Origin of the sequence: Streptomyces sp. NPDC050738 (assembly GCF_040654175.1) — a bacterium.
Lineage (GTDB): Bacteria > Actinomycetota > Actinomycetes > Streptomycetales > Streptomycetaceae > Streptomyces.
The window spans coordinates 676,892-732,752 of sequence record NZ_JBFAHN010000003.1; the positions used below are offsets into that span (position 1 = coordinate 676,892).

The following is a 55,861-nucleotide window of genomic DNA, read 5'->3' on the forward strand; positions in this document are numbered from 1 at the left end:
ACGTGCATGAACCGCAGAAAGCAGAAGAAGCTGGCCGACAAGCTCGTCTGGGCCGCGATGTCCCACGACGTCAAGCAGGTCAAAGTCCTGCTGAAGGCCGGCGCCGACCCGGACGCGCCCGACGTGGACGGCGAGACACCGCTGTACGCGGCCGCCGTGCAGGGCGCCGCGGAGAACGTCCGCCTGCTTCTCGCCGCCGGCGCCTCCCCCGACGCCCAGAGCTCGGGCCCCGGCTCGGAGGGCACCCCGTTGTGCGCGGCCGCGTGCTGGGGCGAGCTCGATGTCGTACGGGCACTGCTCGCCGGTGGCGCCGACCCGGATCTGCGCGAGGACGACGGCACCGGCAGGACAGCTCTGGAATGGGCGGAGGCCGGGCCTCACCCGGAGACCGCGGACCTCCTGCTCGCCGCCGTCAGACCAGTCGCCGTGCCGTAGCCCAGCGGGTCAGCTCGTGGCGGTTGGAGAGCTGCAGCTTCCTGAGCACCGCCGAGACGTGCGACTCGACGGTCTTCACGGAGATGAAGAGCTGCTTGGCGATCTCCTTGTAGGCGTAGCCGCGCGCGATCAGCCGCAGCACCTCGCGCTCGCGCTGGGTGAGGCGGTCCAGGTCCTCGTCGACCGGCGGTGCGTCGGTCGACGCGAACGCGTCGAGGACGAAGCCCGCGAGCCGCGGCGAGAACACCGCGTCGCCGTCCTGCACCCGGAAGATCGAGTCGACCAGGTCGGTGCCGGTGATGGTCTTGGTGACGTAGCCGCGCGCACCGCCCCGGATGACACCGATGACGTCCTCGGCGGCGTCCGACACGGACAACGCCAGGAAACGCACCGGGCGTTCGGCGTCCGACATCATCGCGGCGCTGCGCCGCAGCACCTCCACCCCGCCGCCGCCCGGCAGATGCACGTCGAGCAGGACGACCTCGGGGCGGGTGGCCGTGATGACGGTGACCGCCTGGTCGACGTCGGCCGCCTCACCGACGACCTCGACGCCCGTGGTCTCGGTCTGCCCGATCTCGGCCTGGACGCCCGTGCGGAACATCCGGTGGTCGTCGACGAGGACGACCCGAACCCGGCGCTCCTCGGCGGCAGTTGCTTCACTCTTGGACTCGGTCATGCTCGCTCCATCTCCAGTTCCACCACGGTGCCGCCCTCGGGCGCGGAACGCAGGCTCGCCGTACCGCCGTGGCGCTGCATCCGGCCGATGATCGATTCTCGTACGCCCATGCGGTCGTCGGGTACGGAGTCCAGATCGAAGCCGGGTCCCCTGTCCCGTACCGACACGAAGACCGTGCGGCCCTCGACCTCCGCGAAGACCTGCACCGCCCCGCCCTCGCCACCGTACTTGGCGGCGTTGACCATCGCTTCCCGCGCGGCCTGCATCTGTGCGGTCAGTTTCTCGTCGAGCGGGCAGTCGCCGACGACCACCACTTCGAGCGGGACGCCGTGCTTGTCCTCGACCTCGGCCGCGGACTTCTTCACGGAGTCGGCCACGGTCGCCGGCTCCTCGTCGGCGTCCTTGCCCGTGCCCTCCGGTTTGTAGAGCCAGGCGCGCAGTTCGCGCTCCTGGGCGCGGGCGAGCCGGCGCACTTCCCCGCCGTCGTCCGCGTTGCGCTGGATGAGGGTCAGCGTGTGCAGCACCGAGTCGTGCACATGCGCCGCCACTTCGGCCCGCTCCTGCGCCCGGATGCGCATCAGCCGCTCCTGCGAGAGGTCCTGTGTCATCCGTACGATCCAGGGCCCGGCCAGCAGCGCGATGCCCGCGAGGACGGCGAGCGTGGCGGTGAGCAGATTGCCGAGCTGGGCGGCCGAGCCCTGGATGACGATGAAAGCGGTGAAGCCCGTGCCCACCAGGGCCACGCCCGCCAGCCCCCGGGCCAGCGGCAGCAGCCTGCTGCTGCGGCCGACGGCGGTCCAGTGGGCGCGGCGCGAGTTGTCGACCTGGCGCCAGACCAGGACGACGCCCGCGCCGATGAGCAGCGCGGGCCAGATGTAGGGGCTGGCGTCGCCGCCCACGGAGACGTTCTGGCCGAAGATGACCCCGCCGATGATCAGCGCGATGAGCGCGACGATCTGGCCCTTGTCGGGCTTGCGGAGCAGCCTGCGGCGCCCGTCCGCGGTCCGGTCCTCCTCGGATTCGTACGCGGCGCGCGGCGCGTCCACCCCGCCGATGCCCAGCGGCACCACGAACCAGAAGGCGACGTACAGCAGCGCGCCGAGCCCCTCCAGGGTGAACAGCACGATGAAAGCGGCCCGGACCCAGGCGACGGGCACCCCGAGGTGACCGGCGAGACCGCGCGCGACGCCGCCGAGCATCCGGCCCTCGGCGCTGCGGTAGAGCTTGCGCAGCGGTGCGTCCTCCGGGGACTCGGAGGACGCGGCGCGTTCGGCTCGGTCGGCGCGAGGCGGGGCAACTGGCGGCATGCACCGATCGTCACACGTACGGGCAGGTAGGGGCATCAGGGATGTCCCCCGGGTTCGCTCCGCGAATATCAGGGGCCGCCCAGGGTCGCCCTGTCCCCCACACGCCCCCGTCGCCCGTCACCATGTACGTATGACGGACCAGCAAGCCGAAGCGGAAGCCCGGCCTCAGCCCCAGCTGCGCCGCCACCGCAGCAACAAGGTGGTCGCCGGGGTGTGCGGCGGGCTCGGCCGGCACTTCGACCTCGACCCGGTGATCTTCCGGGTCGCGCTCGGCGTGCTCGCCGTGACGGGCGGCATCGGCCTGATCTTCTACGGCTTCGCCTGGCTGCTCGTCCCGCTCGACGGCGACGACGAGAACGAGGCCCGCCGCCTGCTGACCGGCCGTGTCGAGGGCGCGTCGATGATGGCGGTGCTCTTCGCGCTGGTCGGCTGCGGCCTGTTCCTCTCGATGCTGGGTTACGTCTCCGTACTGGTCTTCGCCGCCCTGCTGAGCCTGGCCGTCGCGGGCTCCTCCGTCTGGTCCCAGCGCCGCCGCCTGGCCGCGCCCGAGACGCTGGACACCATGACCGCGTCGACGGTCGCGGACGCCCCGCCGGAGACGAAGGCCCCGCCGGCCCCCGGCGGTCCCTCCTGGTGGCGGGACCCGATCGTCAAGGACGGCACGACGGGCCCGGTGGGCTCCGGCTATCTGTGGGGCCCGGCGGACACCCCTCAGGACGTGGTGCCCACGTCCCACCAGAAGCCGTCCCGCCGCACCCCCGCGGCGGCACGCGGCCCGCGCGGCATCGGCGGCCGCGTCTTCCTCTTCGCCCTGCTCGCGGCCTGCCTGGGCACGGGCATCGCCTGGAACCAGCAGCCGCTCGGCACGGCCCTGCAGATCGGCTTCGCCTGCGCACTGGCGGTCTTCGGCATCGGCTTCGTGATCAGCGCGTTCGCCGGCCGTACGGGCGTGGGCACGATCGTCCTCTCCCTCATCACAGCAGGGCTCCTCGCGGGCGCGTCGGCGATCCCCAAGGACGTCTCCACGGACTGGGCGCATACGGAGTGGAAGCCGGCGGCGGTCACGGCGGTCGAACCGGAGTACCGCATCGGCTCGGGCGACGGCCTGCTGGACCTGAGCACGCTGAAGATCCCCTCCGGGACGACGGTGACGACGAAGGCGGAGGTGGGCGCGGGCCGCATCAAGGTCCTCGTACCGAAGAACGCGACGGTGAAGCTGACGGTCGACGTGGGCCTGGGCGACATCCAGATCCCCGGCGAGAACAAGAACGACTTCGACGTCTCGCCCGGCCAGTACAAGCAGATGACGCTGACCCCGCCCACAGGAACCCCCTCGGGCGGCACCATCGACCTCGACCTGAAGGTCAGCCTCGGACAGGCGGAGGTGGCCCGTGCCGCACTGTGAGCAGCACCGCAGCGCATACCGCCACGACTTCAGGCCCGGCAAGCTGTTCGCGGGCCTGGTCCTGATCGCGGTGTCCGTCGCCTACCTGGGCGATGCGGGCGACGCGTGGAGCACCCCGTCCGGGGTCGGGGCTCCGGCGGTGGTCGCCGGTCTGGTGGTGGCGGGCGGACTGAACTGGATCGCCTACAGGCTGCGCCGCCGGCGGACGGCCAGGATCGCGTCGAGCGAGAGCAGCGGTGTCCCGGCGAGCACGAGCGGCAGCCAGGCCATCAAGTAGGCGAGGTCGTTCCCGTAGTAGTACGGGGTGGTCTGCCAGCTCACGGTCAGCCAGAGCGAGAGCGAGATCAGCGCACCCCCGAGGGCGGCGAGCCGCCCGAAGAGCCCGAGCAGAATGCCGACGCCGACGGCGAGTTCACCGAAGGCGATGGCGTAGCCGAACCCGGCGGGGTTCTTCAGCGCGAGGTCGACGAGGGCGGGGATCGCGGCGCTGTCGCGCACGTTGGTCATCAGCTCGCCGATGGAGCCGGCTCCCGTGGTGTGGAAGAAGGCGTTGTCGGTGAGCTTGTCGATGCCCGCGTAGACGAAGGTGATGCCGAGAAAGAGGCGCAGCGGCAGCAGCGAGTACCGCCGGGCGACCGCCCGCCAGCCTTCCGACTCCTGGATCCCTCCGAGGGGTGTGGTGGTGCCGCCGTCCATCCGATAACCGTGAACCATGACAGGTCCCACCTCTCCGCTCGCCCGGTCTGCAGGCACGATTCTCCCTGCGGGTCTCGAATAGGGATACGTATGGCGCGGCGTTCGGACTCATTCGCACGCGCCCCCCGCCCGGCAAGCGGCCTGCGGCCGCTTCAGTCGGTCACGTCGATCGTGTGGGGGGCCGTCTCCAGGCCCGCCGCCGTCACCACCCGCACGTCGACCACCCCCGGCTCCACCTCCACCGGCACCGGCACGGTCAGCACCGTGTCCGTAGGGTTCGCGAACCCGCCCACCACCGGCACCAGCGGCACATGCACATGCACCGCCCCGATCCGCACCACCATCCGCGCCAGCCGCTCCGGCGTCTGCGCCCCCGGCGGCACGAACCCCGCACCGCGGATCTCGATGTCGTCGCCGGTCCGGATCGGCGCGTCCAGATCCCCGGCCTCCCGGGCCCGCACCACGGAAAGCACCACGGGCCGCCCGCCCTCCGCGTACTTCCCCGCGAAGTACGTGAGCGCCGACACCGCCACCACCAGCGCGAGCCCCCACGGCAGATCGGGCAGCTGCTCGGGCCGCCGTGCCAGCCGTACGAGGGCGAACACCAGGCCCACCCCGCTCACCAGCACGTACTGCACGTCCGTGAAGCTCCCGCGCCCCGAGTCGTCGGTCAGCAGATCGGCGGCGCGCGGCCGGTCGGCCCGTACCTTCTGGAGCTTCTGCGCATGCACGCGTACGCCCACGACCCGCCGCACGACCACCGCGACCGCACAGACCAGCGCCAGCACGGTCACCACACCGGCGCCCCGCGCGATCTCCATCCCGTCGATCAGCGCGTCCCGTTCACCGTGCCCGGAGGCCTGCGCCAGCTCAAGGGCGAGCACGAGCACGGCGAAGACGACGACCAGCACCCACACCCCCGCGACCGCACGCGAGGTGGAAAGGCGGTTGTCCTCCCCGACGACCGGGGCGAGCACCCCGCCCCGCGCCCGGTGCACCCACGCCGCGCCGGTCAGGAGTCCGCCCACCACCACGGCGGCGACAAGACCGGCCGTACGGGCAGCCGACCACCCGGCCCCGATGGCCGTCGCGGTCTGCACGATCACCAGGGCGAGCACGGCGCCCCACACCACGAACACCGTTCGCCGCCACACCAGTTGAGGCCACGCCTCACCGGCCTCGCGGCTCCGCTCGGCCACCGCGCGCGCGGACTGCGTCAGCTCGTCCGACACCCACTGCCGCGAGGCCCCCGCCGAGTGCGCGACGGCCCCCGGCAGCCCCTGCCCGGCAGCGAGTTCGTCCCGCTTCACCAGGAACGCGGCGACCGCGCGCCGATGCCCCTCGCGCGCCCCGTGCGGGCAGTCGCCGCACGTGCAGCCACCGCTGTGCCGCTCGCCGCTCTGCCTTGCTTCCTGCACCGCCACGAAGAACGCCGCCTTCCCCACCCCGATGAAACCCAAACGCGGACTTCAACAACCGTCCGTCGCAGGCGAATTGTGCCGTACGGAGGGAGCGCCCCACGCAGCAGGTCAGCTCAGCCGGGGTGATTGACGTTCCATCAGGTTGACGAAGAAGCACATCACGAGGGAAGCATCTCCACCCACCGGCGCCAGAGCGGCTGGTAGTTGATCCACGCCACAAGATCGCTCCCCAGCTGATCCCTGGTGGCCAGAGCCTTCTTCGGGTCGATCAGCACCGGCCGCCCCGCCCCCCGGGCCGCCAGCTGCACCTGCGCGCACCGCTCCATGCTGATGAACCACCAGGCCGCCGCATCCACCGAATCCCCGACGGTCAGCACCCCGTGATTGCGCAGGACGACGGCCTTGTACGCGCCGAGGACGGCCGCGATCGCCCGTCCCTCCTCCTCGTCCACGACGACACCCGTGTACGCGTCGTACAGCGCGTGGTCCTCGAAGAACGCGCACGCCTCCTGGGTGTACGGCTCGATCAGCCCGCCCAGCGCGGCAAGCGCCCGCCCGTACAGCGAGTGGCTGTGGGCGACGGCGACGACGTCGGGCCGGGCCCGGTGCACCTGGGCGTGGACGGCGAAAGCCGCCTGATTGACGTGCCGGCGCCCTTCGACGACCTGCCCGTCGCCGTTGACGAGCACGAGGTCGCCGACCTGCACGTGTGCGAAGGGCAGCCCGAAGGGATTGACCCAGTAGCAGTCGTCGAACTCCGGGTCGCGCGCGGTGATATGCCCCGAGACGCCCTCCTCGTACCCGTACTCCCCGAAGATTCTCAGCGCCCCGGCGAGCCGTCGCTTCCGGTACGCCCGCTCGTCCTCGACGTTCTCGTGGACGGGCGGCAGCGCGAATTCGAGCTGCTCGACAGGTATGGGGGCGGGGCCGGACGCGGGGCCGGGCGCGGGCATCTCAGTCATGGGCGCAAGCTACCTGCGGTTACGGCAGCATGGAATGCATGGCATCCGACCTTTCCGAACTGATCGAACTTCTCGGCCTGCAGCCCCACCCCGAGGGCGGCTGGTACCGCGAGACCTGGAAGACCTCGGCCACGGGCACTCCCGCGGGCTATCCGGGCCCGCGCGCGTACGCGACCGGCATCTACTTCCTGCTCCACCCCGGCGAGATCTCACGCCCGCACACGGTCCGCTCGGACGAACTGTGGCTCTGGCATCGGGGCGGCCCGCTGCGCCTGACGATCGCGGGCGAGGAACACGTCCTGGGCCCGGACGTGGCCAAAGGCGAGCTGCCCCAACTCCTCGTCCCCGCAGGCGCGTTGCAGTCGGCGGAGCCGGCGGGCGGCACGGAGCCGACCCTGGTCAGCTGCATCGTGTCCCCGGGCTTCGACTTCGAGGACTTCACGATGGAACCGGAGTAGACCGGAACAGAACCGGAGCAGATACGACTGTGCCGCCGCCCGCACACGGCGGGCGACGGCACAGTCGCGTAAAACGATGGGGAATTACTCCCACTCGATGGTGCCCGGCGGCTTGCTCGTCACGTCGAGCACCACCCGGTTCACATCGGCCACCTCGTTGGTGATGCGCGTCGAGATCTTCGCGAGCACGTCGTACGGCATTCGCGTCCAGTCCGCCGTCATGGCGTCCTCGGACGAGACAGGACGGAGCACGATCGGGTGCCCGTACGTCCGCCCGTCGCCCTGCACGCCCACCGAGCGCACATCGGCGAGCAGCACGACGGGGCACTGCCAGATCTCGCGGTCGAGACCGGCCGCCGTCAGCTCCTCGCGGGCGATGGCGTCGGCCTCGCGCAGCAGGTCGAGCCGCTCCTTGGTCACTTCACCGACGATGCGGATCCCGAGGCCGGGGCCCGGGAACGGCTGGCGCTGGACGATCTCGTCCGGCAGCCCGAGCTGCTGGCCGACCATCCGGACCTCGTCCTTGAAGAGCTGGCGCAGCGGCTCGACGAGCTCGAACTCGATGTCGTCGGGGAGCCCGCCCACATTGTGGTGGGACTTGATGTTGGCGGTGCCGGTGCCGCCGCCGGACTCGACGACGTCCGGGTACAGGGTGCCCTGCACCAGGAAGGCCACGTCCTCGCCGCCCTCGGCGATGATCTCGGCCTGCGCCTGCTCGAAGACGCGGATGAACTCGCGCCCGATGATCTTCCGCTTCTGCTCCGGGTCACTGACCCCGGCGAGCGCGTCCAGGAAGCGCTTCTCGGCGTCGACGACCTTGAGCTGCACGCCCGTGGCCGCGACGAAGTCCTTCTCGACCTGCTCGGTCTCGCCCTGGCGCATCAGCCCGTGGTCGACGTACACACAGGTCAGCTGGGAGCCGATGGCCTTCTGTACGAGGGCCGCGGCCACCGCCGAGTCGACGCCGCCGGAGAGCCCGCAGATGGCGCGCTTGGTGCCGACCTGCTCGCGGATGAGGGCGACCTGCTCCTCGATCACGTTGCCGGTGGTCCAGGTCGGCTCGATGCCCGCTCCCCGGTAGAGGAAGTGCTCCAGGACCTGCTGGCCGTGCGTGGAGTGCATGACCTCGGGGTGGTACTGGACCCCGTACAGCCGCTTCTCGTCGTTCTCGAAGGCGGCGACCGGCACGACGTCCGTGGACGCCGAGACGATGAAGCCCTCGGGGGCCGCGCTGCACGCGTCGCCGTGCGACATCCACACCTGCTGGTCGGCGGGGGTTCCCGCGAAGAGGGTGGAGTCGCCCTGGGAGACGGTGAGCTCGGTACGGCCGTACTCGCGGGCCCCGTTGTCGTCGACGGTGCCGCCCAGGGTGGTGGCCATGAGCTGGAAGCCGTAGCACATCCCGAAGACCGGGACCCCGGCCTCGAAGAGCGCGCGGTCGACGGTCGGGGCGCCTTCCGCGTACACGGAGGACGGACCACCGGAGAGGATGATCGCCTTCGGGTTCCTGGCCAGCATCTCGGCCACGGGCATCGTGCTGGGCACGATCTCGCTGTAGACCCGCGCCTCACGGACGCGACGGGCGATGAGCTGGGCGTACTGCGCGCCGAAGTCGACAACGAGGACTACGTCCGGGCTGCTGTCGGGGGCGGCGGGGGGTGCTGCTGGCACGGGGGCGGCCTTCCGGCGATGCAAAGGGGGCTGTGTTTGTCGATTCTAACGGCCCGCGGACATCGGACTTGTCTCAGTCTCCGAAGCCCCGCCATACTGACCCCATGCACAAGCACCTCACGCACGCCTCGACGTATGGCGTCTTTACCTATGGCACCGGGCCCACCGGCTGCCATGGTCGTGCTGCTTGAGCAACTAGCCAGCAACTTCCCAGGCGCCCCGGGCCGACAAGGTCCGGGGCGTCTGCTGCATTCCGGACCTGGTCGGTCAGGGGACACCCCTCTTCCCACCAGGAGCCACGGACATGACGACGACGACCAGCACCGAGAGCACCGAGAGCACCGAGACGCTCATCGCCGACGCCCGCACCCGTATCGACGCGATGGACGACAGGATCATCGGCCTGATCCAGGAACGGATGGCCGTCTCGGCCGTCATCCAGGAGGCCCGTATGACGTCGGGCGGCCGCCGGGTGAACCTCTCGCGCGAGATGGAGGTCCTCAGCCACTACAGCGACGCGCTGGGCAAGCCGGGCACGTCGCTGGCGATGACGATGCTGGAGCTGTGCCGGGGCCGTATCTGACCCCGCGCGGGCTGCCCCCGGCCCCCGTATCTGCGTTCGGACACCGCCCCCACCCGTATGGCGCGTGACCGCCCCACGGCCTCTTCGTTGGTCCGGGCGAACACCACGCGTGGCTTCGCTGGGGCGTGAGACGTACTGCACGTGCGTCGTGGGACCTCGCCCCAGCAATCGTGACCGGACGGCAGGGGACAGCAGCCCGGTCACACAGAAAAAGGCGGTCGGCTCCGGGGACGCCCGGTGCCGACCGCCCCAGTGCGGGATCCGGTCCAAACGGTTGCGCAGGCTGCCGCCGATCCAGCACGATGCAGAGACAACCCCCGTACTGCGCACCCCAGTTGCCAAAGGTCGAGACCAGCCGCGCGCCCCTTGTGCGCCGGGTGGCCGACCCGGCGCACAGAAACAGCGGCGCGACCCCCCGGCGCCGCGCATCGGCACCGGCGCTGCCCTGACGTCGGTGCTGTACGCCAAGGGCCCCGCGGAGGCGATTCCGCGGGGCCCTTCGCTACGTCACGTACCGGCGACTACGCCTTGCGCCTGCGCGCGACGACGTACAGCGCACCGCCCGCGGCGAGCGCGAAAGCGGCGGCGCCCATCGGGAGCAGCGACGAGGAACCGGTGGAGGCGAGGGAGCCGCCGCCGCTGTTGGTCGTGGTGTTGGTGTTGCCGCCGGTGGTGGACGAGGTGGTGGCACTGGCCGTCGGGGACGGGGTGGCCGAGGCGCTGGGGGCAGGCTTCGGGGTGCCGTTGATGATCAGCTGGGCGGTGTTGTTCGAGGCGTCGGCCTCGAAGGGGAGCTTCGGCTGCTGCAGGTACGGGTTCCGTACGGTGACCGCACCCTTGGCGTCCTTCACCACCTTGTTGATCTTCAGCTCGAAGGGCAGCGCGAAGTCGGCACCGTCGAGGACCATGGACGAGGTGAGGCAGAAGTAGCGGGGCGCGCCGAGCTCCTTCTCGCGGTACTCGCCGGCCGCGGTGCGGGCGGCGCAGCCCTCGGGCTTCTTGGTGACCTCGGCGCCGGCCGGGACGGTGAAGTCGACGGTCGCCACGGATTCACCGGAGCGCAGGTACGCGATCCAGGCGGGCCCCTTGTTCCGGAAGCCCACCTTCGTCTTGACGGTCGCGCCCGCCTTGCCGGTGACGACGTCGCCGTACGCCCGGAAGTCGGCCTTGTTCGCGGTCAGGAAGTCGAACTCCTGCTGGTTGTCCCAGGGGTCGAGGTCCGAGGACCGCGGGGAGATCTTCTTCTGGACTGCGGTGAGGAGCGGCGCCGCGTTCGACCGCCACTTCACGCCCGTCGTGTCCTCCTCGATCCGGTAGATGAAGCCCTCGATGTACGCGTGGTCGGTGGCCTTGATGCCGAGCGACGAGCTCAGGTCATAGACCGTGCCCGCCTTGTACGTACCGGGGAAGTGGCACTGCACGTCGGTTCCGGCACCGAAGGCGTCGTCCTTGGAGTACTCGCAGTTGCCGTACTTCTCGGCGAACTCAAGGCCGTGCGAGGCCTTCAGGGTGAGCAGAACGCCCTCCGCGTCCGCGGTGCCGTTGTTGGCGAAGGAGAGCGTGCCCCGCTGGATCTGCCCCGGCTTCATCGCCTGCTTCAGCGGCAGCTTCTTCATGACGAGGTCGGGGCCGCCGACGGTCACCTCGGTCGAGAAGGAGGTGAAGGTCGCGCCGTCCGCCTTGCCGGTCACCTTCATGGTGCCGGAGGCGCCGAGCTTGCTGCCCTTGGCAGCGGTGACCTTGACGCGGGCGGCAGCGCTGAGGCCCGGCCAGATGCCGCTGTCCGTGCAGACGGCGGTCGCGCCGGTGACTTTGCAGTCGGCGTTGGACGCCTCGCCGTCGAAGGCGATGTCGGCGACGCCGGCAAGACCGCTCAGGTCGAAGGTGACGGTGTAGTCGCCCTGGTAGGCACCGTTCTCCATGTCCTGGCTGGGGTTGTAGAGCCTGACGTCGAAGCTGCTCGCCTTCGGCGCCCCGCTGTCGGGATACGGGTGGACGGCGACCGTGTCCTCACCACTCAGCGTGAAGACGGGGGCGGCGGCGGAGGCGGGGGCGGCCGACGCCGAAGCGCCCGGCGTGACCGTATCGGCGAAGGCAGAAGCACCGCCGCCCGCACCGACGGCTATCAACCCTGCTGCGGCAACTACAAGGGAAAGGCGTCTCATCACGGCTCTCTGGGTTCGACGGGACCTGTGCGACTGCTGTGACCGCAGCGGCACAGATACGACCCGGAGGCGGCGGCGAAGGTTGTGCACCACGTGATGTGACCGGCGTCACATAAAAATTCTGTGAGAGCGGACGCAACCATTCCTCTCCTTGGCGGGTCTTCTTTGCGCAACCCCGGCCCCGCCCGTGTCCCCCAAACCCCGGTAAGGCCTCTCCACTCCGCATGAAGACATCAGAGGTCTCCGCATGAAGCTCCGCCACTCCCTGGCCATCGCGGCCGCGGCCGCCGTCATAGCACCCGCCGCCGTTCTGGGCGCGCCGTTCGCGTACGCCGACGAGGCCCCGGGTTCCACCGAGTCCTCCCCGGCCGCGACCGCGAGCGCCGAGGTCACGCCTTCCGCCTCCGCGTCGGAGTCGGCCCCGGCCGCCACCGAGAGCGCGTCGCCGTCCGCGTCCGAGACGACTCCCGCCCCCGGCGCCACGGCCGCCGCGCCCTCCACGTCAGCCTCTGCCTCGGCCTCCGCTTCGGCCTCCGCCTCGGCGAGCAGCACGCCTTCCGCCGAGCCGACCGACTGCCCCGTCGACGAGGACGGCGCCGACATCGGCTCCGCGCTGGAGATGAGCATCCACGGGCTGCCGGGGAAGATCGTCGCCGGCAGCGGCTGGCACTCGTTCTCGCTGCGGGCGACCAACACGTCCAAGCAGGACCTCGGCGCCGTCCAGTGGGCGCTCTTCATGGACAACGACTCGATGAGCGACGACGAGAACGCCTGGCTGAGCACCTTCGCCCAGCTTCAGTACTGGGACGCCGACGCCAAGACCTGGACGTCGATGCCCGCCGATTTCGGCAACGGCATCTTCATCGGTGAGACCACGCTCGCCGCGAAGCAGTACGTCGACCTCAAGCTGCGCGTGAACATCGGCGCGAAGGCCCCCAAGGGCGACGGCTACACCCTTGGCCTCGGCGGATACGTCGACGCCGCCATGAACTGCTTCCACACCGCCTACAGCGAGTGGGACTTCACGGTGCTCGCACCGGGCAGCGACAACGAGGAGCCGGGAGAGGCGACGCCCGGCAAGGGCGACGACGAGGGCAAGAAGCCGCAGGGCGGCACCACTTCGGAGATCCCCGCGTCCGGCAGCCTCGCCGAGACCGGTTCGTCCTCCATGGTCCCCGCCATCGGGATCACGGGCGGCCTCGCCGTCGCGCTCGGCGCCGGTGCGCTGGTCGTCGTGCGTCGGCGTAAGGGCGCTTCCGCCGCGTAACGCCAAAGACTCACGAAGAGCGCTGCACTCGGAGGGGGGTGCAGCGCTCTTCGTGTGTCCGCTCGCGGGTTACTTCTTCGGCGGGATCGGCGGGATCGCTACGAACGGGAGCTTCAGCGCTCCGAAAGCCTCCGCCGGGACCGCGGGCGACACCGGCTCCACCGCCGCCAGGCGCTCGTACGCCTCTCCCTGCGACGGCCGCTTGTCCGCCTCGCCCTTGTTCGGCCAGAACGACATCGCGCGCTCCGCCTGTGCGGTGATCGTCAGGGACGGGTTCACGCCCAGGTTCGCGGAGACCGCAGAGCCGTCCACCACCGAGATGCCGGGGTGGCCGTAGAGCCGGTGGTACGGGTCGATCACGCCCTCCTCCGGGGTCGCGCCGATCGGGCAGCCGCCCAGGAAGTGGGCGGTGAGCGGGGTGCCCATCAGCTCGCCGACGTTCGAGCCCGCGAAGCCGTTGATCTCCTTGGCCATCAGGGTCGCCGCGCGTGTGGCCGCCTCGATCTGGTTCGGGTTCGGGGCGCCGTGGCCCTGCTTGGCCGTGAGCAGGCCCTTTCCTACGCCGCCCGGCTTGCGGTACGTCGTCAGGGAGTTGTCCAGGGACTGCATGACCAGGCCGATGATCGTGCGCTCCGACCAGCGGCGGTTGGAGAGCGAACGCACCATCAGGAGCGGGTGCTTGGCGGCGCCGCCCAGCCAGCCGCGTACCCGGTTCGCGCTGTAGGGGACCTGGAGGATGGTCATCAGGCCCATCGCGTTCGAGCCCTTGCCGTAGCGGACCGGCTCGATGTGGGTGTCCTCGTCCGGGTGGATGGAGGAGGTGATGGCCACGCCGCGCCAGAAGTCGGCCTTCGCCTTGCCGTGTTTCCTGGCGTAGCGGCGGTCCGTCGTCTGGGAGCCCACCAGCGCCTCGGAGTTGGTGCGGGTCAGTTCACCGAGCTTGGCGGAGATGCGCGGGAGGCCGCCCGTGTCCTTCATCGTGTGGAGCAGGGTCTGCGTGCCGTACGTGCCTGCCGCCACGATCACCTGGCGGGCGCGAAGCACGCGCGGGGTGGACTTCTTCTTGTCCGTGGGGACGGTGGTGACCGTGTAGCCGCCATCGGTGTGGTCGGCGATCGCGGTGACCGAGGTGAGGGGGTGGATCACCGCGCCCGCCTTCTCGGCGAGGTAGAGGTAGTTCTCGTTGAGGGTGTTCTTCGCGCCGTGGCGGCAGCCCGTCATGCACTCGCCGCACTCGGTGCAGGCCTTGCGGGTCGGGCCCGCGCCGCCGAAGTACGGGTCATCGACTGCCGCTCCCGGCTTGGCCTTTGACGTACCGTCAGAGTCTTTTCCGTCGCCGAAGAAGACCCCCACCGGCGCCATGTGGAAGCTGTCGCCGACCCCCATCTCCTGCGCCGTCGCCTTCAGGTGCACGTCGGAGGGGGTCATCGTCGGGTTGAGGCGTACGCCCAGCATCCGCTTCGCCTGGTCGTAGTACGGGGAGAGCTCCGCCTGCCAGTCGGTGATCGACGCCCACTGGCGGTCCTTGAAGAAGGGCTCCGGCGGGACGTAGAGGGTGTTGGCGTAGTTCAGCGATCCGCCGCCGACGCCCGCGCCCGCGAGCACCATGACGTTGCCGAGGAGGTGCACGCGCTGGATGCCGTACAGGCCGAGCGCCGGGGCCCAGAGGTAGTTCTTCAGGTCCCAGGAGTTCTTGGGGAGGGTGCCGGGGGTGAAGCGGCGGCCCGCCTCCAGGACGCCGACCCGGTAGCCCTTCTCGGTCAGCCGCAGCGCGGAGACCGAGCCGCCGAAGCCGGAGCCGACGATCAGTACGTCGTAGTCGTACTCGGCGTCGTCATCGGCCGCCGCCTCGTTCTGGGCAGAGCTCTCCTGGGACATTGACTCTCCTCGATCACAGAATTAGCGGAGGCGCAAGGCCTTCATTGCCTTCAGGCTGCGGGTCATGAACGCCGCGTACTTCTCGTCCGTCATCCCGAAGGACGGCGCCATCGGCATGATCCGCTGGTGGGCGACCGTCTGCGCCTCGGTGTACTTGAGGATGCCCTCGGAACCGTGCCGGCGGCCGAGGCCCGACTGCTTCATGCCGCCCATCGGGGACTGCACGCTGCCGTAGGCGGGCGCGTACCCCTCGTTGATGTTGACCGTGCCGGTCTGGAGGCGGGCGGCGACCGCGTGACCGCGCTTGGCGTTCTTGGTCCAGACGCTCGAATTCAGGCCGTACGGCGTGCCGTTGGCCTCCTCGATCGCCTTGTCCTCGTCGGAGAAGCGGTAGATCGAGACGACCGGGCCGAAGGTCTCCTCGGTGCAGACCGCCATCGGCGCCTCGACGCCTTCGAGGATCGTCGGCTCGTAGAAGAGCGGGCCGATGTCGGTGCGGTGCACACCGCCCGCGACCAGCTTCGCGCCCTTGGCGACCGCTTCCTCGACGTGGCCCTTGACGGCCGCCAACTGGCGTTCGCCGACGAGGGATCCCATGTCGGCGCCGTACGAGAGCGAGGTGCCCAGGCGCATCGCCTTGGTGCGTGCGGCGAAACGCTCGACGAACTCGTCGGCGATCGACTCGTGGACGTACAGCCGTTCGATGGAGATGCAGAGCTGACCGGCCGAGGAGTAGCAGGCGCGGACCGCGCCGGCCGCCGCCTTCTCGATGTCGGCATCCGCGAGGACGAGCATGGCGTTCTTGCCGCCGAGTTCGAGGGATACGCCGACCAGGCGGGCGGCCGCGCCCTGCGCGACCTCGCGGCCCGTGCGGGTGGAACCGGTGAAGGAGACGTAGTCCGCGTGCTTGACCAACTCGGGCCCCACGACCGGGCCTTCACCCAGGACGACCTGGAAGACCTCGGGCGGCAGACCCGCCTCGATGAGCAGGTCGCGCGCCCACAGGGCGGTCAGCGCCGTCTCGGTGTCGGGCTTCATCACGACCGCGTTGCCGGAGACGAAGGCCGGGAGCGCGTCGCCGACCGAGAGCTCGAAGGGGTAGTTCCAGGGGGCGATCTGGCCGACGACACCGCGCGGCTGACGCAGCTCGGTGACCTTGGTGAGGGTGGGGACCGCGCCCGTGTGGCCCTTCGGCTTGAGGTAGGACGAGGCCTTGCGGCCGTAGTGGCGGGCGGAGACGACGACCGCCTGGACCTCTTCGTGCGCGTGCAGGCGGGCCTTGCCGGTCTCCAGCTGGATGAGGTCGAGGACCTCCGACTGGCGGGCGAGCACCAGGTCGTGGAAGCGCAGCAGGACGGCGGCGCGGGTGCGGACGGGCGTGGCCGCCCAGACGGCCTGCGCGGCGCGGGCGCGGTCGAAGGCCGTCGCCACGTCCTCGGGGGTGGACTCGGGCAGGTCGGCCAGCTTCTCCCCGGTGAAGGGGGTGTGGTTGACCGTACGGCCGCTGCCGACGACACCGCGCGTGAGCTGGGCGACCACCTCCGGGGTGACCACGTCGGCCGCGGTGCGTGCACCTGCGGGTGCGGGAGCTGTCGGGTTGGTGCCGAGGGCAGCCTGCGAGTCCGTCATGGGGCGAGGTTATGCCTCGGTGGAGGCTTTGGGTACCCACTGGTAATAGGTTTTCAGGGTCCCCACAAAACGCGCCAGTGATCAATGGCGGGATAAGCCCTGATCAGGGGCTTGTCCCGCCATCGGGGTCACCACCGGGCTGTCACAATTCGTCGATGTCGAAGTTCGCGACGACCTCGGAGAAGAGCTTGTCGCCCTCCTTCGCGGCCCATCCCTCGGCGGGGCCGGTGACGCGCAGCCGCCAGTAGACCGTGGTGCCCGTCTTGCCGGGGACGATGAGCTCGTGGAAACGGTGCGGGACCGGGTTGTCGCCGGAGGTCGAGTAGTTGTCGAAGTCGGTGATCAGCTCGGAGGCGTCGTGGCCCTGGTGCTTGACCTTCTTGAGGTCCACCGTGGCCTTGCCGATGTCCGTGCCGTTGCGGCCGCCCTTCTCGTAGAAGGCCTTCCAGGTCTCGCCCTCGGGGCCCATCGCGTCCTTGGTCACCGCCGTGTCGACCCGCTCCACGTAGACGGAGAAGACATCGCTGGGGTCGTAGTACGTGATGTTGGGATCGCTGGTGTCCTGCACGCGCCTGTAGTCCTTGGGCACGGCGATGTCCGCCTTGAGCACCTCGCTCTCCGGGCGCACCAGGAAGCCGCCCGGGGTCCCACCGCCGCCGAAGGGGTTGGCGAAGATCAGGACGAGGGCGACGGCGATCGCGAGGACGGCCGCGCCCAGTCCGTACTGGGCCTTGCGGTTGCGGTGCAGGACGGGCGGGACCCAGAGGGCCGTCATACCGGTGGCGCCCGTCGCCCCGCCGGCTCCTCCGTACACCTGTGTCGCTGCGAGCGCGGCCGCGGCCGGCGGGCGCGCCACCGATTCGAGGGTCTCGCGGATCTCGGCGGTGCTCGGTCGCTCCGCCGGGTTCTTGCGGAGCAGCCGCATGACCAGAGTGCCGAAGGCGCCGGAGCCGCGGGCGGGCATCTGCGGCTCGGCCGAGAGCACGGCCTGGAGGGTGGAGGGGACGTGCGAGCGCCGGTACGGGGACATGCCCTCGACCGCCGCGTACAGGACGACGCCGAGCGACCAGAGGTCCGACTCGGGGCCCGGACGCTGGCCCAACACCCGCTCAGGGGCGATGAATTCGGGGGACCCGACGAACGCGCCGGTCTCGGTGAGACCCTGCTCGCCCTCGACCTGCGCGATGCCGAAGTCGGTGAGGACGACGCGGTCGCCGCGGCCCAGAAGGACGTTGTCGGGCTTGACGTCGCGGTGCAGTACGCCTGCTTCGTGCGCGGCGGTGAGCGCGCCGAGGACGGCGAGGCCGATGCGGGCGGCTTCGGTGACGTCCAGGGTGCCTTCCTGGAGGCGGTCGCCGAGGGAGTGGCCGCGCACCAGCTCCATGACGATCCAGGGCTTGGCGTCCTCGATGACCACGTCGTGCATCGTCACGACGGAGGGGTGGTCGATACGGGCGGCGGCGCGGGCCTCGCGCTGCATGCGCAGATAGACGTTCTCGCGTTCGCGGGCGGGAAGGCTCTCGGGGACCTGGGGTTCCTTGATGGCCACATCGCGGTCCACGACCTCGTCGTGCGCCCGCCAGACCGTGCCCATGCCGCCGTGACCGAGGCGCGACAGGAGGCGGTAGCGGCCGCCGATCAGACGGCCTGCGGACGGGTCCTGGGGCGTGGGCGCCACTTGGGTCGCCTCGTACGGGGTGCTGCTCTGCGGAGGCACCTGGGCGCCGTTCGGCTCCGGCGGGCGAAGGCCGTAACTCGTGGGCTCGTTGGCCCGTCCCCCATCGTTGGTCATGGGGCCATCTTTACGGGTCGTGGTCTGCGAACACCACTGTGAGCGGCGAGGGGATACAGACCCGTGACAACTCGGCCACCATCTCGGCCGACAGCCAAGCCGTCGAGTCCGCCGTCGACTCAGCCTGAAACGACGAAGGATCCGACGGCGGTGTCGAAGTACCGCTTCGCATCGGCGGCCTTGCTCACGGGGGCCGAGACCCAGACGTTGTACGTGCGGCCGTTCTCCGCCCAGCAGAGTTCGAAGGTCCTGCGCGGGCCTTCGGCCTCGCTGAAGCCGTCCCAGGTGAACTCAAGGGTGGCGGCGGGAAATCCGTTGTGGGTGGTCGAGGTGACCTTGTTGTCGCGGTAACCGGGGTTGGCGTCGGGGCCACCGCTGTCCTCGAAGCGCGTCAGTTCGAGCGGGCTGGTGTCGGTCTTCCCCTGATCGAGGACGCCGATACGGAAGACCTCGCCCGGGGTCTTGTAGAAGACGCGCTTGCCGTCGGTGGAACGGACGCTGTCCGCGGGGACCGTGACCGTGAAGCCTGTCCGGTCGGTGACCGTGCGGTAGCCGCCGGTGGGGACCGTGCGGCTCGGTTCGGGGGACGGGGCGGCGGACGGGGGCGGAGAGGAGAGCGTCGTCGTCTTCGGGCTCGGAGTCGGGCTCGGCGTCGGGGTCGGGGTCGGCGTCCCGGCAGGTGCTTGGCTCTGGGTGGACTTCCCGTCCGTGTGACTGTCGCCGTCGCCGCCGAAACTCGAACTCAGAGCCGCTGCGGCGATCCCGGCCCCCACCAGCACCGCCGCCACCACGGTCACGGCGATCCGGCGTCTGCGCTTGCGCGGCGTCGATGACGACGCCGGGGCGGTGGCCTCGGGCGGCGCCAGCACGTACGACGTCGAGGTCGGCGCCGGGGCCGAGGTCGGGGCCGACGTCACGGTCTGGGTCGGGGTCTGGGCCTGGGCCTGGGCTGCGGTCGCAGGCACCGCCCCCGTCGCCAGATACGCGTTCAGCAGCCGCACCGCCTCCGCCGCACCGAGCCTGCGCTCCGGGTCACGCTCCAGCAGCCCCTGTACGACAGGGAGCAGCGGCCCCGCCGCCTCGGGCGGCCGGATCTCGTCGTTGACGACCGCGTGCAACACCCCGCCCAGGGAGTCGCGGTGGAACGGGGACTTGCCGCTCAGTGCCGTACAGAGCAGCACACCCAGCGACCAGAGGTCGGAGGCGGGCCCGGTCCGGCCGCCCTGCATCCGCTCGGGGGCGGTGTATTCGGGCGAGCCGACGAACGCGCCGGTCGAGCTGATCGTCGTCGAGCCGGAGAGCTGCGCGATCCCGAAGTCGGTGAGGACGGCCCGGCCGTCCTCCTCGATGAGGACGTTGGCGGGCTTGATGTCGCGGTGCAGCACGCCGCGCGCATGGGCGGCGGCGAGCGCGCCCAGCAGGTCGATTCCGATACGGGCGGCCTCGGCGGGCGCGAAGGGCCCCTGCGCGGAGAGCCGGTCGGCGAGCGAGCCGCCGAGCACCAACTCCATGACGATATAAGGGCTTTCACCCTCGATGACCACCACGTCATGGACGCCGATCACATGCGGATGCTTGATCTGGGCGACCACCCGCGCCTCGCGCAGAGCGGACGCGGCGGCCTCGCCCGAATCGAGATGGAGCTCCTTGACGGCGACCTCACGCCCGAGCAATTCGTCGGTCGCCCGCCACACCGTGCCCATGCCGCCGCGGCCGATTCGGCTGCCGATGCGGTAACGCCCGGCAATCAGACGGCTGTTGTGCGACTCGTGTGACTCGTGTGACATAACCGCTCCCCCGGACATTGCCCTGCACCCCATCATTCCGCACTACAGAAGTGAAGCCCGAGACGGCTAGTTGGGCTGCCAGTACCGCAGGACGATGTCGAACTGGGCACGCGTCTTCGGCCAGTCCTTCACCGGGCTCGACATATAGATCGCGTACTCCACGCGGCCGTCGTCGACGGTGTACATCTGGTCGATCGCGCGGCGCTTGCCCGGGTGGTCCTTGGTCTCGGTCCAGGTGAACTCCCAGAGCGCGGCGGGCTGGTCGCGGAAGGTGTTCTGGTGCAGGGAGAGCCGGTCGTACTCCGGCAGGCGGCCCAGCTGGGGCTCCATATTGATCATGTGCCGGTACGGATTGGAGAAGTCCGGCGCATGGTCGACGCTGATCCGGATGCGGTGGGCACCGTTGTCCGGGGTGTAGTCGATCTGCTCGCCGTCCGTCTGCCGCGTCCAGCCGTCCGGCACGGCGAGGGTGACGCCGACCGGGTCCTTGGCCTTGTGCCAGCCGTTCGGGAGGCCGTCGGGGTTCTTCGCGGGCGGCGTCTTCTTCGGGCCGGTGGACTTCCCCGGGGTGGTCGCAGAGCTGGTGTGCGTGCCCTGCTTCCCGCCCGCCTCGCCCTTGTCGCCGCGGAGGTGCATCACTCCGTAGCCGACACCGCCGCCCACCAGCGCCGCGAGCACCACGACCAGCGCGGCCGTGCGCCAGGGGTGGCGCTTGCGGTCGGGTGCCGAGGGGGCGAAGGCCGGCGGTGCGGAGGGCGGCAGTTGGGCGGTCGCACCCTCCAGGAGCTCCTTGGGCACGTTCTGCGTGGGGACGTACGCCTGCGCCTGCTTGGGTGCCCGGCCCTCCATCGCGTCGAGCAGCATCCGCTCGGTCTCGGCGGCGCTCGGCCGGTCCGCCGGGTCCTTGCGGAGGAGGGCGGTGATGACGGGGGCGAGCGCGCCTGCCTGCTCCGGCGGCGGGGGTTCCTCGTTGACCACGGCCTGGAGGGTGGAGATCGGTGACGTACGGCGGAAGGGCGAGCGCTCCTCGACCGCCGTGTAGAGCGTGGCGCCGAGCGAGAAGAGGTCCGAGGCCGGTCCTGGGGCCTCGCCCTGGACGCGTTCGGGGGCGAGGTAGTCGATGGAGCCGACGATCTCGCCGGTACGAGTGATCTCCGAGTCGCCCTCGATCGCGGCGATCCCGAAGTCGGTGATCAGGACCCGGCCGTCGCGCGCGAGCAGGATGTTTCCCGGCTTGACGTCGCGGTGCAGCACCCCCGCGGCGTGCGCGGCGCGCAGCGCGCCCAGGACGTGCAGCCCGATACGGGCGGCTTCGCGCGGGGCGAGGGCCCCGGCCTCCTTGGCGACGTCGGCGAGCGACGGGCCGTCGACGTACTCCATGACGATCCACGGGCGGTCGTCGTACGGAATGACGTCATGGACGGTGACGACACCCGGGTGGTTGATACGGGCGGCGGCCCGCGCCTCCTTCTGCGTGCGCGCGTGCAGAACCGTGCGGTCGGCCTCCGATACGAACAGACCCGCCGTCAGCTCCTTTACGGCGACCGTCCGGTGCAGCACCTCGTCGTGGGCACGCCAGACCTTGCCCATGCCCCCGCGGCCGATCAGCTCGCCCAGCCGATAACGCCCGGCGAGCAGCAGATCGGCGCTTTCGGTGTGTCCGGTGTTCGTGTTCCGAGTGTGTTCCACGCGCCCTTGCCCCGTTCCTCGAAGGCCAGATTACGGAGGCGCGTTCGACCATGGAACCTCGGGTGGGGCTGTGATACCGCACTGTGACGCTTGCGGCGGCCGGAAATCGGCCGGGAATCAGGCGGGAATCAGGCGGGGTTCAGCCGCCTGCGCGGTAAGTGGTGCTCGCCTGCTGGTAGATCTCGGTGACTTTGTCCCGCTGCGCGTCGGGGCCGATGACCTGCACAATGTGGTACTTGCCGTCGATGATCATGGCGAGGTTGCGGACGTACACCTGGCGCCCGCTGCTGTCCTGCCAGCTGAACTGGCCCTCCGCCATGGCCTGCTGGCCCACGTCGATGCGGCGCAGCCCGCTCGCCTGGGACCAGGAGGAGTCGCGGAAGGGCTGCAGTTCGCGCTCCTTGTTGTTCTGGTACGCCATCGGGTCGCTGCCCGCGCCCTTGACGGTGTCGCGGCCGGGCACCACGACCAGCTCGAAGTCGCCGCCGAGGTAGCGGATCTGCCCGTTGGAATTGGCGGAGCGCCGCGTCCATGTCCTGTCGACGGCTATCCGGAATCCTGCGGGGTCGTTGCGCATCGCGTACCCGGCGGGGAGGTGCGCGCCGCCCTCGGTGGACGGGGTGTTCTGCGGCGGGGTTCTGCTCGCCGGCGGGGAGCTCTTCGAGGGCGAACTCCCGTCGGCGGGCGCACTGGGGCTGGGTTTGGGGGCGGGAGCGCTGCCCACCTTCTGCTGCCCGTCGTCGGACTTGGGCATGAACTTCACCGCGTACACCAGGGCCGCGATCAGCACGACGAGGACGACCACGAGCAGGATCCGCCCCAGCGAACGCGGCTTGTGCTGCGGCTTCTGCCGCTGCTTCTGCCTGCCGTGCTGCTGACGGTGGCGCCCGTGCGCGCTCACCGCCGGCGCGCGCGAGGTGCGCTTTCTGCGGACGACCTCGCCCCGGCGACGCACGATCGGGAGCTTCGTCGCGTCGGCGGCGGGCAGCGGCACGATCTGCTGTCCCGCGTCCGGTTCGGGCGCCGACCTGACGAGCGAGCGCAGCCAGCCTCGGAGCTCCTCGACGTCCGGGCGCTCGGTGGGGTCCTGGCGCAGGAGCGACTCGACGACCGGGCGCAGCGGACCGCACTCCTCGGCGAAGGCGGGCGGCTCGGCACAGACCAGTTGTACGAGCTCGGCTGCGCTCTCCTCGGGGTAGGGGGCGTGCCCCTGTACGGCCCGGTACAGCAGCGCGCCGAGCGCCCACAGGTCGGTCGCGGGACCGACGGGCGCGGCCAGCTGCCAGTTCTCGTGTACGGGGCCTGCCTGTTCGGGCGCCCACCGTTCGGTGACGGCCCCGACCATGGTGATCCGCGCCTGCCTGGCGCGCTCCGCGGCCAGGGGGGTGGCCGGGCCGCGGTGGGGCAGCGGCCTGCCGGCGGCCTCCGGCTCGTCCCAACGGCCGGTGGGCGCGGCGGTGTCCGGCCTGGGCTGCGCCCCGGGTCCTGTCGCCTGCCGCAGCTCGTCGGCGTGCATCCCGTCGCCGACTCCGGAGCGGGGGGAGGCCCCGTGCCAGCTGCCTGTGCTCTGGCCGCTGCCGCCGCCGCGCGCCTCCTCGCTCCAGCTGCCGGCCAGTTCGGCGCGGCGCGGGGGCGGGGGCAGGTCGGGTTGCGCGGTGTCCGCGGGGGCGTACGGGCTGCCCGCGCCGGCTCCGTATCCGGGCGGCAGGGCAGCGGTCGCCTCCGCGGCCCGTGCGGCGGCGCGGGCGCCCGCGCGGTACGCGGCTATGGCGCCGGCGCGCGCGGCGCGGGGGTCGCCGCCGGCCTGCTGCTCGACGGGCCGAGCCGGCGCGGTCTGCCCGGCGGCGACACCGGCCGTGCCGTCGCCCGCGTACTCACCTGCGCCCTCGTCGGCGCCCGCTTCCGCGTCCTCGGCCGGCGGGACGGGGTCGTATCCGCACAGCGCTTCCTCGGCCGCGCCCGATGCGAGCCCGGTGAGCACCACGCGCCCGTCGTCACAGACCAGCACGGTGCGGGCGGTGATGTTCCGATGGGTCCAGCCGTGAACGTGCAGTGCCCGTAAGGCGGTCAGCACGTCGGAGGCGATCTCGGCGGCCCGGTAGGGATTCAGCGGACGCTCGGCGAGGAGCGCCGCGAGCGGCCGTGCGGCGACCAGTTCGCTCACGATCCACAGCGAGCCGCCCTCGGCGAAGACGTCGAAGACCTGGTCGAGCCGGGGGTGGTCGGGGATCCGGGCGGCCGCCTCGGCGGCCTCGATGGCACGGCGTACGACAGGATCGGCCGCCCGCAGCGTGGTGCGTCCCGGCCCGAAGCCCTGCCGGGGTGCGGGAATTCCGCCCCCGTCGAGCATCTCCGCCTCGACCACCTCGGGCAACGGCAGCTGGCGCACCAGCACTTCCTGCCCGCTGTACGTGTCGAAACCGCGGGTCTCGACCAGCTCGAACGCATCGGAGGGCGGCAACGGCAACCGGTAGCGGTCGGCGAGCACCCGTCCCGAGTAGTCGTCCACGTCGCCTCCCCCCAGCGGCACGAAGTGGTCAATTTCGTTCGTTTACCGGCCTATTGCGGCTGCGTACGGTCCACGTGCTCTCACGATACGTGTCCTTGCTCAGTCCTTGGGGCTGAACGTCCTGAACGCCGTATCGCGCAGTGTCGAGCACGCGGGGCCGTCCCACTCGCCCGCCTTGCAGGTGATCATGATCGCGTAACCGTGCTTGGAGTCCACCTTGAAGCCGCGGTCCAGCACCCGCACCTGCTGGCCGCTCTGCTGCCGCTCGAACTGCCAGTCCGCGACGGTCGGGTAGCCGTTGTAGGAGACCGGCTTGATGGAGATGTGCCGGTAGTTGTTGAAGCTGCCCTTTATGTTGCCCTCCAGCTCGCGCCAGGCGTAGGCGGCGTCATCGGTCGGCCCCTTGTTGAAGTCGACCTGTATGCGCGGGAACTCACCGCTGCCGGTGCCGAATATCCCGCCCGAGCTCTCCCCCGCGACGCTGATGAGCTTGAAGTTCTCGGGCATGGCCATCGCGAAGTGGAAACGCGAGTTGGTCCGCATGACATACCCGTCGGGCAGCTCACGTCCGATCGGCGGCTGCCCCGAGGCCGACTTCTCGGGCGAGGGCGTCGAGGAACTGTCGTCCTTGCCCTGCCCGGTGCCCGTGCCGCCCTTGCCCTTGCCGGTGTCCTTGCCCGCGTCCTTGCCCTTGCCCTTGCTGTCGCTCCCGGCCGTCGCGCCGCCCGAAGACGACTGGCCGTCCGTGGACTTGCCCTGGTTGTCCTTGTCGTCCCCGCCGAGCGAGAGCGCCAGTATCGTCCCGAGCACCGCAAGCACTATGACGACCGCGGCGATCACCAGCGTGCGCCGCGGCACGACATCCGTGAGCGGGGCCCGCACAGGAGCGGGCCGCGCGGGTGCCTCGCCGGGAGCAGGCGCAGGGGCCGCCTTCTCGTTCCGTACGGACTTCAGCGCGCTCCGCAGCCGCTCGGCGGCCGCATCGGCGGTCTCCTTGGCCGACTTGCCCGACCTCGGGGGCTTCGCGGGCCGTACGGCCTTCGGCGCCGGAACCGGCGGCAGCGGGACCACCCGCGTCGCGTCGGCAGGCACCTCCGCCGTCTTCTCCGCCGCCTCGGGCGCGTTGACGATCTCGCTCAGCAGCGCCCGCGCACCCTTGTCGTCGAGACGCTGGTCCGGGTCCTTGGCGAGCAGTCCGTAGATGACCTCTTCCAGCGGGCCCGCGTTCTTCGGCGGGTCGAGCGGCTCGGTCATCACGGCGGTCAGGGTCGCGATCGCGGACCCCTTGTCGTACGGCGGCACGCCCTCGACGCTCGCGTACAACAGCCCGCCCAGCGACCACAGGTCGGCCGGCGGCCCCGGCTTGTGCCCACGGGCGCGCTCCGGCGAGATGTACGAGGGGGCTCCCACCAGCATCCCGGTCGAGGTGACCGAGGGGTCGCCCTCGACCTGGGCGATCCCGAAGTCGGTCAGCACGACCCGTCCGTCCTCGGCGATGAGCACATTGGACGGCTTCACGTCGCGGTGCAGGATCCCCTCACGGTGCGCGGCCCGCAGCACATCCAGGATGGCCAGACCGACTTCGGCGGCACGCCGGGGCGTCAGCACCCCGTCCTCGCGCACCCGTTCCGCGAGCGATCCGCCCTCGACGAGCTCCATGACGATCCACGGCCGGTCGTCCTCGTCCACGACGTCGTAGACCGTGACGGCTCCGCTGTTACGAATCCGGGCGATCGCCTTCGCCTCGCGCAGTGTCCGCGTGATGAGACGGCGCTTCTCGTCGTCGTCGATGGCTGAGGGGAACCGCAGTTCCTTCACTGCGACGGTGCGGCCCAGCGTCTCGTCCACGGCCCGCCAGACCGTGCCCATGCCGCCCTTGCCGAGCACCTCTCCGAGCCGGTACCGCCCAGCCAGGAGACGCCCCTCGGTGTCCTTCGCCTGCTCCGCCTCCGACATGCGTCCCCTCTGCGATCAACCCGCCCTGGCAGAGCGTCCATTGTCTCTCACTCCGCGACCGATGACGGCCCCGGGTCCACGGCCGCCCGCCGGAGCGATCCCAAGGTGGGTCATCATGCACCTGATCCACCGGACCCGACCCACCCGAAGGGGTCCCCGCCCCGTGTCCACGGTGCGGGATCCACGCCCCGCTCCGCTCGCGCCGATCCTGATGGGCGCCGTCCGCGCACCCTTGCCGGCCCGACCGGAGCCCCTGCCCCGGCCCGCCGCACCTTCCGTCCGATCCCCTGCGCAACCGCCCGGCAGGCGAACCTCTTCGGTGTCGGCCCCGCCCGCCACGCTTCGACTTCGCGTACCCCCCTCGCCGGCCTCAACACCTCCTGCGCCGCCCACCTGGACGGCCGCCTTCGTGCCGCCCCGGCCCCGGACGAGCCCCTCAACTCCCCTGCCGCCCAGGGCCACCACAGTCCCCGCGTCCGCCCAGAGCGGGTCCGCCCCTACCCCAACGGCACGATGTCGGGCGCCCCGAGCCGGGCCGCGTCCGCCGTCAGATCGTCCGGCTGCCGCTGCGACTCGCGCTCCGCCTCGACCCGCTTCTCGTAGTGCTCGACCTCCTTCTCGATCTGCTCCTTGTCCCAGCCGAGCACCTTCGCCATCAACTCGGCGGCTTCCCGTGCGCTGCGCGTCCCGCGGTCGAAGGTCTCGATCGAGATCCGGGTCCGCCGGGTCAGTACGTCGTCGAGGTGCCGTGCCCCCTCGTGCGAGGCCGCGTACACCACCTCGGCCCGCAGATAGTCGTCGGCGGCGCCCAGCGGCTCCCCCAGCGACGGGTCCCCCGCGATCAGCTCGAGGACCTCCTCGACCATCGAGCCGTAGCGGTTCAACAGATGCTCGACGCGCGCCACATGGAGGCCCGTCCGCACCGCGATCCGCGCTCGCGCGTTCCACAGGGCGTTGTATCCCTCGGCCCCGACCAGCGGCACGTTCTCCGTGACGCACTCGGCGACCCGCTGGTCCAGCGCGTGCACGGCCTCGTCCACCGCGTCCTTCGCCATCACGCGGTACGTCGTGTACTTGCCGCCGGCCACCACGACGAGCCCCGGCACCGGATGCGCCACCGTGTGCTCCCGCGAGAGCTTGCTGGTGGCATCCGACTCCCCGGCCAGCAGCGGCCGCAGCCCCGCGTACACCCCCTGCACGTCGTCCCGCGTCAGCGGCACCGCGAGCACCGAGTTCACATGCTCCAGCAGATAGTCGATGTCCGCGCTGGATGCGGCGGGATGCGCCTTGTCCAGGTCCCAGTCCGTATCGGTGGTCCCCACGATCCAGTGCCGCCCCCACGGGATCACGAACAGCACGGACTTCTCCGTGCGCAGGATCAGCCCCGTGGTCGAATGGATCCGGTCCTTGGGCACCACCAGGTGGATCCCCTTGGACGCCCGCACATGGAACTGCCCGCGCTCCCCGATCAGCGCCTGGGTGTCGTCCGTCCACACCCCGGTCGCGTTCACGACCTGCTTGGCCCGGATCTCGTACTCCCCGCCGGCCTCCACGTCCTTCACCCGGGCGCCCACGACCCGCTCCCCCTCCCGCAGGAACCCGATCACCCGCGCCCGGTTCGCCGCCAGCGCGCCGTACTGGGCGGCCGTGCGCACCAGCGTCGCCACATAGCGCGCGTCGTCCATCTGCGCGTCGTAGTACTGCAACGCCCCCACCAGCGCGTCCTTCTTCAGCGCCGGCGCCACCCGCAGCGCGTGCTTGCGCGTCAGGTGCCGGTGCGTGGGCAGCCCGCGCCCATGACCCGACGACACCGACATCGCGTCGTACAGAGCCACCCCGCTTCCCGCATACCACCGCTCCCACCCCTTGTGCTGCAAGGGATAGAGGAAGGCGACCGGCTTCACCAGATGCGGAGCCAGCCGCTCCAGCAGCAGTCCGCGCTCCTTCAGCGCTTCCCGCACCAGCGCGAAGTCCAGCATCTCCAGATAGCGCAGCCCGCCGTGGATCAGCTTGCTCGACCGGCTGGAGGTCCCCGAGGCCCAGTCCCGCGCCTCCACGAGCCCGGTCGCGAGCCCCCGGGTCGCGGCATCCAGCGCAGTCCCCGCGCCCACCACCCCCGCGCCGACGACCAGCACGTCCAGTTCCCGCTCGGCCATCCCGGCGAGCGCGGCCGCGCGCTCCTCGGGTCCCAGTGTCGCTGTCCTCACTGCTGCCTCCCGTAGATCGGGGTGGTGGTGGTCCGCCTCGGATCAGGTCCGCTCACTTCCGCACACCCACGATTCTGTCCGTACCCACCGACATCGGCCACCTCCTGTGGCTGTACCCCCCGGGGGGACGACCCCGGCGGTCCCGGCGTAACACTCGGACACCCCAGACCGGCCCAATCCCGCATATCGGTCATATTTACTCCTAACCTGACATAGCGATGTCCACAGGGGTTGCACGATGACCCCCCTCCGGCTATTGGGAAGGACGGCCCACCGCCATGCCCGCAGATCTCGCCGTCATCGGACTCGGTCACCTCGGTCTCCCCCTCGCCCAGGCCGCCGTAGCGACCGGCATCGACACCATCGGCTACGACACCGACCCACACCGCCTCGCAGGGCTCGCCGCCGACCGCACCCACCACGCGGACATCCGCCGCCTCCTCTCCGGCGGCTTCCGCCCCATCACCGATCCGGCCGAACTGGGCCGGGTGCGTACCGCCGTCATCTGCGCCCCCACCCCCCTGGGCGCCGACCGCGCCCTGGACCTGACCGATGTCGGCGACGCCGCCCGCGCGCTCGCCGCCCGGCTGCGCCCGCACACCACCGTCATCCTCGAATCCCCCGTCTACCCGGGCACCACCGAGGAATTCCTCCGTCCCCTTCTCGAAGAAGGTTCGGGCCTGCGCGCGGGCCGCGACTTCCACCTCGCCTACTCCCCCACCCGCCAGGACCCCGGCAGCCGCGCCCACACGTACACCTCCACCCCCAAGGTCATCGGCGGCCTCACCCCCGCCTGCACCGAATCGGCGGCCGCCTTCTACGGCCGCCTCACCGACAAGGTCGTACGCGCCCGGGGCCTGCGCGAGGCCGAGATGACCAAGCTCCTCGAATCGAACTACCGCCACGTCAACATCGCCCTGGTCAACGAAATGGCCGTGCTCTGCCACGAGATGGGCGTCGACCTCTGGGACGTCATCCGCTGCGCCGAGACCAAGCCCTTCGGCTTCCAGCCCTTCCGCCCCGGCCCCGGCGTCGGCGGCCACGGCGTCCCCATGGACCCCTCCTACCGCCCGCCCACCGGAGCCGGCGCCCTGCGCATGGTCGGCCTGGCCCAGGACATCAACAGCCGTATGCCGCAGTACGCGGTCCAGCGCTGCGCCACCCTCCTCAACGAGCACGGCAAATCGGCCCGCGGCGCCCGCGTCCTGCTGCTCGGCGTCACCTACAAGCCGGACCTCGCCGACCAGGAGGGCTCCCCCGCCCCCGAGATCGCCCGCCGCCTGATGGACCTCGGCGCCTCCGTCAGCTATCACGACCCGCACGTCCCCGACTGGCGCGTCCACACGGTCCCGGTCCCCCGCGCGGACTCCCTCTACGAGGCCGCGGCCGCGGCCGACCTGACCGTCCTGCTCCAGCACCACCGCACGTACGACCTCCAGGGCCTGTCCGTAAAGGCCCAGCTCCTCCTGGACACCAGGGGCGCCTCTCCGGCGGGCGCAGCGCACCGCCTCTGAAACCGTGTACGCTGCGGCGTTCACACCTCGCACACAAGTGCGTTTCTGTCCCTGGGGGGGACCTTCATGAGCCAGCCCACACCACCGCCGTCCGACCCGCAGCAGGGCACCCCGCAGCCGGGCGCCTTCGGCTTCCCGGCGGCCCCGGTCCCCGCACCGGCCCCGGCAGCCCGCCCCACCAACTTCGCGGGCGGCGTCCTCGCCGCCTTCGCCGTGGCGGTGTTCGGTTCGATCCTCTACGGAATCATCGCGAACGCCATCGACCGCGAGATCGGTTACGCGGCCGTGGGCCTCGGCTTCCTCGTCGGCCTCGCCGCGTCCAAGGTCGGTGGACGCAGCGTCTGGCTGTTCGTCTGGGCCGCCGTGTTCTCCATGGCCGGCACGTACTTCGGACAGCTCGTGGCCGTCGCGCTGGCCCTCTCCGACATGACGGGCGCGCCCTCGGTGACGGACATCTTCACGTCCCACTTCGGCGTCCTCAACGACGCCTGGAGCGAGGTCCTGAGTGCGATGCGCTACGTCTTCATCGCCCTGGGCGCGGTCGGCGCGTACGCAGGCGCCAAGAAGGCCAACGGCTGACCCGCACCACCACAAAGGGCCCGCAACGCACCGGCGTCGCGGGCCCTTTGCCGTGCCCGCGCACTGCCGTCCCCACAGCCCCCATTGATAGCTTGGCTCCTCACCACTACCTGTCCTCGGGGGATACGCCATGAGCCAGCCCTGGCAGCAGCCGCAGCAACCGCCGCAGCAGCCCCAGTCCAGCCCCAGCCCCAACCCGTACCTCCAGGCCCCCGCCCAGCCGCCCGCACCGCCGCAGATGCCGCCGGCGGCACCGCAGCAGGCGTACGGGTATCCGCAACAGCCCCCGCAGCCGATGCAGCCGGGCTACTCCCAGCAGCAGCAACAGCCCTACCCCGGCGGCTTCCCGCAGCAGCAGCCGTACCCCGGCGGCCCCCAGCAGCCCCGCTCCGGCAGCCCCGCGGGCGGCTTCTTCCTCGGCCTGCTGGCCTCCTTCGTCATCGCTGCGATCTACTCGGGCATCTGGTTCGCCATGTACAAGGACATGGACTCGGACAGCGCCGTCCGCGGCCTCTACTTCGGGCACGCCGTCATCAACGGCGCGCTCACCGGCCTGGTGGTCGGCATGGTGGCCGGCCGGAGCAACGGCGCCCACGTCGGCGCCGGGATCATCGCCGCGCTCGGCGCCTTCTTCGGCTTCACCAACGCGTTCGTCTGCATCATGCTCGACGCCCCGAACGGGGACTTCTTCCTCAAGCACAACCCCATGACCCCGGCCAAGGCCTGGTGGGCCACCGGCGGAGACGCCGGCGACCACCTGCTCGCCGTCCTCGGCGTCCTGCTCGCCGCAGGGATCGCCTGGGGCCTGGCCGCCGCGATGGGGCGACGCCGCTCCTGATCGCGGTCGTACGCGCACGACGAAGGGCCCGCACCGCCGAGTCGGCGGTGCGGGCCCTTCGTGCAGCCGAACAGCGTCAGCGCTTGTGCGTCGCGTCCGCCACCGTGACCTCGACGCGCTGGAACTCCTTGAGCTCGCTGTAGCCCGTCGTCGCCATCGAGCGCCGCAGCGCGCCGAAGAAGTTCATCGACCCGTCCGGCGTGTGCGAGGGACCGGTCAGGATCTCCTCGGTCGTCCCGACGATGCCCAGGTCCACGAGCTTTCCGCGCGGTACGTCCTCGTGCACAGCCTCCATGCCCCAGTGGTGGCCCTTGCCGGGCGCATCCGTGGCACGGGCCAGCGGGGAGCCGATCATCACCGAGTCGGCGCCGCAGGCGATCGCCTTCGGGAGGTCGCCGGACCAGCCGACGCCGCCGTCCGCGATGACGTGCACGTACCGGCCACCGGACTCGTCCATGTAGTCCCGGCGCGCGGCGGCCACATCGGCCACGGCGGTCGCCATCGGGACCTGGATGCCGAGCACGTTGCGCGTCGTGTGGGCGGCGCCGCCGCCGAAGCCGACGAGCACACCGGCCGCGCCCGTACGCATCAGGTGCAGGGCGGCGGTGTATGTCGCGCACCCGCCCACGATCACCGGGACGTCCAGCTCGTAGATGAACTGCTTCAGGTTGAGCGGCTCGGCCGCACCCGAGACGTGCTCGGCGGAAACGGTCGTACCGCGGATCACGAAGATGTCCACGCCCGCGTCCACCACGGCCTTGGAGAACTGCGCGGTGCGCTGCGGGGACAGTGCGGCGGCGGTGACCACACCCGAGTCGCGCACCTCCTTGATGCGCTGCCCGATCAGCTCTTCCTTGATCGGAGCCGCGTAGATCTCCTGGAGGCGACGCGTCGCGTTCTCCTCGTCGACCTCCTCGGCGATCTCGTCGAGCAGCGGCTGCGGGTCCTCGTACCGGGTCCACAGGCCCTCGAGGTTCAGTACGCCCAGGCCGCCCATCTCGCCGATGCGGATCGCGGTCTGCGGCGACACGACCGAGTCCATCGGGGCCGCCAGGAACGGAAGCTCGAAGCGGTAGGCGTCGATCTGCCAGGCGATCGAGACCTCCTTCGGGTCCCGGGTGCGCCGGCTCGGCACGATGGCGATGTCGTCGAACGCGTACGCCCTGCGGCCGCGCTTGCCGCGCCCGATCTCGATCTCAGTCACGATGTGTGGCCTTTCCCTCTACGTCTGCCGTTCCAGTATCCCCGACGCGCGCGCGGAAGCCCGCGGGCCGTCCGGCCCGCGGGCTTCCGCGTACGTCACTTCTTGCTAGCGCCTGGTGTAGTTCGGCGCCTCGACCGTCATCTGGATGTCGTGCGGGTGGCTCTCCTTGAGCCCCGCCGAGGTGATCCGGACGAAGCGGCCCTTGGACTCCATCTCGTCGACCGAGGCGGCGCCCACATAGCCCATCGTCTGGCGCAGTCCGCCGACGAGCTGGTGCAGCACGTTGGCGAGCGGGCCGCGGTAGGGCACCTGGCCCTCGATGCCTTCGGGGACGAGCTTGTCGTCGGAGGACACCTCGCCCTGGAAGTAGCGGTCCTTCGAGTACGAGCGGCCCTGGCCGCGCGACTGCATGGCGCCCAGCGAGCCCATGCCGCGGTACGACTTGAACTGCTTGCCGTTGATGAACTGCAGCTCGCCCGGGGACTCCTCGCAGCCCGCGAGCAGCGAGCCCAGCATCACGCTGTCGGCACCGGCGGCGAGCGCCTTGCCGATGTCTCCGGAGTACTGCAGACCGCCGTCGCCGATGACCGGGACGCCCGCCGCACGGGCGGCCAGCGCGGCCTCGTAGATCGCGGTGACCTGCGGGACGCCGATGCCGGCGACCACACGGGTGGTGCAGATCGAACCGGGTCCCACGCCGACCTTGACGGCGTCCATTCCGGCGTCGATCAGCGCCTGCGCGCCGTCGCGGGTCGCGACGTTGCCGCCGATGACGTCCACGCCCACGGCCGACTTGATCTTCGCCATCCAGTCGAGGGCGTTGCTGTTGTGGCCGTGCGAGGTGTCGACGATCAGGAAGTCCACGCCCGCACCGGCCAGCGCCTGGGCGCGGTCGAGCGCCTCCGGGCTGGCGCCGACGGCTGCGCCGACGAGCAGACGGCCCTCGGCGTCCTTGGCCGCGTTCGGGTACTGCTCGGCCTTCTTGAAGTCCTTGACCGTGATGAGGCCCTTGAGGATGCCCGCCTCGTCGACCAGCGGAAGCTTCTCGATCTTGTGGCGGCGCAGCAGCTGCATGGCGTCCACGCCGGAGATGCCGACGCGACCGGTGACCAGCGGCATCGGCGTCATGACCTCGCGCACCTGGCGCGAGCGGTCCGACTCGAAGGCCATGTCCCGGTTGGTGACGATGCCGAGCAGCTTGCCCGACGGGTCGGTGACCGGGACACCGCTGATGCGGAACTTGGCGCAGAGCGCGTCGGCCTCGCCGAGCTTGGTGTCCGGGCTGACCGTGATCGGGTCGGTGACCATGCCGGACTCGGACCGCTTCACCAGGTCGACCTGGTTGACCTGGTCCTCGACCGACAGATTGCGGTGCAGTACGCCGACGCCGCCCTGACGGGCCATGGCGATGGCCATACGGGCCTCGGTCACCTTGTCCATCGCGGCGGACAGCAGCGGGATGTTCACACGTACGTTCCGCGAGATGAGCGACGAGGTGTCGACCGCGTTCGGCAGCACTTCAGATGCGCCGGGCAGCAGCAGCACGTCGTCGTATGTCAGCCCGAGCGTCGCGAATTTCTCGGGCACTCCGTCGACGTATGCAGTCATGACACCTTCCCCAAATGGCCTTGATCGGTGCGGATGTCCATGCTAACGGGCTCCGGGGGTGTCACATTCCACGATCAAGATCACAGAAGAATCCTGGAGCTTCCTACGGCTTCGCTACTGCTCGGCCAGGGCCCTCAGCCGACTGAGCGCCCGGTGCTGTGCGACCCGCACCGCGCCCGGGGACATGCCCAGCATCTGCCCGGTCTCCTCCGCGGTGAGACCGACGGCGACCCGTAGCACCAGCAGTTCGCGCTGGTTGTCGGGGAGATTGGCGAGGAGCTTTTTGGCCCATGCCGCGTCGCTGCTGAGCAGCGCCCGCTCCTCAGGCCCCAGGGAATCATCGGGCCGCTCGGGCATCTCGTCCGAGGGCACCGCGGTCGAACCGGGGTGGCGCATGGCCGCGCGCTGCAGATCGGCGACCTTGTGCGTGGCGATCGCGAAGACGAAGGCCTCGAAGGGACGTCCGGTGTCCTTGTAGCGGGGCAGCGCCATCAGGACGGCGACGCAGACCTCCTGCGCGAGGTCCTCCACGAAGTGACGAGCATCACCGGGCAGCCGGCTGAGCCGGGTGCGGCAGTAACGCAGCGCGAGGGGGTGGACGTGCGCGAGAAGATCATGGGTGGCCCGCTCGTCGCCTTCGACGGCACGGTGGACGAGGGCACCGATCGGCCCCTGGGCACCCGCAGCCTCGTCGTCGCGCATCGGACCATGGTGCACGGGCGCGGAACCATCCGCTGCACCGCGTCCGTAGTTGTGCACTGAAGCGTTATGAGCAGGTGCGCCGGAACTCATCTCCTGCGCCCTCCCCTCTCGCTGGCCCTGCTCGCTCGACTCGTTCCCGAGGAACTCCACACCCTCAAGGATGCGGCATCGCGCGGGAAACGTGGTGTGCGGGCGTCCGACGCACCTCCGAAGAGGTACGCCGACCGCCCGCACCAGCGCATTCAGCGCACCAGACCCCAGCGGAAACCGAGCGCGACGGCGTGCGCGCGGTCCGAGGCGCCGAGCTTCTTGAAGAGCCTGCGCGCGTGCGTCTTGACCGTGTCCTCGGAGAGGAACAGTTCGCGGCCGATCTCGGCGTTGGAACGGCCGTGGCTCATGCCTTCGAGCACCTGGATCTCCCGCGCGGTGAGCGTGGGCGCCGCACCCATCTCCGCCGAGCGCAGCCGCCGGGGAGCGAGCCGCCACGTCGGGTCGGCGAGCGCCTGGGTGACCGTCGCGCGCAGTTCGGCACGCGAGGCGTCCTTGTGCAGATAGCCGCGGGCACCGGCGGCGACCGCGAGCGCGACACCGTCCAGATCCTCCGCGACGGTCAGCATGATGATCCGCGCGCCGGGGTCCGCGGAGAGCAGCCTCCGCACGGTCTCGACGCCGCCCAGACCGGGCATGCGTACGTCCATCAGAATCAGGTCCGAACGGTCGGCACCCCAGCGGCGGAGGACTTCCTCGCCGTTGGCGGCCGTCGTCACGCGCTCGACGCCGGGCACGGTCGCGACCGCGCGGCGGAGCGCCTCTCGGGCAAGCGGGGAGTCGTCGCAGACGAGGACGGATGTCATGGCCGCCCTCCGCAGCTGATGCGCGTCACCTTGAGCCTCCAGGCTGAATACAAATCGTCACCTGTGCGGTCGACACCCTCGGACACCTGCCCGAACGCTTGTTGTTTCAACCGCCACACCACACTCAACGACGGTCACTCGAAAGAGTTACGGGTCCGACGACCGCCTTCGGCACTCTACGTGAGTGAGCGATTGCGGAGGAGCGCATCACAACTCGTCCACATCCAGGATTGAGGTATGCCCTATTTGGCGGCTTTTCTTCCATTTTGCTGGTGTCTGTGACTAGATTCGCAATGAGTCATATTTACATCTACTTACACCGTAGATGTACCTCACGGATCTCAGCGGACCTCAAGGGGACAAGCAATGGCAGATTTTTCCCGCCTTCCCGGGCCCAACGCCGACCTCTGGGACTGGCAGCTCCTCGCGGCCTGCCGAGGGGTCGACAGCTCCCTCTTCTTCCACCCCGAGGGTGAACGGGGCGCTGCGCGCAGCGCCCGCGAGAACTCCGCGAAAGAGGTCTGCATGCGGTGCCCCGTACGGGCCGAGTGCGCCGCGCACGCCCTTCAGGTGCGCGAGCCGTACGGCGTATGGGGCGGCCTCACGGAGGACGAGCGCGAAGAGCTCATGGGCCGGGCAAGGAACCGGCTGATCTCGGCTGCGGGCACCACCGGCTCCGGCCGGGCCTGACGCCCGATTCGCGCAGAAACGTTCCTGCGACCCTCGGCGGGCCTCAGCGGGCGGCGGCCCGGCCGAGCTGGTCGAGGGTCGCCGCAACCGCGGGCACATGCGCCAGATCGGGCAGGGTGAGCGCGACGATCTCGCGCCGCACCGCGGGCTCCACGGTCACTGTGCGTGCACCTTTGGGGCGTACGGACTCGATCGCGAGCTCCGGCAGGACCGCGACGCCCAGGCCGGCGCCGACCAGGCCGATGACGGCCGGGTAGTCGTCGGTGGCGAAGTCGATACGGGGCTGGAAGCCGGCGCTCTCGCAGACCTCGACCAGCTGGCGGCGGCAGCGCGGGCAGCCCGCGATCCATGGTTCGCCGGCCAGGTCGGAGATGGTGACCGTGCCCGCATCGGCGAGCCGGTGCCCCTCGGGGACCAGGCCGACCAGGCGGTCGGTGAGCAGGGGCCGGACGATCAGGTCGTCCCATTCGGCGGTGGGCGTCCCGTAACGGAAGGCCAGCGCCACGTCGCAGTCGCCCTCACGGAGCATCTCCACCGAGCGCGGCGGCTCCGCCTCGACCAGGGAGACCCTGGTGCCGGGGTGGGCGGCGCGCAGTGCGGCCAGGGCGGTGGGGACCAGCGTGGAGCTGCCGCTGGGGAAGGAGACCAGGCGGACCCTGCCCGCGCGCAGGCCCGCGATCGCGGCGACCTCCTCCTCGGCTGCGGTGAGGCCCGCGAGGATGCCCGCCGCGTGGCGCACCAGGACTTCGCCGGCCTGGGTGAGGCGCATCTCGCGGCTCGTACGGATGAGGAGCGGGGTGCCCGTGGAGGCTTCGAGGGCCTTCATCTGCTGGCTGACGGCCGGCTGGGTGCAGCCCAGCTCGCGCGCGGCGGCGGAGAAGGACCCCGTGGCGGCGACGGCGCGCAGGACGCGGAGATGGCGGGCCTCGATCATGCTTCGAGCATAAGGGAATCTTGGGGCGGGCGGGAGAATATGCGTGGTGGCTTTGAGGGGGGCCGTCTAGCCTGCGCCTATGGCTATGGAACTTCTTTCTGTGAACGTGGGGCGGGCTGCCTCCGTCGACTACACCGATGCCGAGAGCGGCAGGAGCGGTGTCGACAAGCGTCCGGTGCAGGGGCCTGTGCGGGTCTTCTCCCCCGGGCCCAGCGGTGTGGGTGCGAGCGGGGTCGAGGGGGACGACGTCTGCGATCTGCGGTTCCACGGGGGTGACGACCGGGCCGCGTACGCCTTCGCGCGTGAGGACCTCGACGTCTGGGAGCGGGAGTTGGGGCGTCCGCTGCCTCCTGGTTCCTTCGCCGAGAACCTGACGACGTCCGGTGTGGAGGTGAGCGGTGCTCTGATCGGTGAGCGCTGGCGCGTCGGGCCCGATGTGGTCCTCGAGGTGACGGGCGGGCGGATTCCCTGCCGGACCTTCCAGGGGCACGTCGGGGAGAAGGGGTGGGTGCGCAGGTTCACGCAGGCGGGGGCGCCGGGGGCGCTGCTGCGGGTGATCGAGCCGGGCGAGCTGCGGGCGGGGGATGCGATCGAGGTCGTACACCGGCCGGACCACGACATCACGGTGGAGCTGCTGTTCCGGGCGGCGACCGTGGAGCGCGCGCTGCTGCCGCGCACGCTGGTGGCGGCTCAGTGGATGGAGTCGGGGTTCCTGGAGATCGCGCGGGAGTACACCGCCAAGTACGGGGCGTAGACGCGGGGTCAGGGGTGGGTCGGGGGCACGTCCGGGATCGGTCAGGGCTGTACCCGATGCCCGCTCAAGTGCTCTGCGGCAGTGTGGTCGACATGAAGAAGACCAGGGGGCGGAGCCGTTTCCGACGTGTGCTGATCGTGCTGGCCTCGGTGGTGGGAGTGCTCGCCGTCGTGGTCGGCGGCGGTTTCACCTGGCTGTGGACCGGGGCGGACATCAGCACGGTGGGGAAAGTGCGCTTCGACCACGAGATGAAGGTGCCTCCGCTGGCCGAGTCGACCGTGCGCAAGGACGGGACGCGGGTCTTCGATCTGCGGATGCAGGCCGGGGAGACGGAGTTCAAGGACGGCAAGAAGACACCGACCTGGGGATTCAACGGGAGTTACCTCGGGCCGACGCTGCGGGCCGCGCGCGGCGAGAAGGTCGAGGTGCGCGTGCGGAACTCGCTCGACGAGGCGTCGAGCGTGCACTGGCACGGGATGCATCTGCCCGCCGTGATGGACGGCGGGCCGCACCAGGCGGTGGCCCCGGGGGCGCGCTGGAATCCGTACTGGAAGATCGACCAGCCCGCCGCGACGCTCTGGTACCACCCGCATCCGCACGGGGAGACCGAGCAGCACGTGGCGCGCGGCCTGGCCGGGATGTTCCTGATCGACGATGCGAAGAGCGCGCAGCTCGCTCTGCCCAAGCGGTACGGGGTCGATGATCTGCCGGTCATCGTGCAGGACGTGAACTTCGACGGCGCCAAGCTCGACCATGGGCACCAGTTCCTGCGGAACGTGGGGTTCCTGGGCAAGCAGACGATGGTCAACGGAACGCTCGATCCGTACAAGGAGGTCGGCGACCGACTGGTGCGGCTGCGGCTGCTGAATGCGTCGACCGCGCGGATCTATACGTTCGGCTTCGACGACAGCCGGCAGTTCTCGCTGGTGGGGACCGACGGCGGGCTGCTCGAACAGCCGGCCGGGATGAAGCGGATCCAGCTGTCGCCCGGGGAGCGCGCCGAGATCGTGGTGGAGATGAAGGCCGGGGAGCGGACCGTGCTGCGGAGCTCTCCGTGGCAGGAGGGCGGCGCGTGGGAGAAGCGGTTCAACGGGGGCGACGACTCTTTTGACGTACTGCAGTTGAGGGCGGCGAAGACGCTGCGGGACTCGCCCGCGCTGCCGACGCGGCTGGTCGCCTCGGAGCTGCCCGCCGCGAAGGACGCGGTGCGCGGACGGTACTTCGAGCTGAAGCGGTCCGGGATCAACGGCAAGAAGATGGACATGGGGCGGGTCGACGAGACCGTCACGCGGGGGACCACCGAGGTGTGGACCCTGCACAACGGGGGCGACATGACCCACAACTTCCATGTCCACGATGTGCAGTTCAGGGTGCTGAGTGTCGACGGGAAGCCGCCGGAGGCCGCGCTGCGCGGGCCGAAGGACACCATCGCGATGCCGCTCGGGGCGACGGTGAAGATCGCCCTGCGGTTCGACGGGCCCGCCGATCCCGATCATCCGTACATGTTCCACTGCCATCTGCTGGACCATGAGGACCACGGGATGATGGGGCAGTTCGTGGTCGTGGAGAAGGGGCAGAAGGCGGGGGCGGTCGGCGGGCATACGGGGCACTAACGTTCCCCGTATGACGACTGCAATGATCACTGGTGCCACCGCGGGAATCGGGGCCGCCTTTGCGCGGCGGCTGGCCAAGGACGGGCACGACCTGGTGCTGGTGGCGCGGGATTCCTCGCGGCTGCAGGACGCCGCCACCGAACTCCACGACCGTCACGGGGTCGAGGTCGAGGTGCTGGCCGCCGACCTCTCCGAGGAGGGCGGGATCGCCTCCGTCGAGCGGCGGCTCGGCGACCGGCGGGCCCCCGTCGACCTGCTGGTCAACAATGCCGGGTTCGGCAACAAGGGGCGCTTCCTGGAAGTGTCGATGGCTGATGAGCTGACCATGCTGAAGGTGCACTGCGAGGCCGTGCTGCGACTCACCTCGGCGGCCGTCGCGGGGATGCGGGAGCGCGGGCGCGGTGGCGTGGTGAACGTCGCGTCCGTCGCCGCCTTTGTGCCGCGCGGGACCTACGGGGCGTCCAAGGCGTGGGTCGTGCAGTTCACGCAGGGCGTGGCCAGGGACCTGGTGGGGAGCGGGGTGCGGCTGATGGCGCTCTGCCCCGGCTTCGTACGGACCGAATTCCATGAGCGGGCCGGGATGGGCACGGACAACATCCCGGGATGGATGTGGCTGGACGCCGACAAGCTGGTGAATGCCGCGCTCGCCGATCTGGCGCGCGGCAAGTCGCTGTCCGTCCCCGACCCGCGCTACAAGGTTCTGATGGGTGCGGTGAAGCTGGCGCCTCGCGGCCTGCTCGGAGGGATCACCTCCAAGACAGGCCGCAAGTACGGGCCGCAGTAGGGGTGTCGCAGGAGGGGTGTCGGGGCTACTGCTCGATACCGCGGCCCGCGTATGCGCCGAGGTTGGGCGCGCCCGGCTTCAGCGGTTGGCCGAAGTAGTCCTTGCCGCCGTTGTTCTCGACGACGGCGCCCGCGGCGAGGGCGGGTGAGCCCGCGCCGAGCCTGAAGTCGCTGCGCAGCAGCGGGTCGGTGGTGATGCCGCCCGGATTGGGGCGGGTCATCGCGATGCCGTAGAAGGCGTTGTGGTCGAAGGCGAGGCCGGGGGTCGGGCTGGTGAAGCCGTAGCCGCCGGTGCCTTCGCTCACGAAGATGTTGTTGGTGATGTGCTGCTCGTGGACGGTGGCCGCGGGGTTGCTGTTGTCGTCCTGCACCAGGTTCTTGGGGATGACCTCCTTGTTGTAGAAGGTGTTGTTGTAGACCTGGGTGTTGAGGATGGGGCCCCAGCAGTTCTGCAGCAGGCGCTCGCCGTCGTTGCGGCTGACGTTGTAGCGGGCGACCGTGTCGACGGTCCTGGCGCCGCTGTACGGGCAGACCAGCAGGAAGCCGCCCTTGTTGTCGTGGCTGTAGTTGTACTGGAAGACCGTGCGCTGCGATGCGCCGTCGGCGTCGAAGGACATCCCGTCGTGGGTGTTGCCGCCGCCCGAGACCTCGTTGTACTCGACCGTCGTGTCATCGGTGTTGAAGGTCCAGATGCCCGCGTTGGCGGAGGGCGAGCGCAGCTGGAAGCCGTCGACCCTGTTGTGGTCGACGCGGGCGCCCGCGGTGGTGTCCAGCTTCATGCCGTCGCCGCCGATGGAGCGCAGAGTGTTGTGCGAGACGCGGACGTTCGTCGAGGGGGTCCAGGCGCCGGGGAAGGCGTTGGGGTCCTGCTGGTTGCCGACCAGGTCGCGCTTGGAGTACGTCGACTTGAAGTAGATGCCCTCGCGGTCGACGTTCTCGATGAGGTTGTGGTGGATGTTCAGGCCGTCGTAGTTGCTGGGTGCGGTCCTGCCCTCGACAGCGATGTGGATCGCGCTGGAGCCGGTGAGGGTCTTGAAGTCGCCGCCGCGCACGTCGTGGATGTAGAGGTGGTCGAGCTGGAAGCCGTGCGCCGTCCCGTAGTCGGTGAGGCGCAGGCGGATGGCGTTGCGCTCGGTGCCGGGGGCGGCGGCGTTGGTCAGCTCCAGGTTCGCGACGCGGTAGTGCTCGGTGTTGGCCAGGAGGATGACGTCGTGTGCGCCGGCGCCGTCGAGCACGGCGCGGGGTGCGGTGCGGCTGCCGTAGTCGGAGATCGTCACGGGGGCTTCGGCCGAGCCTGCTCCCTGGGGTGTGAGCGTGCCCGTACAGGTGGAGCCGCGGTGGAAGAGGAGCCGGTCGCCGGGGCCGAAGGTGTGGGCGTTCGCGTCGGCGAGTGCGGTCCAGGGGTGGCCGGGGGTTCCGTCGCCGGGGGTGGCGCGTGCGCAGTCGACGTAGAAGGTGCTGCCCTGGTGGCGCGGGGCGGCCTGGGCGGGGGCGGCGAGTGCGGTGGCCGCGAGGGTGGTGAGGGCGGCGGTCGCGAGGGCGGTGTGCGTACGGCGTCTCATGATTCCCCTGATTCGGCTCGGGGCATGCCCGCGTACGTGCGCGGCGTGGGCATGATGCTCCCCTGGAGGCGGACTTCGGCGTCGCCCGGAATCCTGAACCGTGGATTGATCGAACGTCAATGGCGAAGTAACGAATGATCGAAACTTTCGCCAATCGATCAAACTGCATTAGGGTCGGGACAGCCGAGCCACCACATCGCGATTTACAAGGGGACTGCCGCCGTGCGCGAGAGTGCTGCTGAACGTCACGACCGACTTCTGGCCCTGGTACGGGAGCGCGGCTCGGCCCGCGTCTCGGATCTCGCAGGCCAACTGGGGGTCTCACCCGTCACGGTTCGCCGTGACGTCGAGACGCTGGCCGAGCGCGGGCTGCTCGACCGGGTCCACGGGTCGGTCTCCTGGCCGGAGAACGGGCCGGCCGCCGGCGCGTCCGGCCCCGGCAACGGGCCGGTCATCGGGCTGATCGCCCCCTCGGCGACGTACTACTTCGCCGAGGTCATCCGCGGTGCGCACGAGGCCGCGGCCCGCGCCGGGGCCCGGCTCGTCCTGCGGATCTCCGACTACCGCCCCGAGGAGGACAAGGCGCGCGCCGAGGGGCTGCTCGCCGCCGGCGCCGACGGGCTGCTGATCGCCCCGGCCTGGCGGGGCGCCGATGACCAGGCCGCGTACGGCGACTGGATGGCCCGACTGCCGGTGCCCGCCGTGCTCCTGGAGCGCACGCCCGCGCCGGGCTCGCCCCTCGACGACCTGGACCGGGTCTGCTCGGACCACCGGCACGGAGTACTGCTGGCCGTACGCCACCTGGTCGGCCTGGGCCACGGGACCCCGCTGCTCGTCGCCCGCTCCGACAGCCCGACCGCCCTCGCGGTGCGGTCGGGGTACGAGGACGCGCTGGCCACGCTGGGGCTGAGCGATGCCCCGCCGATGATCGGGACCTCCGGCGCCGAGCACGATCCGGCCCGCTTCGAGGAGGCGATGGCGGAGGTGCACAAGGCGGTGGTCTCCGGCGGGGTCACGGCCGCGCTGGTGCACAACGACGTCGATGCGATCCATCTGGTCCAGCGCCTGGCCGAGCTGGGGGTGCGGGTTCCGGAGGATCTGGCCCTGATCGCGTACGACGACGAGGTGGCCGCCCTGGGCGACATCCCGCTCACCGCGGTCGCCCCGCCCAAGCGTCAAATCGGGCGCTACGCAACGGAGTTGCTGGTCAGCAGGCTCGGACCCCTGCAGGACGACGACGAGCCGGGACAGCATCTCGCGCTGCTCCCGAGGCTGCGTGTTCGGTCCTCGACCACTCGATAACTTTCTGATCTTTTTTCGATCAATCAATCTTTCGCTCTTGACTTCGGACATGGCTGGGCCAAGGATCTCGCCCAACGCCAATGTCGCCGCTAGTTCAGGAGCCTCGCTGTGAACCGCAGTTGGAGCAGAACAACTCTTTCCATAGCCGGTGCCGCCACCGCCCTCGCCGTCCTCACGGCCTGCGGCGGCAGCGGCGACGACTCCTCGGACGGCGGTGGCACGGGCACCGCCGCCAAACCCGTGAACATCACCTTCTGGGGCTGGGCCAAGGGCACCAAGGAGGTCGTGGACGCGTACAACGCCTCGCAGAAGAACATCCACGTCAACTTCGAGGAGACACCGTCCGGCAACGCCGGCGGCTACGCCAAGATCTCCAACGCGATCAAGGCGGGCAACGCTCCCGACCTGGTCTCCGTCGAGTACCCGCAGCTCCCCGAGTACGTCAGCCAGGGTGGCTTCCAGGACATCAGCACGTACCTGACGTCCGACATCAAGGCGAAGTTCCTGCCGCAGGCGATCGAGCAGACGACGCTCGGCGGCAAGAACTGGGCCGTCCCCTTCGACGCCGCACCGCAGGCCTTCTTCTACCGCAAGGACCTGTTCGCGAAGTACCACGTCGAAGTCCCCAAGACCTGGGACGAGTTCAAGGCCGCCGCCGGGAAGGTCAAGAAGGCCGACTCCAAGGCCCGTATCGGCACCTTCTTCCCCGACGACCCGACCACCTTCCAGGCCATGGTCTGGCAGGCCGGCGCCCAGTGGTTCAAGGCCGACGGCGACACCTGGAAGGTGAATACCACCGACGCCGCCACCACCAAGGTCGCCGACTACTGGCAGGGCCTGGTCAAGGACGGCCTGGTCCGCTCGGACGCCTCCTTCTCCCCCGCCTGGACCAACTCCCTGAAGACCGGCGGCACCATCGGCTACCTCGGCGCCTCCTGGGGAGGCGGCGTCATGAAGTCGACGCTGCCCGAGCAGAGCGGCAAGTGGGCGGTCGCCCCGATCCCCACCTGGGACGGAAAGCCCGCCAGCGGCATGCTCGGCGGCACCACCTTCGCCGTGCCGAAGAACAGCAAGAAGGCCGAGGCGGCCACCGCGTTCGCCAAGTGGATGACCACCACCGAGGACGGCATCAAGGCCCGTATCTCCTCCGGCACTTCGAGCGCCTTCCCGGCGGCGCTCGCCCTGCGCCCGGCGGCGAAGAAGGCCTTCGACACCGCCTTCTACGGCGGCCAGGACATCTACCAGGTCTTCGAGGACGGCGGCACCTCCATCCAGCAGGGCTGGACCTGGGGGCCTGCGACCGGCACCACCAACACCACGCTCAAGGACCAGTTCGGCAAGGTCGCCGGCGGTGGCGCCACCATCCCCGGTGCGATCAAGGCCGCCCATGAGGCGACCGTCGCGGAGCTCACCAAGCGCGGCCTGAAGGTCGAGGACTGACCCTGATGAAAGCCCGCACCCGCGCCGCCGCGACCCTGCTGACCCCGTTCTTCGTGCTGTTCACCGCGGTGATGCTGATCCCGATCGGATACGCGGTCTGGCTCAGCCTCTTCACCGAACAGCAGTCGGGGCTCGGCTTCGGCGGATCCGAGACCGTCTTCACCGGCCTCGGCAACTACACGGCGGCGCTGGGTGACCGGGTCTTCCGCGACGGCTTCCTCGTACTCCTCGGCTACTGCGTCTTCTACATCCCGCTGATGGTCGGCGGAGCCCTCGCGCTGGCCCTGCTGCTCGACTCGGCGCTCGCCCGCGCCAAGCGCTTCTTCCAGCTCGCGCTCTTCCTGCCGCACGCCGTGCCCGGCATCATCGCCGCGATGCTCTGGTTGTACCTCTACACGCCGGGGCTGAGCCCGGTGGTCTCGGCGATGCATTCCGGCGGCATCGGCTTCGACTTCTTCTCCCCCGGCGGCGCGCTGCCCTCCATCGTGAACATCGCGCTGTGGGAGTGGCTCGGCTACAACATGGTGATCTTCTACGCCGCCCTGCAGGCCATCGACCGCTCCGTGCTCGAAGCGGCCACCGTGGACGGGGCGGGCGGCTGGCGCACCGCGTTCAGCATCAAACTCCCGCTGATCCGCGCCTCGGTGCTGATGGTCGTGATGTTCACCTGCATCGGCTCGCTGCAGCTGTTCACGGAGCCTCTGATCATCAACACCGGCTCGGGGTCGGCCGTCACCTCCTCCTGGACGCCCAATATGTACGCCTACACCGCGGCCTTCTCCCGCAACGACTTCGGACTAGCCGCCGCAGCCTCCGTGCTCCTCGCACTCGCCGCCGCACTGCTGTCCTTCGTCGTCACCCGCCTCACCGGCCGGAAGGGCAGGACCGCATGAGCGCCTCCACCGACCCCACGTCCAGGAAGAACCCCTGGCTGTCGAAGGCAGCGGTCAACGGAGCCCTGCTCCTAGCCGTCCTCTACATGCTCTTCCCCCTCGTCTGGCTGGTCACCGCAGCCACCAAGGACACCGGATCCCTCCTCGGCGGCGACACGTTCTCCTTCAAGGGCTTCGACCTCGGCCAGAACCTCTCCGACATCGCCTCCTACGGAGACGGCGTCTACTTCCGCTGGTACGGAAACAGCCTGCTGTACGCGGGAGTCGGCGCCGCCGTCTGCTCCCTCATCTGTGTCGCCGCCGGCTACGCCTTCGACAAGTACGAGTTCCGCGGCAAGGAAAAGCTCTTCGGCCTGGTCCTGCTGGGCGTCCTGGTCCCCACCACCGCGCTGGCCCTCCCCATGTACCTGCTGGCCAGCAAGATAGGCATCGTCAACACCTACTGGTCGGTGCTGATCCCGGTCCTGGTCAACCCCTTCGGCGTCTACCTCTCCCGGGTCTTCGCCTCCGGCTATATCCCCAACGAGGCGCTCGAAGCCGCCCGTATCGACGGAGCGGGCGAGCTGCGCACCTTCTTCTCCATCGGTCTGCCCATGATGATGCCGGGCTTCGTGACCGTCTTCCTCTTCCAGTTCACCGCGATCTGGAACAACTTCTTCCTCCCCCTGGTGATGCTCTCGGACCGTAAGCTCTTCCCGCTGAGCCTGGGTCTGTACTCCTGGAACACCAACACCCACAGCGAGCCCAGCTTCTACCCGCTCGTCGTCACCGGGTCCCTCCTCGCCGTCATCCCCCTCATCGTCGCGTTCGTCTCCCTGCAGCGGCACTGGAAGGCCGGACTGACCGCCGGCAGCGTCAAGTAGCAGCAGCAAGAGCCCCAAGGGAGCCACTCACCACCATGCACCCCGCCACTGACAATCGCCCCTCGCTCCTGCTCGCGATGGGCCCGGGCATCGCCGAGCGCCTGCTGGAGCCGCGCCACCACACCAGGCTCGCGGCCCTCACCCGTACGGACACGACGCTCGTGGCCCACGACCTGGCGCACCCCACCCCACGGATCGCGGCAGCCCTCGCGGAGGCGGAAGTCCTCTTCACCTGCTGGGGCGCCACGCCCCTCACTCCTCAAGTCCTCGCCGCCGCACCGCGGTTGAAGGCGGTCGTGCACGCGGCGGGCTCGGTCAAGCACCACATCACCGAAGCCTGCTGGGAGCGCGGCCTGAGCGTCTCGTCGGCGGCCGGCGCCAACGCCCTCCCGGTGGCCGAGTACACGCTCGCCACGATCCTTCTCGCGGGCAAACGCGTCCTGCACTCCGCGCACGTCTACCGGGAAACCCGCGGCGGCCACGACTGGCACCAGGAGATGGGCGGCGCGGGCAATTACCTCCGTACGGTGGGAATCGTCGGCGCCTCCCGCATAGGCCGCCGCGTCATCGAGCTCCTGGCCCCCTTCGACCTCCGGGTCCTGCTCTACGACCCGTACGTCACGCCCGCCGAAGCGGCCCGCCTGGGCGCGGAGTCGGTCACCCTGGACGCACTCTGCACGCGCAGCGACGTCGTCTCGGTCCACGCCCCCCAGCTCCCCGCGACCCACCACATGATCGGCAGCCGCCAACTGGCGCTGATGCGCGCAGGAGCGACGCTGATCAACACGGCACGCGGCTCGCTGATCGACGAGCCGGCACTCCTGCAGGAGCTGGTCACGGGCCGCCTGCACGCCGTACTGGACGTGACGGACCCCGAACTCCCGTCCCCCGCTTCCCCGTTGTACGACCTCCCGAACGTCCTGCTCACCCCGCACGTGGCGGGTTCGCTCGGCAACGAGCTGTACCGCATGACGGACCAGGCGCTGGACGAACTGGAGCGGTACGCATCCGGGCGCCCCTTCGCGGACCCGGTGCACCCGTCGGCCCTGAGCCACTCCGCCTAGGAACGCCGAAGCCCGGCACCCCAGAAGGGGTGCCGGGCTTCGGTGCGTGCTTACTGACCTCAGTGCGAGTGGCCGTGGCCGCCGTGACCGGCGTCGCCCTCGTCCTCGGCCGGCTTCTCGACGACCAGGGTCTCGGTCGTGAGCAGCAGGGAGGCGATGGAGGCGGCGTTCTCCAGCGCGGAGCGCGTGACCTTGACCGGGTCGATGACGCCGGCCTTCACCAGGTCGCCGTACTCGCCGGTGGCGGCGTTGAAGCCCTGGCCCGCCTCGAGCTCGGCGACCTTCGAGGTGATGACGTAACCCTCGAGGCCGGCGTTCTCGGCGATCCAGCGCAGCGGCTCGACAGCGGCGCGGCGGACGACCGCGACACCCGTGGCCTCGTCGCCGGTCTTGCCGAGGTTGCCCTCGAGGACCTTGACGGCGTGGACGAGCGCGGAGCCACCACCGGAGACGATGCCCTCCTCGACCGCGGCGCGGGTCGCGGAGATGGCGTCCTCCAGACGGTGCTTCTTCTCCTTGAGCTCGACCTCGGTCGCGGCGCCGACCTTGATCACGCAGACACCGCCGGCGAGCTTCGCCAGGCGCTCCTGCAGCTTCTCGCGGTCCCAGTCCGAGTCCGTGGACTCGATCTCGGCCTTGATCTGGTTGACGCGGCCGACGACCTCGTCGGACTTGCCGCCACCGTCGACGATGACCGTGTCGTCCTTGGTGATCGTGACGCGACGGGCGGTGCCCAGCACGTCCAGACCGGCCTGGTCGAGCTTGAGGCCGACCTCCTCGGCGATGACCGTGGCACCGGTGAGGGTGGCCATGTCGCCGAGCATCGCCTTGCGGCGGTCGCCGAAGCCGGGGGCCTTGACGGCCACGGCGTTGAACGTGCCGCGGATCTTGTTGACGACGAGGGTGGAGAGCGCCTCGCCCTCGATGTCCTCGGCGATGATCAGCAGCGGCTTGGAGCCGCCGGCCGCGATGACCTTCTCCAGGAGCGGGAGCATGTCCTGGATGGAGGAGATCTTGCCCTGGTTGATCAGGATGTACGGGTCCTCGAGGACGGCCTCCATACGCTCCTGGTCGGTGACCATGTACGGCGAGAGGTAGCCCTTGTCGAAGGCCATGCCCTCGGTGAAGTCCAGCTCCAGGCCGAAGGTGTTGGACTCCTCGACGGTGATGACACCGTCCTTGCCGACCTTGTCCATCGCCTCGGCGATGAGCTCGCCGACCTGCTTGTCCTGCGCGGAGAGCGCGGCGACAGCGGCGATGTCCGACTTGTCCTCGATCGGGCGGGCGGTCGCGAGCAGCTGCTCGGACACGGCCTTGACCGCGGCGTCGATGCCCTTCTTCAGGGAGGCCGGGGAAGCGCCCGCGGCGACGTTGCGCAGACCCTCACGGACCAGCGCCTGGGCCAGCACGGTGGCGGTGGTCGTACCGTCACCCGCGATGTCGTTGGTCTTGGTCGCCACCTCCTTCACGAGCTGGGCGCCAAGGTTCTCGTACGGGTCGTCGAGCTCGACCTCACGCGCGATGGTGACGCCGTCGTTGGTGATGGTCGGGGCGCCGAACTTCTTGTCGATGACGACGTTGCGGCCCTTGGGGCCGATCGTCACCTTGACCGTGTCGGCAAGCTTGTTGACGCCGCGCTCGAGGGCGCGACGGGCGTCCTCGTCGAACTTCAGGATCTTCGCCATGGAGCTGAGTCAGTCCTCTCGAAAAAAAGAACTGCGCCCCTGCCGCCCGGCACGCGGTGAATTTCACAGCTAGCTGGGGCCAGGGGCGCAGATCAAAAAATGCGGAAGTGAATTACTTCTCGACGATCGCGAGCACGTCGCGAGCCGAGAGGACGAGGTACTCCTCGCCGTTGTACTTCACCTCGGTGCCGCCGTACTTGCTGTACAGCACGACGTCGCCGGTCTTGACGTCGAGCGGAAGGCGCTCGCCGTTCTCGAAGCGGCCCGGGCCCACGGCCAGGACGACGCCCTCCTGGGGCTTCTCCTTGGCGGTGTCCGGGATGACCAGGCCAGAGGCCGTGGTCTGCTCGGCGTCGAGCGGCTGGACCACAATGCGGTCCTCGAGCGGCTTGATGGCAACCTTGGAACTGGCGGTCGTCACGATCCGGTCTCCCCCTTCGGAGATCTACGGGGTTAACAGTCTGGGGTGGCGACCAGGTGGATCCGTCGTCGCGGGTGCCGGATCTGACCAATCGCACTGTTGGCACTCTCCAGTGGGGAGTGCCAGGTCCGAGACTAGGACGACGGTTAGCACTCGGTCAAGCGGAGTGCCAATCCTGCCCGGGGGGTCGGGGTGGATGTCCGGCCAGGAGGCAGCCCCCGGAGGGGCTGGGCTCCCTTTGTCCTCAATCGCCGGACGGGCTTGATTTTGGCGGGCACGGGCTTGGATTTTGGCGGGCGCGGGCTTGGATTTGGGTCGGCTCGGGCTTGATTTCGGGGCGGGCCGGCTTGGGGTTCGCGGGGCTGGGGATCAGTGGGCCTGCTGGAGCGCAGCTCGTATCGCCGCGTAGGCCGGCTTGTGGTGGAGGTTCTCGTCCCAGGGGAGGGCCGCTCCCTCGCCCGGGAAGACCGCCGGGATCCAGGAGTGGGCGTCGGAGTAGCCCCACACCGTGATGCCGACGCAGCGGCGTACCGCCAGACAGGCCTCGGTCACCTGCCGGTACCAGTCGGCCTGCTCCGCGAGCTTGGCCGCGTCGGCCGGCAGGATCATGCGGATGTCGAGCTCGGTGATGGCGACGTCGACGCCCAGGTCGGCGAAGCGCCTGACGTTCTGCGGCATCCGGTCCGGGAAGCCGTACTGCAGGGCGAGATGGGCCTGCATGCCGAAGCCGTCGATCGGGACACGGTCCGCCCTGAGCTGCTTGATGAGCTGGTAGTACGCGTCCGACTTGGGGCCGATCGCCTCGACGTTGTAGTCGTTCAGGTAGAGCTTGACCTTGGGGTCGGCGGCGTGGGCCCAGCGCAGGGCGTCGGCGACATAGCCCGGGCCGATCGTCTTGTAGAAGATGTTCTCCCGGTACGTGCCGTCCTCGTTCATGATCTCGTTGGCGACGTCCCAGGCGAAGACCTTGCCCTTGTAGTGCTTCACCTCGTTCGTGATGTGGTTCTTGAGGATCGAGCGCAGTTCGTCCGCCGTCCAGGTGCCCGAGGTGAGCCAGTCCGGCAGCTGGCTGTGCCACAGCAGCGTGTGGCCGCGGACCTTGAGACCGTTGGCGCGGGCGAAGTCGACGATCTCGTCGCCCGCGGTGAAGTCGAAGACGCCGCGCTGCGGTTCGGTGGCGTACCACTTCATGCCGTTGCCGGGGGTGGTGGCGTTGAATTCCCTGCCGAGCAGGTCGGCGTACGCGGTGTCGGCGAGCTCCGGGTTGTCGACGGCGGCGCCGAAGTAGCGGCCGCTCTTCTTGGCCAGCTTGCCCAGCGTCTCGGTGGGCCGGGCCTGGTCCGTCTTGCCTGTCTCGTCCGCCGTGCCCGCATGGGCGGCGGGGGTGGCGGCGAGGCCGAGCAGCAGGGCCGCCGATACGGCGGCTCCGGCGGCTCTGATACGGGTACGGCGTGCGGGTGTGCGCATGATGCGTCTCCTCATCTCAGGTGCGGGGACGTGCGGTTGACCTTGCGCGGTGCTGCCCTCTGCTGCGAGCTGCGCGTCTACTTGACCCGCATCTCGCACCGCATCCGGCGCTCATGCCCGACCTCGCGCACCGGCCCCGTCAGGGTGAGCGGCACGGTGTGGTGGACCTGGGCGCTGGAGGCGGCGATGCGCAGTTCGAGGGCTCCGGGCTCGACGACGCGACGGCCGTCGGCCCCGGTGTAGGCGGCGAGGTCTGCCGGGAAGGTGGCATGGACCTCGGCGGAGGCACCCGCGTCCAGCGGGACGCGGGCGTAGCCGATGAGACGGATCTCGGGGCGTGCGACGGTGCCGGCGGGGTCGTGGAGGTAGAGCTGCACGACTTCGGTGCCGGCGCGGTCGCCGGTGTTGCGGACGGTGAACAGCAGCGCGGTCTCGCCGTCCGTGGGGAATGCGGGGGTCTCGCACCGGGGGGCGTCCCAGGCGAACGTCGTGTACGACAGGCCGTGCCCGAACGGGTAGAGGGCGGTGGGGTCGACGTTGCTGGCGCCTCCGTGGCGGCCGAGCGGCGGGGCGAGGTACGGGGCGGGCTGACCGCCGGGGGTGCGCGGCACTCCGACCGGGAGCCGTCCTGACGGATCGACGCGCCCGGAGAGGACACCGGCGACCGCGCCCCCGCCTTCCTGCCCGGGGAAGAAGGCCTGGACGACGGCGGCGGCCCGTCCGGCCCAGCGGCCCAGTGCGTACGGGCGTCCGCTGAGGACGACGATGACAACGGGGACTCCGCAGGCCAGTGCCGCGTCCAGCACCTCCCCCTGCCCGTAGGGCAGTTCGAGGTCCTCCGCGTCGCAGCCCTCGCCGGACGAACCCCGCCCGAACAGCCCCGAACGGTCCCCGACGACGGCCAGGACGACATCGGCGCCCGCCGCGTCGGCCATGAACTCGGCACCGGGAAGTTCCGCCCGCAGCGCCTCGGCAAGCGTCAACACCTCGACACCCGCGGGGAGTTCGGGATGGTTCACGCCGACGTGACGCGGGAAGGTGTAGCAGCCGAGCATGGCGGCCTGCTCACCGGCGAGCCCTCCGACGACCGCGATCCGTGCTCCTGGCGGCAGCGGCAGCACGCCGGATCCGTTGGCGAGCAGCACGACCGACTCCTGCGCCACCGCCTCGGCCAGCTCCCGCAGGTGCGGTGGGTTCAGGTCGATCGGGGCGTCGTCGCCGGCCGCCGGTTCCCCGTCGGGGTCGAGCAGCCCCAGCTCGCACTTCTGCGTGAGGACGCGCAGGGCCGCGCGATCGAGCAGCTCCTCCGGCAGGCGGCCGGTGAGGGAGAAGCAGCGTGCGGCGGGAAGTTCGACGTCGACGCCTGCCGCGAGCGCGAGCCGGCCGGCCGCTTCCGGTGATTCGGCGACGCGGTGGGCGGACTCCAGGAAGGAGAGGCCGAAGTAGTCGGAGACGACCGTCCCCGTGAACTGCCATTGTTCGCGCAGGACTTGGGTGAGCAGTTCGGTGTGCGCGTGGGCGGGCAGACCGTCGATGTCGTTGTACGCCGCCATCACGGAGCGGGCGCCGCCCTCGCGCAGTGCCATCTCGAACGGCGGAAGGATCACGTCCGCCAGTTCGCGCCGCCCGAGCGGGGCCGGTGCGTGGTTGCGGGCGCCGCGCGAGGCCGAGTACCCGGCGAAGTGCTTCAGCGTGGCGATGATCCCGGCGGCCTCGAGCCCGCGTACGTACGCCGTGCCGATGGTGCCCACCAGGTACGGATCCTCGCCGATCGACTCCTCCGTCCGCCCCCACCGGGGATCCCTGACGACGTCCAGGACCGGGGCGAGCCCCTGGTGGATGCCGACCGCGCGCATCGATGCGCCGATCGCCTGCGCCATCTCGGTGATCAGCGCCGGATCGAAGGTGGCGCCCCAGGCGAGCGGGGTCGGAAAGACGGTGGCCTGCCAGGCGGTGAAGCCGGTCAGGCACTCCTCGTGGGCGAGCGCGGGAAGGGCGAAGCGGTTGCCGGCGCGGATCTCGCGCTGGAGGTCCGCGAGACGGGCCGCGCCTTCGGCGGGCTCCACGGGCACCGTGCCGAAGGGGCGGGTGAGCTGGCCCAGGCCGTAGGGCAGCAGTGCGTCGAGCTCGGCGCTATGTGCCGCGTACGCGTGCTGACCCGGCGCGACGGCTACGGCGGCGTCATCACCTTCGGTCTCGGCTCCCAGCCAGACGCTGGACAACTGCGCGGTCTTCTCCTCGTTCGTCATCCGGGCGAGCAGGTCCGCCGCCCGGACCTGGGCGGGCAGGGTGGCGTCCTGCCATGGCTTCACCATGAATCTCCTCACGGGCTGTACGCGCATTCGTAGACCGGATCGACACGCCTTCCGGAAGTTCTCCGAAAACTATCGGCAGACGGCCACGGAAGTTACGGAAACAAGGCGATGGTGTCAACGGCCCTGACAGAAAAGGCTGTTGGTGGGGAAGGGTTGGCAGCTCGACTACCGGAAGTGCCATGAAAGTTCTCGCTCACGCCTGTGCGAGAGCCACGCCCCCAGGCCCGCGCAGCGGCCACCGCAGGCCCGCCCCCCGTCCTGGCGGACAATGGGACGGTGACCGACCCCGACACCTTCTCCGCACTGCTCACCACCGAAGGCCGCGCCCTCCTGGCCGACCTCAAGGCGTACGACCCCGCCCAGGAGCTCGCCCACGCGACCCGCCTGCGCCGCACCCACGCCCCGGCCCTCGTCTCCGCCGCCCTCGCGCAGGCACGACTCCGCCAGCGGGCAGTGCCCAAGTTCGGCGAAGCGGACGCGTACCGGATGTTCTTCACGCCCAACGGGGTCGAGCAGGCCACCCGCACCACCGTCGCCGAGTACCGCGCCCGCCGCCTCGCCGCCCAAGGCGTACGCAGCGTCGCCGACCTCTGCTGCGGCATCGGCGGCGACGCGATCGCGCTCGCCAGGGCCGGCATCAAGGTCCTCGCGGTGGACCGCGACCCCGTCACCGCCCAGGTCACCCGGGCCAACGCGGACGCCCTGGACCTCGCCGACCTCATCGAGGTCGTCTGCGCGGACGTCACGGAGATCGACACGGCCCCCTACGACGCCGTCTTCGTCGACCCCGCCCGCCGCGGCGGCCGCGGGCGCATCTTCGACCCCGAGGCGTACTCGCCCCCGCTCTCCTGGGCCACCGCGGCCGCCCGGAGCGCCCCCAGGGCCGCCCTCAAGATCGCGCCCGGCATCCCGCACGAGATGATCCCGCCCGAGGCGGAAGCGGAGTGGATCTCCGACAGCGGAGACGTCAAGGAAGCGGTCCTCTGGTACGCCACGACCCCCGGCCTCCGCCGCGCCACCCTGCTCCCCTCCGGAGCCACCCTCACGGGCCGCGGCCTGCCGAATCCCCCCGTACGCAAACTCGGCCGCTACCTCTACGAACCCGACGGCGCGGTCATCCGCGCCCACCTGGTCGCCGAAGCGGCGGCCGACCTCGACGGCGGCCTGATCGACGAGACGATCGCCTACATCACCGCCGACGAACTCCGCGCGACCCCCTATGCCACGGCGTACGAGATCACCGACGAACTCCCCTTCGGCATGAAGAAGTTGAAGGCGCTCCTCCGCGAGCGCGAGGTGGGCAACCTCACCGTCAAGAAGCGCGGATCCGCGGTCGAGCCGGAGGAGGTGCGCCGCAAGGTGAAGCCCCAGGGCAGGAACGCGGCCACGGTCTTCCTGACCCGGGTGGCCGGCGCCCCCACCATGCTGATCGGGAAGCCGGCCTGATCAGACCGGGTCTGCACAGGCGGGGTGGGTGGTGGGCTTCGGGTGGGTGGGCGGTGGCGGAGCGTTTCGCGCCCTCCGGGCACACTGAAGCAGCTACGACGAACAGGTGGGGGGCGTGCGCCGGTGGGTGCGCTGCGCGCGGTGGCGGGTTGTGTGGTTGTTGGTGTGAGTGATGTACGACGCTGCGCGTCGTAGGCCGAGCCCTTGGGGGCTCGTCCGGCTGGCTGCTGCCGCGTGGTGGTTGCGGTTTCGTGGTGACCGCGCTGCTCCTGCGGACCGGATGAGCTGAAGGGTTCGGCTGCGGGGCACTTCGGCGGGGCGGTTGGCGTCACAGCACCCAAGGTGGAGCTCCGCTCCCCGCGCCGGGGCGAAGGTCGCACGACTTGAATGGGGCAGTGGCTCCCGGTTCGGCGTCAAGGGGCCGTCGCTGGGCGGGACTTCATGCCCCGCTGGTCGCTGTTTGGGGTGGGCAGAAGCGGTGGGGTGCCCCTTAGGTGACCCACTTGAGCCTTCAACCATCCCGTTCCCGGGGTGCGGGGCTGTGACCTGCGACGATGCCTGTGTGTCTGGTGCTCGTCGGGCGTGGGGTGGGTGTGTGTTCAGTTAGGGGCACGAATCGCACGCTGCGAGGTTCGGTCCGCCGTCCCGCACCCGCCGGGCAGACCCGCACCACGTGCTCAGCGGGTGCGGTCGTTCGTTCACACCCGGTGCGGGTCGCGGACCGGGCCACCGGCCGTGCTCCGAATGGCCGCCGTGCCACCCCGGGCCGAGGGGGCCCCAGGTGCCCTGCTATCTCTGCGGCCAGGACCCTCTGCCGACCGATAACCCGCCAAGTTT

General features: G+C 70.3%; 44 protein-coding genes. 19 read left to right on the forward strand and 25 right to left on the reverse strand.

Translation table 11 applies throughout. The features are described from left to right. The first annotated feature begins 6 nt into the window (after positions 1-6). Positions 7-435 carry an ankyrin repeat domain-containing protein gene (locus AB0H78_RS11325; RefSeq protein WP_363234023.1) on the forward strand — a complete coding sequence of 143 codons (429 nt, stop codon included), beginning with the start codon at positions 7-9 and terminating at the stop codon, positions 433-435. On the opposite strand, the gene AB0H78_RS11330 is transcribed toward AB0H78_RS11325, so the two are convergent. After that, positions 413-1,111, reverse strand: coding sequence for a response regulator transcription factor (locus AB0H78_RS11330; RefSeq protein WP_363234024.1), 699 nt, complete (start codon positions 1,109-1,111; stop codon positions 413-415). The genes AB0H78_RS11325 and AB0H78_RS11330 overlap by 23 nt on opposite strands. Next, positions 1,108-2,418, reverse strand: a complete 1,311-nt coding sequence (locus tag AB0H78_RS11335) for a PspC domain-containing protein (RefSeq protein WP_363234025.1) — start codon at positions 2,416-2,418, stop codon at positions 1,108-1,110. Before AB0H78_RS11335 ends, AB0H78_RS11330 begins: the two co-directional genes overlap by 4 nt. Before the next feature lie 130 nt (positions 2,419-2,548). Here AB0H78_RS11335 and AB0H78_RS11340 point away from each other — a divergent pair, with 130 nt between their 5' ends. Together AB0H78_RS11340 and AB0H78_RS11345 are read left to right on the forward strand one after the other, a co-directional pair. Then, entirely contained in the window at positions 2,549-3,823 is a 1,275-nt protein-coding gene (locus tag AB0H78_RS11340; RefSeq protein ID WP_363234026.1) for a PspC domain-containing protein, read from the forward strand. Then, the gene (locus AB0H78_RS11345; RefSeq protein WP_363234027.1) at positions 3,810-4,100 is read left to right on the forward strand and encodes a hypothetical protein; all 291 of its coding nucleotides are present in this window, start codon (positions 3,810-3,812) and stop codon (positions 4,098-4,100) included. The genes AB0H78_RS11340 and AB0H78_RS11345 overlap by 14 nt, the downstream gene beginning before the upstream one ends. Here AB0H78_RS11345 and AB0H78_RS11350 read toward each other — a convergent pair. The 3 genes from AB0H78_RS11350 to AB0H78_RS11360 all read right to left on the reverse strand — a co-directional run bounded on the left by AB0H78_RS11350 (position 4,007) and on the right by AB0H78_RS11360 (position 6,893). Next, entirely contained in the window at positions 4,007-4,519 is a 513-nt protein-coding gene (locus AB0H78_RS11350) for a DoxX family protein (protein ID WP_363234125.1), read from the reverse strand. The two genes, AB0H78_RS11345 and AB0H78_RS11350, sit on opposite strands and share 94 nt — an antisense overlap. Positions 4,520-4,671: 152 nt before the next feature. Further along, a complete protein-coding gene (locus tag AB0H78_RS11355; RefSeq protein ID WP_363234126.1) occupies positions 4,672-5,943 on the reverse strand; it encodes a hypothetical protein in 1,272 nt (423 codons plus the stop codon). Positions 5,944-6,098: 155 nt separating this feature from the next. Then, positions 6,099-6,893, reverse strand: coding sequence for a class II aldolase/adducin family protein (locus AB0H78_RS11360; protein ID WP_363234127.1), 795 nt, complete (start codon positions 6,891-6,893; stop codon positions 6,099-6,101). A gap of 47 nt (positions 6,894-6,940) precedes the next feature. On the opposite strand from AB0H78_RS11360, the gene AB0H78_RS11365 reads away from it, so the two are divergent. Continuing rightward, a complete protein-coding gene (locus tag AB0H78_RS11365; protein ID WP_363234029.1) occupies positions 6,941-7,360 on the forward strand; it encodes a cupin domain-containing protein in 420 nt (139 codons plus the stop codon). Positions 7,361-7,444: 84 nt separating this feature from the next. Here AB0H78_RS11365 and guaA read toward each other — a convergent pair whose 3' ends face one another. Beyond that, the gene (gene guaA, locus AB0H78_RS11370) at positions 7,445-9,031 is read right to left on the reverse strand and encodes a glutamine-hydrolyzing GMP synthase (RefSeq protein ID WP_363234031.1); all 1,587 of its coding nucleotides are present in this window, start codon (positions 9,029-9,031) and stop codon (positions 7,445-7,447) included. A gap of 304 nt (positions 9,032-9,335) precedes the next feature. Between guaA and AB0H78_RS11375 the strand changes: the two genes are divergently transcribed. Then, complete coding sequence (locus AB0H78_RS11375; RefSeq protein ID WP_363234033.1) at positions 9,336-9,614, forward strand: chorismate mutase; 279 nt, start codon at positions 9,336-9,338, stop codon at positions 9,612-9,614. A gap of 521 nt (positions 9,615-10,135) precedes the next feature. Here the strand turns inward: AB0H78_RS11375 and AB0H78_RS11380 are convergent. Beyond that, entirely contained in the window at positions 10,136-11,779 is a 1,644-nt protein-coding gene (locus AB0H78_RS11380; RefSeq protein WP_363234034.1) for an LPXTG cell wall anchor domain-containing protein, read from the reverse strand. 247 nt (positions 11,780-12,026) lie between these two features. Here AB0H78_RS11380 and AB0H78_RS11385 point away from each other — a divergent pair, with 247 nt between their 5' ends. Then, on the forward strand, positions 12,027-13,046 hold the full coding sequence (locus AB0H78_RS11385) for a hypothetical protein (RefSeq protein WP_363234035.1): 1,020 nt from the start codon (positions 12,027-12,029) through the stop codon (positions 13,044-13,046). 69 nt (positions 13,047-13,115) lie between these two features. On the opposite strand, the gene AB0H78_RS11390 is transcribed toward AB0H78_RS11385, so the two are convergent. The 8 genes from AB0H78_RS11390 to AB0H78_RS11425 all read right to left on the reverse strand — a co-directional run bounded on the left by AB0H78_RS11390 (position 13,116) and on the right by AB0H78_RS11425 (position 28,493). Then, on the reverse strand, positions 13,116-14,924 hold the full coding sequence (locus tag AB0H78_RS11390) for a GMC family oxidoreductase (protein WP_363234036.1): 1,809 nt from the start codon (positions 14,922-14,924) through the stop codon (positions 13,116-13,118). Positions 14,925-14,945: 21 nt separating this feature from the next. Then, the gene (locus AB0H78_RS11395) at positions 14,946-16,553 is read right to left on the reverse strand and encodes a succinic semialdehyde dehydrogenase (RefSeq protein WP_363234037.1); all 1,608 of its coding nucleotides are present in this window, start codon (positions 16,551-16,553) and stop codon (positions 14,946-14,948) included. A gap of 142 nt (positions 16,554-16,695) precedes the next feature. Beyond that, a complete protein-coding gene (locus AB0H78_RS11400) occupies positions 16,696-18,345 on the reverse strand; it encodes a serine/threonine-protein kinase (protein WP_363234038.1) in 1,650 nt (549 codons plus the stop codon). Positions 18,346-18,464: 119 nt separating this feature from the next. Continuing rightward, positions 18,465-20,132, reverse strand: a complete 1,668-nt coding sequence (locus AB0H78_RS11405) for a serine/threonine-protein kinase (RefSeq protein ID WP_363234039.1) — start codon at positions 20,130-20,132, stop codon at positions 18,465-18,467. 66 nt (positions 20,133-20,198) lie between these two features. Next, complete coding sequence (locus tag AB0H78_RS11410; RefSeq protein WP_363234040.1) at positions 20,199-21,821, reverse strand: serine/threonine-protein kinase; 1,623 nt, start codon at positions 21,819-21,821, stop codon at positions 20,199-20,201. A gap of 139 nt (positions 21,822-21,960) precedes the next feature. Next, positions 21,961-24,330 carry a protein kinase gene (locus AB0H78_RS11415; RefSeq protein WP_363234041.1) on the reverse strand — a complete coding sequence of 790 codons (2,370 nt, stop codon included), beginning with the start codon at positions 24,328-24,330 and terminating at the stop codon, positions 21,961-21,963. Positions 24,331-24,429: 99 nt separating this feature from the next. Then, positions 24,430-26,286 (reverse strand): serine/threonine-protein kinase, encoded by a 1,857-nt coding sequence (locus AB0H78_RS11420; protein WP_363234042.1) that lies wholly within the window; start codon positions 26,284-26,286, stop codon positions 24,430-24,432. A gap of 497 nt (positions 26,287-26,783) precedes the next feature. Further along, complete coding sequence (locus AB0H78_RS11425; RefSeq protein ID WP_363234043.1) at positions 26,784-28,493, reverse strand: glycerol-3-phosphate dehydrogenase/oxidase; 1,710 nt, start codon at positions 28,491-28,493, stop codon at positions 26,784-26,786. 278 nt (positions 28,494-28,771) lie between these two features. Between AB0H78_RS11425 and AB0H78_RS11430 the strand changes: the two genes are divergently transcribed. The 3 genes from AB0H78_RS11430 (at position 28,772) to AB0H78_RS11440 (ending at position 31,424) form a co-directional block, all read left to right on the forward strand. After that, complete coding sequence (locus AB0H78_RS11430) at positions 28,772-30,007, forward strand: nucleotide sugar dehydrogenase (RefSeq protein ID WP_363234044.1); 1,236 nt, start codon at positions 28,772-28,774, stop codon at positions 30,005-30,007. A 66-nt stretch (positions 30,008-30,073) separates the two neighbouring features. After that, positions 30,074-30,586, forward strand: coding sequence for a hypothetical protein (locus tag AB0H78_RS11435; protein ID WP_363234045.1), 513 nt, complete (start codon positions 30,074-30,076; stop codon positions 30,584-30,586). 130 nt (positions 30,587-30,716) lie between these two features. After that, positions 30,717-31,424, forward strand: a complete 708-nt coding sequence (locus tag AB0H78_RS11440; protein WP_363234046.1) for a hypothetical protein — start codon at positions 30,717-30,719, stop codon at positions 31,422-31,424. 76 nt (positions 31,425-31,500) lie between these two features. On the opposite strand, the gene AB0H78_RS11445 is transcribed toward AB0H78_RS11440, so the two are convergent. From AB0H78_RS11445 to AB0H78_RS11460, 4 genes are all read right to left on the reverse strand, one after another. Continuing rightward, positions 31,501-32,628 carry a GuaB3 family IMP dehydrogenase-related protein gene (locus tag AB0H78_RS11445; RefSeq protein WP_363234047.1) on the reverse strand — a complete coding sequence of 376 codons (1,128 nt, stop codon included), beginning with the start codon at positions 32,626-32,628 and terminating at the stop codon, positions 31,501-31,503. Positions 32,629-32,733: 105 nt separating this feature from the next. Then, positions 32,734-34,236 (reverse strand): IMP dehydrogenase, encoded by a 1,503-nt coding sequence (guaB, locus tag AB0H78_RS11450; RefSeq protein WP_363234048.1) that lies wholly within the window; start codon positions 34,234-34,236, stop codon positions 32,734-32,736. A 114-nt stretch (positions 34,237-34,350) separates the two neighbouring features. Continuing rightward, positions 34,351-34,938, reverse strand: coding sequence for a sigma-70 family RNA polymerase sigma factor (locus AB0H78_RS11455; RefSeq protein ID WP_363234049.1), 588 nt, complete (start codon positions 34,936-34,938; stop codon positions 34,351-34,353). Positions 34,939-35,180: 242 nt separating this feature from the next. Further along, entirely contained in the window at positions 35,181-35,792 is a 612-nt protein-coding gene (locus AB0H78_RS11460) for a response regulator transcription factor (protein WP_003948568.1), read from the reverse strand. A gap of 366 nt (positions 35,793-36,158) precedes the next feature. Here AB0H78_RS11460 and AB0H78_RS11465 point away from each other — a divergent pair, with 366 nt between their 5' ends. Beyond that, positions 36,159-36,482: a WhiB family transcriptional regulator gene (locus AB0H78_RS11465; protein ID WP_363234050.1), complete on the forward strand. Its 324-nt coding sequence runs from the start codon at positions 36,159-36,161 to the stop codon at positions 36,480-36,482. Positions 36,483-36,525: 43 nt separating this feature from the next. Here the strand turns inward: AB0H78_RS11465 and AB0H78_RS11470 are convergent, their stop codons facing one another. Then, a complete protein-coding gene (locus tag AB0H78_RS11470) occupies positions 36,526-37,416 on the reverse strand; it encodes a LysR family transcriptional regulator (RefSeq protein ID WP_363234051.1) in 891 nt (296 codons plus the stop codon). An 85-nt stretch (positions 37,417-37,501) separates the two neighbouring features. On the opposite strand from AB0H78_RS11470, the gene AB0H78_RS11475 reads away from it, so the two are divergent. From AB0H78_RS11475 to AB0H78_RS11485, 3 genes are all read left to right on the forward strand, one after another. Further along, positions 37,502-38,170: an MOSC domain-containing protein gene (locus AB0H78_RS11475; RefSeq protein ID WP_363234128.1), complete on the forward strand. Its 669-nt coding sequence runs from the start codon at positions 37,502-37,504 to the stop codon at positions 38,168-38,170. Positions 38,171-38,262: 92 nt separating this feature from the next. Then, entirely contained in the window at positions 38,263-39,783 is a 1,521-nt protein-coding gene (locus AB0H78_RS11480) for a multicopper oxidase domain-containing protein (protein WP_363234052.1), read from the forward strand. Between the two features lie 10 nt (positions 39,784-39,793). After that, positions 39,794-40,567, forward strand: coding sequence for an SDR family oxidoreductase (locus tag AB0H78_RS11485; protein ID WP_363234053.1), 774 nt, complete (start codon positions 39,794-39,796; stop codon positions 40,565-40,567). Between the two features lie 25 nt (positions 40,568-40,592). Here the strand turns inward: AB0H78_RS11485 and AB0H78_RS11490 are convergent, their stop codons facing one another. Next, positions 40,593-42,128: a right-handed parallel beta-helix repeat-containing protein gene (locus AB0H78_RS11490; protein WP_363234054.1), complete on the reverse strand. Its 1,536-nt coding sequence runs from the start codon at positions 42,126-42,128 to the stop codon at positions 40,593-40,595. Positions 42,129-42,350: 222 nt separating this feature from the next. Between AB0H78_RS11490 and AB0H78_RS11495 the strand changes: the two genes are divergently transcribed. From AB0H78_RS11495 to AB0H78_RS11515, 5 genes are all read left to right on the forward strand, one after another. Then, on the forward strand, positions 42,351-43,430 hold the full coding sequence (locus AB0H78_RS11495; protein ID WP_363234055.1) for a substrate-binding domain-containing protein: 1,080 nt from the start codon (positions 42,351-42,353) through the stop codon (positions 43,428-43,430). Between the two features lie 108 nt (positions 43,431-43,538). Beyond that, positions 43,539-44,870, forward strand: a complete 1,332-nt coding sequence (locus AB0H78_RS11500; protein ID WP_363234056.1) for a sugar ABC transporter substrate-binding protein — start codon at positions 43,539-43,541, stop codon at positions 44,868-44,870. A gap of 5 nt (positions 44,871-44,875) precedes the next feature. Then, positions 44,876-45,763, forward strand: coding sequence for a sugar ABC transporter permease (locus tag AB0H78_RS11505; protein WP_363234057.1), 888 nt, complete (start codon positions 44,876-44,878; stop codon positions 45,761-45,763). Next, positions 45,760-46,626, forward strand: coding sequence for a carbohydrate ABC transporter permease (locus AB0H78_RS11510; RefSeq protein ID WP_363234058.1), 867 nt, complete (start codon positions 45,760-45,762; stop codon positions 46,624-46,626). The genes AB0H78_RS11505 and AB0H78_RS11510 overlap by 4 nt, the downstream gene beginning before the upstream one ends. A 35-nt stretch (positions 46,627-46,661) precedes the next feature. Beyond that, positions 46,662-47,690 carry a hydroxyacid dehydrogenase gene (locus AB0H78_RS11515; protein WP_363234059.1) on the forward strand — a complete coding sequence of 343 codons (1,029 nt, stop codon included), beginning with the start codon at positions 46,662-46,664 and terminating at the stop codon, positions 47,688-47,690. Between the two features lie 59 nt (positions 47,691-47,749). Here AB0H78_RS11515 and groL read toward each other — a convergent pair whose 3' ends face one another. From groL to AB0H78_RS11535, 4 genes are all read right to left on the reverse strand, one after another. Beyond that, on the reverse strand, positions 47,750-49,375 hold the full coding sequence (gene groL / locus AB0H78_RS11520) for a chaperonin GroEL (RefSeq protein ID WP_363234060.1): 1,626 nt from the start codon (positions 49,373-49,375) through the stop codon (positions 47,750-47,752). Positions 49,376-49,487: 112 nt separating this feature from the next. Further along, positions 49,488-49,796, reverse strand: a complete 309-nt coding sequence (gene groES, locus AB0H78_RS11525; RefSeq protein ID WP_266486653.1) for a co-chaperone GroES — start codon at positions 49,794-49,796, stop codon at positions 49,488-49,490. A gap of 369 nt (positions 49,797-50,165) precedes the next feature. Next, entirely contained in the window at positions 50,166-51,263 is a 1,098-nt protein-coding gene (locus AB0H78_RS11530; RefSeq protein WP_363234061.1) for an endo-1,4-beta-xylanase, read from the reverse strand. A gap of 77 nt (positions 51,264-51,340) precedes the next feature. Continuing rightward, positions 51,341-53,578 (reverse strand): glycoside hydrolase family 3 N-terminal domain-containing protein, encoded by a 2,238-nt coding sequence (locus AB0H78_RS11535; protein ID WP_363234062.1) that lies wholly within the window; start codon positions 53,576-53,578, stop codon positions 51,341-51,343. Positions 53,579-53,854: 276 nt separating this feature from the next. Here AB0H78_RS11535 and AB0H78_RS11540 point away from each other — a divergent pair, with 276 nt between their 5' ends. After that, positions 53,855-55,024 (forward strand): methyltransferase domain-containing protein, encoded by a 1,170-nt coding sequence (locus AB0H78_RS11540; protein ID WP_363234063.1) that lies wholly within the window; start codon positions 53,855-53,857, stop codon positions 55,022-55,024. Positions 55,025-55,861: the final 837 nt, after the last annotated feature.

Coding starts and splice junctions, on each gene's coding strand:
- AB0H78_RS11325 (WP_363234023.1), top strand. CDS start 7: ATGAACCGCAGAAAGCAGAAGAAGCTGGCCGACAAGCTCGTCTGGGCC.
- AB0H78_RS11330 (WP_363234024.1), bottom strand. CDS start 1,111: ATGACCGAGTCCAAGAGTGAAGCAACTGCCGCCGAGGAGCGCCGGGTT.
- AB0H78_RS11335 (WP_363234025.1), bottom strand. CDS start 2,418: ATGCCGCCAGTTGCCCCGCCTCGCGCCGACCGAGCCGAACGCGCCGCG.
- AB0H78_RS11340 (WP_363234026.1), top strand. CDS start 2,549: ATGACGGACCAGCAAGCCGAAGCGGAAGCCCGGCCTCAGCCCCAGCTG.
- AB0H78_RS11350 (WP_363234125.1), bottom strand. CDS start 4,519: ATGGACGGCGGCACCACCACACCCCTCGGAGGGATCCAGGAGTCGGAA.
- AB0H78_RS11360 (WP_363234127.1), bottom strand. CDS start 6,893: ATGCCCGCGCCCGGCCCCGCGTCCGGCCCCGCCCCCATACCTGTCGAG.
- AB0H78_RS11365 (WP_363234029.1), top strand. CDS start 6,941: ATGGCATCCGACCTTTCCGAACTGATCGAACTTCTCGGCCTGCAGCCC.
- AB0H78_RS11375 (WP_363234033.1), top strand. CDS start 9,336: ATGACGACGACGACCAGCACCGAGAGCACCGAGAGCACCGAGACGCTC.
- AB0H78_RS11380 (WP_363234034.1), bottom strand. CDS start 11,779: ATGAGACGCCTTTCCCTTGTAGTTGCCGCAGCAGGGTTGATAGCCGTC.
- AB0H78_RS11385 (WP_363234035.1), top strand. CDS start 12,027: ATGAAGCTCCGCCACTCCCTGGCCATCGCGGCCGCGGCCGCCGTCATA.
- AB0H78_RS11390 (WP_363234036.1), bottom strand. CDS start 14,924: ATGTCCCAGGAGAGCTCTGCCCAGAACGAGGCGGCGGCCGATGACGAC.
- AB0H78_RS11395 (WP_363234037.1), bottom strand. CDS start 16,553: ATGACGGACTCGCAGGCTGCCCTCGGCACCAACCCGACAGCTCCCGCA.
- AB0H78_RS11400 (WP_363234038.1), bottom strand. CDS start 18,345: ATGACCAACGATGGGGGACGGGCCAACGAGCCCACGAGTTACGGCCTT.
- AB0H78_RS11405 (WP_363234039.1), bottom strand. CDS start 20,132: ATGTCACACGAGTCACACGAGTCGCACAACAGCCGTCTGATTGCCGGG.
- AB0H78_RS11420 (WP_363234042.1), bottom strand. CDS start 26,286: ATGTCGGAGGCGGAGCAGGCGAAGGACACCGAGGGGCGTCTCCTGGCT.
- AB0H78_RS11430 (WP_363234044.1), top strand. CDS start 28,772: ATGCCCGCAGATCTCGCCGTCATCGGACTCGGTCACCTCGGTCTCCCC.
- AB0H78_RS11435 (WP_363234045.1), top strand. CDS start 30,074: ATGAGCCAGCCCACACCACCGCCGTCCGACCCGCAGCAGGGCACCCCG.
- AB0H78_RS11440 (WP_363234046.1), top strand. CDS start 30,717: ATGAGCCAGCCCTGGCAGCAGCCGCAGCAACCGCCGCAGCAGCCCCAG.
- guaB (WP_363234048.1), bottom strand. CDS start 34,236: ATGACTGCATACGTCGACGGAGTGCCCGAGAAATTCGCGACGCTCGGG.
- AB0H78_RS11455 (WP_363234049.1), bottom strand. CDS start 34,938: ATGCGCGACGACGAGGCTGCGGGTGCCCAGGGGCCGATCGGTGCCCTC.
- AB0H78_RS11460 (WP_003948568.1), bottom strand. CDS start 35,792: ATGACATCCGTCCTCGTCTGCGACGACTCCCCGCTTGCCCGAGAGGCG.
- AB0H78_RS11465 (WP_363234050.1), top strand. CDS start 36,159: ATGGCAGATTTTTCCCGCCTTCCCGGGCCCAACGCCGACCTCTGGGAC.
- AB0H78_RS11470 (WP_363234051.1), bottom strand. CDS start 37,416: ATGATCGAGGCCCGCCATCTCCGCGTCCTGCGCGCCGTCGCCGCCACG.
- AB0H78_RS11475 (WP_363234128.1), top strand. CDS start 37,502: ATGGAACTTCTTTCTGTGAACGTGGGGCGGGCTGCCTCCGTCGACTAC.
- AB0H78_RS11480 (WP_363234052.1), top strand. CDS start 38,263: ATGAAGAAGACCAGGGGGCGGAGCCGTTTCCGACGTGTGCTGATCGTG.
- AB0H78_RS11485 (WP_363234053.1), top strand. CDS start 39,794: ATGACGACTGCAATGATCACTGGTGCCACCGCGGGAATCGGGGCCGCC.
- AB0H78_RS11490 (WP_363234054.1), bottom strand. CDS start 42,128: ATGAGACGCCGTACGCACACCGCCCTCGCGACCGCCGCCCTCACCACC.
- AB0H78_RS11505 (WP_363234057.1), top strand. CDS start 44,876: ATGAAAGCCCGCACCCGCGCCGCCGCGACCCTGCTGACCCCGTTCTTC.
- AB0H78_RS11510 (WP_363234058.1), top strand. CDS start 45,760: ATGAGCGCCTCCACCGACCCCACGTCCAGGAAGAACCCCTGGCTGTCG.
- AB0H78_RS11515 (WP_363234059.1), top strand. CDS start 46,662: ATGCACCCCGCCACTGACAATCGCCCCTCGCTCCTGCTCGCGATGGGC.
- groL (WP_363234060.1), bottom strand. CDS start 49,375: ATGGCGAAGATCCTGAAGTTCGACGAGGACGCCCGTCGCGCCCTCGAG.
- AB0H78_RS11530 (WP_363234061.1), bottom strand. CDS start 51,263: ATGCGCACACCCGCACGCCGTACCCGTATCAGAGCCGCCGGAGCCGCC.
- AB0H78_RS11535 (WP_363234062.1), bottom strand. CDS start 53,578: ATGGTGAAGCCATGGCAGGACGCCACCCTGCCCGCCCAGGTCCGGGCG.